Origin of the sequence: Lelliottia nimipressuralis, from assembly GCF_004115925.1 — a bacterium.
Taxonomy (GTDB): Bacteria; Pseudomonadota; Gammaproteobacteria; order Enterobacterales; family Enterobacteriaceae; genus Enterobacter; species Enterobacter nimipressuralis.
On the sequence record NZ_SDDX01000023.1, the window covers coordinates 1 to 48,711 of the forward strand.

The 48,711-nt window shown below is 54.6% G+C and carries 46 protein-coding genes; 12 read left to right on the forward strand and 34 right to left on the reverse strand.

Annotation, left to right across the window (positions count from 1 at the left end):
* Window positions 1–23 precede the first annotated feature (23 nt).
* The 5 genes from bglB to flhB form a co-directional block, all read right to left on the reverse strand.
* A complete protein-coding gene (gene bglB / locus ETG88_RS18505; RefSeq protein WP_107703357.1) occupies window positions 24–1,163 on the reverse strand; it encodes a beta-galactosidase BglB in 1,140 nt (379 codons plus the stop codon).
* A 4-nt stretch (window positions 1,164–1,167) separates the two neighbouring features.
* On the reverse strand, window positions 1,168–2,751 hold the full coding sequence (locus ETG88_RS18510) for an MFS transporter (RefSeq protein ID WP_129036073.1): 1,584 nt from the start codon (window positions 2,749–2,751) through the stop codon (window positions 1,168–1,170).
* Window positions 2,752–3,012: 261 nt separating this feature from the next.
* Window positions 3,013–3,405 carry a flagellar protein FlhE gene (gene flhE, locus ETG88_RS18515; RefSeq protein WP_100779764.1) on the reverse strand — a complete coding sequence of 131 codons (393 nt, stop codon included), beginning with the start codon at window positions 3,403–3,405 and terminating at the stop codon, window positions 3,013–3,015.
* Window positions 3,405–5,483: a flagellar biosynthesis protein FlhA gene (gene flhA, locus ETG88_RS18520; protein ID WP_100779763.1), complete on the reverse strand. Its 2,079-nt coding sequence runs from the start codon at window positions 5,481–5,483 to the stop codon at window positions 3,405–3,407. Before flhA ends, flhE begins: the two co-directional genes overlap by 1 nt.
* A complete protein-coding gene (flhB, locus tag ETG88_RS18525; protein WP_100779762.1) occupies window positions 5,476–6,624 on the reverse strand; it encodes a flagellar biosynthesis protein FlhB in 1,149 nt (382 codons plus the stop codon). The genes flhA and flhB overlap by 8 nt, the downstream gene beginning before the upstream one ends.
* Window positions 6,625–7,108: 484 nt before the next feature.
* Here flhB and ETG88_RS18530 point away from each other — a divergent pair, with 484 nt between their 5' ends.
* The 4 genes from ETG88_RS18530 to ETG88_RS18545 all read left to right on the forward strand — a co-directional run bounded on the left by ETG88_RS18530 (window position 7,109) and on the right by ETG88_RS18545 (window position 12,228).
* The gene (locus tag ETG88_RS18530; protein WP_228483583.1) at window positions 7,109–7,714 is read left to right on the forward strand and encodes a fimbrial protein; all 606 of its coding nucleotides are present in this window, start codon (window positions 7,109–7,111) and stop codon (window positions 7,712–7,714) included.
* A 131-nt stretch (window positions 7,715–7,845) separates the two neighbouring features.
* Window positions 7,846–8,538 carry a fimbrial biogenesis chaperone gene (locus tag ETG88_RS18535; protein ID WP_129036074.1) on the forward strand — a complete coding sequence of 231 codons (693 nt, stop codon included), beginning with the start codon at window positions 7,846–7,848 and terminating at the stop codon, window positions 8,536–8,538.
* A gap of 8 nt (window positions 8,539–8,546) precedes the next feature.
* The gene (locus ETG88_RS18540; RefSeq protein ID WP_129036075.1) at window positions 8,547–11,102 is read left to right on the forward strand and encodes a fimbria/pilus outer membrane usher protein; all 2,556 of its coding nucleotides are present in this window, start codon (window positions 8,547–8,549) and stop codon (window positions 11,100–11,102) included.
* Window positions 11,092–12,228 carry a fimbrial protein gene (locus tag ETG88_RS18545; RefSeq protein WP_129036076.1) on the forward strand — a complete coding sequence of 379 codons (1,137 nt, stop codon included), beginning with the start codon at window positions 11,092–11,094 and terminating at the stop codon, window positions 12,226–12,228. The genes ETG88_RS18540 and ETG88_RS18545 overlap by 11 nt, the downstream gene beginning before the upstream one ends.
* 44 nt (window positions 12,229–12,272) lie before the next feature.
* Here the strand turns inward: ETG88_RS18545 and cheZ are convergent, their stop codons facing one another.
* From cheZ to ETG88_RS18600, 11 genes are all read right to left on the reverse strand, one after another.
* A complete protein-coding gene (gene cheZ / locus ETG88_RS18550) occupies window positions 12,273–12,917 on the reverse strand; it encodes a protein phosphatase CheZ (RefSeq protein ID WP_100780859.1) in 645 nt (214 codons plus the stop codon).
* 10 nt (window positions 12,918–12,927) lie between these two features.
* Entirely contained in the window at window positions 12,928–13,317 is a 390-nt protein-coding gene (gene cheY, locus ETG88_RS18555) for a chemotaxis response regulator CheY (RefSeq protein WP_100779758.1), read from the reverse strand.
* Between the two features lie 16 nt (window positions 13,318–13,333).
* The gene (locus ETG88_RS18560) at window positions 13,334–14,383 is read right to left on the reverse strand and encodes a protein-glutamate methylesterase/protein-glutamine glutaminase (protein ID WP_100779757.1); all 1,050 of its coding nucleotides are present in this window, start codon (window positions 14,381–14,383) and stop codon (window positions 13,334–13,336) included.
* Complete coding sequence (cheR, locus tag ETG88_RS18565) at window positions 14,380–15,246, reverse strand: protein-glutamate O-methyltransferase CheR (protein WP_100779756.1); 867 nt, start codon at window positions 15,244–15,246, stop codon at window positions 14,380–14,382. Before cheR ends, ETG88_RS18560 begins: the two co-directional genes overlap by 4 nt.
* A gap of 20 nt (window positions 15,247–15,266) precedes the next feature.
* A complete protein-coding gene (gene tap, locus ETG88_RS18570; RefSeq protein WP_129036077.1) occupies window positions 15,267–16,868 on the reverse strand; it encodes a methyl-accepting chemotaxis protein IV in 1,602 nt (533 codons plus the stop codon).
* 43 nt (window positions 16,869–16,911) lie between these two features.
* Window positions 16,912–18,579, reverse strand: a complete 1,668-nt coding sequence (tar, locus tag ETG88_RS18575) for a methyl-accepting chemotaxis protein II (protein WP_129036078.1) — start codon at window positions 18,577–18,579, stop codon at window positions 16,912–16,914.
* A gap of 84 nt (window positions 18,580–18,663) precedes the next feature.
* Window positions 18,664–19,596 carry a Csu type fimbrial protein gene (locus tag ETG88_RS18580; protein ID WP_228483588.1) on the reverse strand — a complete coding sequence of 311 codons (933 nt, stop codon included), beginning with the start codon at window positions 19,594–19,596 and terminating at the stop codon, window positions 18,664–18,666.
* Window positions 19,597–19,625: 29 nt separating this feature from the next.
* Window positions 19,626–22,010, reverse strand: coding sequence for a fimbria/pilus outer membrane usher protein (locus ETG88_RS18585; protein WP_102103999.1), 2,385 nt, complete (start codon window positions 22,008–22,010; stop codon window positions 19,626–19,628).
* Window positions 21,986–22,735 (reverse strand): fimbrial biogenesis chaperone, encoded by a 750-nt coding sequence (locus tag ETG88_RS18590; RefSeq protein ID WP_100779751.1) that lies wholly within the window; start codon window positions 22,733–22,735, stop codon window positions 21,986–21,988. The genes ETG88_RS18585 and ETG88_RS18590 overlap by 25 nt, the downstream gene beginning before the upstream one ends.
* A 16-nt stretch (window positions 22,736–22,751) precedes the next feature.
* The gene (locus ETG88_RS18595; RefSeq protein WP_129036080.1) at window positions 22,752–23,300 is read right to left on the reverse strand and encodes a Csu type fimbrial protein; all 549 of its coding nucleotides are present in this window, start codon (window positions 23,298–23,300) and stop codon (window positions 22,752–22,754) included.
* Between the two features lie 14 nt (window positions 23,301–23,314).
* Entirely contained in the window at window positions 23,315–23,884 is a 570-nt protein-coding gene (locus ETG88_RS18600; RefSeq protein ID WP_100779749.1) for a Csu type fimbrial protein, read from the reverse strand.
* Between the two features lie 433 nt (window positions 23,885–24,317).
* On the opposite strand from ETG88_RS18600, the gene ETG88_RS18605 reads away from it, so the two are divergent.
* Window positions 24,318–25,577, forward strand: coding sequence for a dicarboxylate/amino acid:cation symporter (locus ETG88_RS18605; protein WP_129036081.1), 1,260 nt, complete (start codon window positions 24,318–24,320; stop codon window positions 25,575–25,577).
* Between the two features lie 83 nt (window positions 25,578–25,660).
* Here the strand turns inward: ETG88_RS18605 and cheW are convergent, their stop codons facing one another.
* The 6 genes from cheW to flhD form a co-directional block, all read right to left on the reverse strand.
* A complete protein-coding gene (gene cheW / locus ETG88_RS18610) occupies window positions 25,661–26,164 on the reverse strand; it encodes a chemotaxis protein CheW (protein ID WP_129036082.1) in 504 nt (167 codons plus the stop codon).
* A 20-nt stretch (window positions 26,165–26,184) separates the two neighbouring features.
* Window positions 26,185–28,224: a chemotaxis protein CheA gene (gene cheA, locus ETG88_RS18615; RefSeq protein ID WP_129036083.1), complete on the reverse strand. Its 2,040-nt coding sequence runs from the start codon at window positions 28,222–28,224 to the stop codon at window positions 26,185–26,187.
* A 4-nt stretch (window positions 28,225–28,228) separates the two neighbouring features.
* Entirely contained in the window at window positions 28,229–29,158 is a 930-nt protein-coding gene (gene motB / locus ETG88_RS18620) for a flagellar motor protein MotB (protein ID WP_102104001.1), read from the reverse strand.
* On the reverse strand, window positions 29,155–30,042 hold the full coding sequence (motA, locus tag ETG88_RS18625; RefSeq protein WP_100779745.1) for a flagellar motor stator protein MotA: 888 nt from the start codon (window positions 30,040–30,042) through the stop codon (window positions 29,155–29,157). Before motA ends, motB begins: the two co-directional genes overlap by 4 nt.
* A 123-nt stretch (window positions 30,043–30,165) precedes the next feature.
* Window positions 30,166–30,744 (reverse strand): flagellar transcriptional regulator FlhC, encoded by a 579-nt coding sequence (gene flhC, locus ETG88_RS18630; RefSeq protein WP_107704251.1) that lies wholly within the window; start codon window positions 30,742–30,744, stop codon window positions 30,166–30,168.
* A gap of 2 nt (window positions 30,745–30,746) precedes the next feature.
* Window positions 30,747–31,097 (reverse strand): flagellar transcriptional regulator FlhD, encoded by a 351-nt coding sequence (flhD, locus tag ETG88_RS18635; protein WP_187469887.1) that lies wholly within the window; start codon window positions 31,095–31,097, stop codon window positions 30,747–30,749.
* Between the two features lie 796 nt (window positions 31,098–31,893).
* Here flhD and uspC point away from each other — a divergent pair.
* A complete protein-coding gene (uspC, locus tag ETG88_RS18640) occupies window positions 31,894–32,319 on the forward strand; it encodes a universal stress protein UspC (protein ID WP_129036085.1) in 426 nt (141 codons plus the stop codon).
* 20 nt (window positions 32,320–32,339) lie between these two features.
* Here uspC and otsA read toward each other — a convergent pair whose 3' ends face one another.
* From otsA to ETG88_RS18670, 6 genes are all read right to left on the reverse strand, one after another.
* Window positions 32,340–33,764: an alpha,alpha-trehalose-phosphate synthase gene (gene otsA, locus ETG88_RS18645; protein ID WP_129036091.1), complete on the reverse strand. Its 1,425-nt coding sequence runs from the start codon at window positions 33,762–33,764 to the stop codon at window positions 32,340–32,342.
* On the reverse strand, window positions 33,739–34,545 hold the full coding sequence (gene otsB / locus ETG88_RS18650) for a trehalose-phosphatase (protein WP_129036086.1): 807 nt from the start codon (window positions 34,543–34,545) through the stop codon (window positions 33,739–33,741). Before otsB ends, otsA begins: the two co-directional genes overlap by 26 nt.
* Window positions 34,546–34,709: 164 nt before the next feature.
* Complete coding sequence (gene araH / locus ETG88_RS18655) at window positions 34,710–35,693, reverse strand: L-arabinose ABC transporter permease AraH (RefSeq protein WP_181826512.1); 984 nt, start codon at window positions 35,691–35,693, stop codon at window positions 34,710–34,712.
* Between the two features lie 11 nt (window positions 35,694–35,704).
* Entirely contained in the window at window positions 35,705–37,219 is a 1,515-nt protein-coding gene (gene araG, locus ETG88_RS18660) for an L-arabinose ABC transporter ATP-binding protein AraG (RefSeq protein ID WP_123427554.1), read from the reverse strand.
* Window positions 37,220–37,285: 66 nt separating this feature from the next.
* Window positions 37,286–38,275 (reverse strand): arabinose ABC transporter substrate-binding protein AraF, encoded by a 990-nt coding sequence (gene araF, locus ETG88_RS18665; RefSeq protein ID WP_100780856.1) that lies wholly within the window; start codon window positions 38,273–38,275, stop codon window positions 37,286–37,288.
* A 316-nt stretch (window positions 38,276–38,591) separates the two neighbouring features.
* Window positions 38,592–39,149 (reverse strand): DJ-1 family glyoxalase III, encoded by a 558-nt coding sequence (locus ETG88_RS18670; protein ID WP_129036087.1) that lies wholly within the window; start codon window positions 39,147–39,149, stop codon window positions 38,592–38,594.
* A gap of 213 nt (window positions 39,150–39,362) precedes the next feature.
* On the opposite strand from ETG88_RS18670, the gene ETG88_RS18675 reads away from it, so the two are divergent.
* Both ETG88_RS18675 and ETG88_RS18680 read left to right on the forward strand, forming a co-directional pair.
* Window positions 39,363–39,866, forward strand: a complete 504-nt coding sequence (locus ETG88_RS18675; RefSeq protein WP_107703343.1) for a non-heme ferritin-like protein — start codon at window positions 39,363–39,365, stop codon at window positions 39,864–39,866.
* 148 nt (window positions 39,867–40,014) lie between these two features.
* Window positions 40,015–41,358: an anaerobic C4-dicarboxylate transporter gene (locus ETG88_RS18680; RefSeq protein ID WP_102104005.1), complete on the forward strand. Its 1,344-nt coding sequence runs from the start codon at window positions 40,015–40,017 to the stop codon at window positions 41,356–41,358.
* 71 nt (window positions 41,359–41,429) lie between these two features.
* Here ETG88_RS18680 and ETG88_RS18685 read toward each other — a convergent pair whose 3' ends face one another.
* Together ETG88_RS18685 and azuC are read right to left on the reverse strand one after the other, a co-directional pair.
* Window positions 41,430–41,681 (reverse strand): DUF2766 family protein, encoded by a 252-nt coding sequence (locus tag ETG88_RS18685; RefSeq protein ID WP_015959482.1) that lies wholly within the window; start codon window positions 41,679–41,681, stop codon window positions 41,430–41,432.
* Window positions 41,682–41,789: 108 nt separating this feature from the next.
* Window positions 41,790–41,873 carry a stress response protein AzuC gene (azuC, locus tag ETG88_RS18690; protein ID WP_014832437.1) on the reverse strand — a complete coding sequence of 28 codons (84 nt, stop codon included), beginning with the start codon at window positions 41,871–41,873 and terminating at the stop codon, window positions 41,790–41,792.
* A 213-nt stretch (window positions 41,874–42,086) separates the two neighbouring features.
* On the opposite strand from azuC, the gene ETG88_RS18695 reads away from it, so the two are divergent.
* The gene (locus ETG88_RS18695) at window positions 42,087–43,505 is read left to right on the forward strand and encodes an MFS transporter (RefSeq protein ID WP_129036092.1); all 1,419 of its coding nucleotides are present in this window, start codon (window positions 42,087–42,089) and stop codon (window positions 43,503–43,505) included.
* A gap of 40 nt (window positions 43,506–43,545) precedes the next feature.
* Here ETG88_RS18695 and ETG88_RS18700 read toward each other — a convergent pair whose 3' ends face one another.
* Complete coding sequence (locus ETG88_RS18700; protein ID WP_100779736.1) at window positions 43,546–44,184, reverse strand: RpiB/LacA/LacB family sugar-phosphate isomerase; 639 nt, start codon at window positions 44,182–44,184, stop codon at window positions 43,546–43,548.
* 480 nt (window positions 44,185–44,664) lie between these two features.
* On the opposite strand from ETG88_RS18700, the gene yecR reads away from it, so the two are divergent.
* Both yecR and ftnA read left to right on the forward strand, forming a co-directional pair.
* A complete protein-coding gene (gene yecR, locus ETG88_RS18705) occupies window positions 44,665–45,000 on the forward strand; it encodes a YecR family lipoprotein (protein ID WP_100779735.1) in 336 nt (111 codons plus the stop codon).
* A 206-nt stretch (window positions 45,001–45,206) separates the two neighbouring features.
* The gene (ftnA, locus tag ETG88_RS18710) at window positions 45,207–45,704 is read left to right on the forward strand and encodes a non-heme ferritin (protein WP_100779734.1); all 498 of its coding nucleotides are present in this window, start codon (window positions 45,207–45,209) and stop codon (window positions 45,702–45,704) included.
* 29 nt (window positions 45,705–45,733) lie between these two features.
* Here the strand turns inward: ftnA and ETG88_RS18715 are convergent, their stop codons facing one another.
* Window positions 45,734–45,973 (reverse strand): YecH family metal-binding protein, encoded by a 240-nt coding sequence (locus tag ETG88_RS18715; protein ID WP_129036088.1) that lies wholly within the window; start codon window positions 45,971–45,973, stop codon window positions 45,734–45,736.
* Window positions 45,974–46,155: 182 nt separating this feature from the next.
* Between ETG88_RS18715 and tyrP the strand changes: the two genes are divergently transcribed.
* Window positions 46,156–47,367, forward strand: coding sequence for a tyrosine transporter TyrP (gene tyrP / locus ETG88_RS18720; RefSeq protein ID WP_129036089.1), 1,212 nt, complete (start codon window positions 46,156–46,158; stop codon window positions 47,365–47,367).
* Between the two features lie 58 nt (window positions 47,368–47,425).
* Here the strand turns inward: tyrP and ETG88_RS18725 are convergent, their stop codons facing one another.
* Together ETG88_RS18725 and ETG88_RS22350 are read right to left on the reverse strand one after the other, a co-directional pair.
* A complete protein-coding gene (locus ETG88_RS18725) occupies window positions 47,426–48,094 on the reverse strand; it encodes a YecA/YgfB family protein (protein ID WP_100779731.1) in 669 nt (222 codons plus the stop codon).
* A 358-nt stretch (window positions 48,095–48,452) separates the two neighbouring features.
* Window positions 48,453–48,711: hypothetical protein (locus ETG88_RS22350; protein ID WP_206732580.1), on the reverse strand; the 259-nt coding region annotated here is incomplete at its 5' end.

Genomic DNA, 48,711 nt, shown 5'->3' on the forward strand with positions numbered 1-48,711 from the left:
GGCAATTGCCGGGTTTTTTATTATCAGAAATATTTACGCAAATACTCCGTCAGACACAGAATCGCCATCGCCTGACCGTACGGCATCGAGGTCAGCGGGATCTGGCGATAAAACTCCAGATCGCTGCCCATCCCCGTGCCAAACGACGTTTGTAGCAACTCCCCTTCCGGCGAAATATTGTTCACAATTCCCCGAATCGCTTTCTCCGCCACTTCAGCGTATTCCGCGCCAACGTAACGCTTGCGCACCGCTTTTAAGATCCCGTAGGCAAAGCCTGCCGTGGCGGATGCTTCCAGATACGACTCGGGATCGTCAAGCAGCGTATGCCACAGGCCGCTCTCATCCTGACATTTTGCCAGCGCGGCGATTTGCGCATTCAGAACCTGCACCAGATAACGGCGCACCGCGTTGTTCTCCGGCAAATCCACCAGCTCAAGGAAGTCGGGAATGACAATCGTCAGCCAGCTGTTGCCGCGCGCCCAGCGGGCTTTGGCAAAGTTGTGCTGCCCGTCGTAGTTCCAGCCGTGGAACCACAGACCGGTTTCGCGATCCATCAGGTTCTGAACATGCAGCAGGAACTGATACACCGCCTCTTCCACATACTCCGGGCGATTAAGCAATTTGCCTATTTTCGCCAGCGGCAGGACGGTCATCATCAGCGTGTCGTCCCACATTTGCTGATGATTCTCTTCCGCCAGGGTGATGTGCTGCATGCCGCCGTGCGCCGTGCGCGGCATGTCGTTCATCGCCCACTCTGCCCAGCTTTCCAGCCATGGCAAATAGGTGGCGTTTTGCGTCTCCTCAAAGCGGTAAGCCAGAGTCAGGAACGGGGCCATGGTATTGACGTTTTTGGTGGTCGCGCCTTCGGCAAAGCGGTCGGCAAACCAGCCGTCGATGATGTCACGCATGTGGCTGTCACCGGTCTGGCAGTAATACTGCCAGATGCCGTATAAGCCCACGCCGTGCGTCCACTCCCATCCCGCCCAGCCTTTGGTGTCGATCACGCGCCCGTCGTCCAGCCGCAGCAAAAATTCGCCGGTTTTATCGTGGATGTTCACCAGATTATGCGTCACCTTTTCAATCAGTGATTTCAGTTCATCCCTGGCAATAAAATGCTCAGGCTGACGCAGTAACGGGCTATGTTTGACAGGCCAAACCTTCATAATCTTAACCTCTGTGATATGTCGAATTCAGTACCGCGCGATCCTTCAGGGAAGGTGCCGCCGGTTTATTGCGATTCAGATAACCAATGTTGTTGTTGCCCCACAAGGATTCGTACGGCATCCCGGCCAACAGTTCAACGGTGGCGCGGGCCTGCGGGGTCGCCGTTTCCGGCATCGCGTGTCCGGACTCGCGCATTTTGGCGGTCTCTTCACGCAGGGTGCTGTGAGTTTCCAGGTTCAGTTTAAAGCGCAGGGAGACCAGGAAACCGCAGGCTAGCACCAGAATGGTGCCCACACTCAGGATCATCAGAATGGTGTGGCTCACTTCCGCTGGCTGGGTATTCTGGCCGCTGACAAAGCCGGACATCTGCATCACAATCCCCACCAGCATGATGGCTCCGGCCTGCGAGGCTTTACGCGTCAGGGTCATAATCCCGGCGAAAATCCCTTCGCGGCGCTGGCCGGTGATCACTTCATCCACGTCAGCAATATAGGTGTAGATATTCCACGGAACGTAGTTGATGCCACCGCGACCCAAACCTGCCACAGCAGAGATCAGCAGCAACAGCGAATAGACGTCGCTCAACCCGGCGTAATAGAGCACCGCGTAGGAGATAGAAGCCAGACCAAACAGCACGACCACCATGCGGTACGACGGGGCCGGTCCAAAGCGGATGCAGAGCGGGATCATGGCGATCACGGCGATGAACTGGAAGATGGCCATGGTGCCCAGTAAGTTCGACGCCATCGACGCTTCCTGCATCAGCACAAACACCACGTAATAGGTGAACACTGCGTTGAAGACGTCCTGCGCGATATAGCCGCCCAGATACATCCCCAGATGCTGGCGGAAAATTTTCACTCGCAGGGTTGAGCTTAACTCGACAAACAGCCGGTTCAGGCTCTGACTCAGATTGAGTTTTTTCTTCTCTTCTTCTGCGCGCAATGCCGCTTCAGACCACTCTTCACGCGGGCGCTCCCAGGTAAAGATCCAGACGAAAGTCAGCATCATTGCGCACAGCACGGAGAAGACCAGGCTCGCGTAGAAGAAGGAGATCGCGTTGTCTTTACCGAAGTGAGTCAACAGGATACCCGGCAGGAAAGAGGCCAGAATCGCCGACATCTGCGCCATAGAGATTCGCGCGCCGGAGAATTTCGTTTTCTGTTTGAAATCGTCCGTCATTTCCGGGACTAAGGTTTCGTAAGGCACCAGAATCATGGTGTACACGATATCGAAGATCAGGTAGGTGACCAGGTAGTACCAGAAGCCCATATCCCCTACCCACATCATCGAGTAGCTGAAAACGCAGGGAATACCGAGCAGGATAAAGAACTTACGGCGGCCAAAGCGTTTGCCGAGCCAGGTGGTACCAAAGTTATCGGTCAGGAAGCCCATTAACGGGCTGACCACCGCGTCAAGCACCCTGGCGGCCGCAAAAATAAAGGTCGCCTCAATCGGCGAAAGCCCACAGAACGTCGTATAAAAATATAACAGCCAGGCCGCCGTCAGCGCGGTTGTGCCTGCCCCAAGAAAATCGCCTGACCCGTAGGCGAGGTAATTTGCGAGTCCAATTTTACGTGTTTTCATTGCCGTCAACCCTTTGAATGTTGGGAGACTCCCTGTATGCAAACCTCGTCCGGGAGTTTTTACACGGCTACAGTAAAAGTATCGTTCTATTGATACCTTTCTGTTTCTGCCACTGCCTGAGGGCGAATGGCAATAATGCAAAGAGATTCCGTACGCGTGTCACTGATTTATAAAACAGCGTTTCTCTTGCATCAAAAGGCGGGGTCATTTTTTGGGAGCCAGCCGTCAGTTTCTGCTGACGGCTGGTGAAAAGGCAGGCAATTAGCGGTAATTCACAATCACTTCGTTACTTTGAACTTTGAGGGCGGGGATCAGACGTCCTCCGCCCGGGACTTCCCAGACAAAACGCAGCGGCTCAACGGCAGGCACCCCATTGAAGGCGTGCGTGGTGCCACTTTCACCGTCCAGTTCTGTGCAGCGCGTCTGCGAGCACAGGCGTACGCGCAGGCCCGCAGGCGTCGGGCCAATTAGCTGATAACGCCAGACCACCAGCGTCATCAGCCCGGAGGCCGGTTCTGAGGCGGAAAGCGGTCGCGAGGAGGCCGATACCCCGCGATTGCTCAGGGTGATACCAATACTGCTCGCCTGCCAGGTGCCTTCCCCGGCGGCCTGAGCCAGCATCGGGAACAGTAAAATCCACAGCCAGTGACGCATTATTTGCCTCCGATGGTCGCCGTCATACGAATATGACGGTTATCCGACAGTTCCAGATTCGACAGTACCACCAGCTGCGTCAGACTGCGGCGCAGGAAGCGAGAGAGCAGCGGACGCAGCGCGTGATTCACCAGCAGAACCGGCGGAGCGCCAAGCATCTCCTGACGCGCCAGTGCCTCTTGCGTTTGCGCCAGCAGACGGTCTGCCAGACCCGGCTCCAGGCCGCCACCGCCCTGCAACGCCTGCAGCAGCAGACGCTCAAGCGGCGTATCGAGACCAATCACCTGCACTTCGCCGGAGCCAGGGAACCACAGCTGGGTGATGGCACGGCCCAGCGCCACGCGCACCACGGCGGTGAGTTCGTGCGGATCGCTCTGCAGCGGCGCATGTTCCGCCAGGGTTTCAAGAATGGTGCGCATATCGCGGATCGGTACTTTTTCGTCGAGCAGGTTTTGCAGCACTTTGTGCAGCGTGGTTAACGTCACCACGCCCGGCACTAAGTCTTCTGTCAGCTTCGGCATCTCCTGGGTGACGCGGTCGAGCAACTGCTGCGCTTCCTGACGGCCAAACAGCTCCGCCGAGAACTGCCCAATCAGGTGGTTCAGGTGTGTCGCCACGACGGTACTGGCTTCCACCACCGTATAGCCCTGGATCTGCGCCTGCTCTTTCAGCGCACTTTCAATCCAGATTGCCGCCAGGCCAAAGGCCGGATCGATGGTCTGTTCGCCCGGCAGCGTACCCGCCGCTGTGCCTGGGTTAATCGCCAGCCAGCGCCCCGGATAGGCATCGCCGCTGCCGATCTCCACGCCTTTCATTAAGATGCGATAGCGCGCAGGCGGCAGATCCATGTTGTCGCGGATGTGCACCACCGGCGGCAGGAAGCCCATATCCTGGGCGAATTTTTTACGGATACTGCGGATACGGCCCAGCAGCTCGCCGTCCTGCTGGAAATCAACCATCGGGATCAGGCGATAGCCCACTTCCATCCCGAGGGAATCTTCCAGCTGGACGTCGTTCCAGGTGGCTTCCACGGACTGGTTATTTTCCGGCATTTTGACCGGTGCCGGTTCAGCTGCCGGTTTGGTTTCGCGTCCACGCAGCCACCAGGCAAGCCCCAGCAAAGCGGCAGTAAACAGCAGGAAGACAAAGTTTGGCATGCCAGGTACAAGGCCCAGCAGGCCCAGCACTGCCGCAGAGAGCATCAGCACGTTCGGATTAGTGAACAGTTGGCTGACCATCTGCTGACCGACGTCTTCGTCGGTGCTTACGCGGGTCACGATCACACCCGCCGCGGTTGAGATCACCAGCGCCGGGATCTGCGCCACCAGACCGTCACCGATCGTCAGCAGCGTATAGCTTTCCGCCGCATGGCCCATGTCCATACCATGCTGGAGTACCCCCACCAGCAGACCGCCGACGATGTTAATTACCATGATCAGGATCCCGGCGATGGCATCCCCGCGCACGAATTTACTCGCACCGTCCATCGAACCGTAGAAGTCCGCTTCCTGAGTGACGTCGGAACGGCGCTTTTTCGCTTCATCTTCGCCAATCAGCCCGGCGTTGAGATCGGCGTCAATCGCCATCTGTTTGCCCGGCATTCCGTCGAGAACAAAACGGGCGCCGACTTCAGCAATACGGCCCGCACCTTTGGTGATAACCATGAAGTTAATGATAACGAGGATAACGAACACCACGATACCGATAGCAAAGTTGCCGCCGACAAGGAAGTGACCAAAGGCCTCAACCACTTTACCCGCCGCTGCACCGCCCGTATGCCCTTCCATCAGAATGATACGCGTTGACGCCACGTTCAGCGCCAGGCGCAGCAAGGTGGTGAACAGCAGGATGGTCGGGAACGCCGCAAACTCAAGGGTACGCTGGGTGAACATCGCCACCAGCAGCACCATAATCGAAAGCGCAATGTTGAATGTGAAAAGCAGGTCGAGGATAAATGCTGGCAACGGCAGCACCATCATCGACAAAATTAGCAGGATGAGAATCGGCCCGGCAAGGATCTGCCATTGCGTCGATTTCATGTTGCTGGGCAGGCGCAACATTGCCACCAGATTAGCCATCAGTGTCCTTCTCGTTCATAAAATCCAGTGCCTCAGGCACCGGCAGATTTTCAGGTTTCACAGGTCGTTGACCGCCTGCCAAACGCCAGCGTTTCAGCTGCCAGACCCAGGCCAGCACTTCCGCCACAGCGGCGTAGAGCTGACCAGGAATTTGCTGTCCAATTTCAGCATGACGATACAGAGCACGCGCCAGCGGCGGGGCTTCCAGTACCGGCACGCGGTGTTCAGCGCCAATTTCACGGATGCGCAGGGCGATAAGCCCCGCCCCTTTCGCCACCACTTTTGGCGCACTCATTTTGTTTTCGTCGTACTTCAGCGCCACGGAGTAGTGGGTCGGGTTGGTGACGATCACGTCCGCTTTCGGAACATCTTCCATCATGCGACGACGCGCAGCCGCGCGCTGCATCTGACGAATACGCCCCTTCACATGCGGGTCGCCTTCCATCTGTTTGTATTCGTCACGAAGATCCTGCCGCGACATACGTAATTTTTTGATATGGCTGTAAATCTGGAAGAAGACGTCAAATCCCACCATCGGAATAATGCTGAGCACCACCAGCACCGCGCACAGCCCAACCAGATTCATGGCGTTGCTCATGGCCGTCAGAGGGGATTCGCTGATCAGGCGCATCATATCGGGCCAGTGGTGCCAGAGGTAAAACCCGGCGGTGCTCCCCATCAGAACGGATTTCAGAATTGCTTTGAGCAGCTCCGCCCCCGTCTGCGCCGAGAACATTTTGGCAATGCCGGGAAACGGATTGAGTTTGGAAAATTTGGGCTGCAGAGATTTCGTGCTGAACACCAGACCGCCCAGCATAACGGGCGAGACCAGGGCCACAATCACCACCCCGGTAATCAACGGCAACAGCGCAATCATCGCGTCTTTAATCAGCAGAATGATTTGGCTGAGGATCAGGTTGGGATCATTCACCATACTGTGGTCGAAACGCAGCCCGGCCGAGAGCATTCCCGCCAGTCTGCGGGCAAACGACTCCCCACCCATCCAGATAATGCATACACCCACGATTAAAATCAGCAGGGATGTCAGCTCTCGGGATCGGGGGATTTGCCCTTCCTCACGCGCTTTGTCTAGTCGGTGGGGTGTGGGGGCTTCTGTTTTGTCGTCGCTGTCTTCTGCCACAGTGCGCGCTCTCTGCCCATTTCGTCACGCGTATCATGCCAGAGCACACCCAACTCAATGGACGGAAAAGCCTGTATAACTTGCCGTTTTTAGCCTGTTTAACGGCCAAAACTCACGTAGCTTAAAAATTTTGTGTCTAATTTTAGACTTTTCAGAGTACGTTTAATGTGGTTTATAAAATGAAATAAACGTCTTTCGTGTTGTTTAAACCCGACTTGCAAACGCTTTACCTCGATTAACCACAAAGCACTCATAACACCAAAATAACAATAAATATCAACACGTTTATAATGATCATTATGCTTAACATGATTAATCTGAGAATTATTTAAAACACAAACTGGTGAATACTTTACAGTCAAGTTCGAATAAATTACCCTATATAATATCAATTAAGCCATACTTCCGTCCGAAGCAAATACCTTTTATACTGGCGTGTGAAATAACTTTATTTATTAAGTTCACTTTCACCAGTAATCTCAACATGGAATTTATTGTTAAGGACGTTTTGATTATGAACCTCAGGTACCCTATTATTTCTGGCGCATTGATGGCGCTGACTTCAGTAAGTACATTCGCTGCAGAAATGAATGCAGGAAAGATTCATTTCACAGGGGAAATTATTGAGCCAAGTTGTGTCATTGACGGCGATGATGGTACAGACAGTACCGTTCCCCTGGGCACCTATACCACGACTTTATTTACAGCGCCCGGTGTTGAGTCACCCTTGACGCCCTTCAAAATAACCCTGAAAGATTGTCCGTTGAAAAGTGATGGCCTTCCGTCTATTCAACTGACCTTTACCGGTGCCACCACCCTGACAAAGACGAAAAACCTGCTTGATGTCAGCAAGATAACGACAGCCGGGGCAACAGCCGCTACGGGTGTGGGTATCGCTGTGAGCCTTGATGGCGCGGATGAAGACCTTATCACAATGGACGGAGCGGAAGATCAGGTCTATATCGAACTTCCTACCAAAACCACCGACACGATTAGCGCCAATTTCAATGCGCGCTATCGATCGTTTGCTGAAAAGGTCACACCCGGCCCTGCCGATGCGGATATGACGGTTAATATTATTTATCGTTAATCGTCCGGCCTGCCCATTCTTGATATCAATACTTCCGCAAAGAAGTATATTCTCGAATGGGCATTTATAAGAAACACCTAACTCACTCCATACTTCTTAGCCATTATTTTAGATCAGGACAAATATTACGCATGCGTATTTATCCGCTAATTCTATTACTGACACCTGTTATATTTTCCTCATTTAGCCATGCGGCAGGCATCCAGGTTGGGCGTACGAGGATCGTCTACGATGCCGGTAAAAAGGAGGTTTCACTTCCGCTGACAAATAAAGAAACTGAACTTCCCTGGTTGATTCAATCCTGGACGGATACGGGAAACGGTAAAACTCGCGGGCCTTTTATCGTCACCCCGCCGTTATTTCGTCTTGAACCCCAGAGAGAACAAAGTCTGAGGATCGCCTGGAACGGAACAGCAATCCCCGAGAACAAAGAGTCGTTGTTTTATATGAACGTTCGTACCATTCCTGCCACCGCGGCGGAGGACGACGATAAGAATGTGTTACGCCTGATCTACAAAACGCGTATCAAGCTGTTCTGGCGTCCAAAAGGGCTGAAGGGCGACCCTGATGAAACCTGCAAAAACCTGCGTTTTTCCCGTCACGGCAAGCAGCTGACGGTGATCAACGAGGGGGCTTTTCACATCACCTTTGACAACCTGAAACTGGGTAACGCTACGCTTGAGAAAGCCGATATGGTCACGCCTCAGTCGAGCGTGGAGATCCCCGTGCCTGACAGTGCGACAGGCAGCCAGGTCAGTTGGCGATGCATCACCGATTACGGCAACGCTTCCGCCAAATACATTGCGACCCTGGGTCAGGGATAGGAAACGCCATGGCCAAAGGACTCGCTTCTATTTCCAGGCAGCGTGCCTGGCGCATAAATGCGCTCGTACGTTGCCTTGGCGGCGTGGCGTTGATGCTTTCATCCGCCGCACATACCCGAGAGTACCATTTTTCACCTTCCGCCCTGGAAGGCGATCAGCTGCCGCAGCAGGATATCGACCTGTCACTCTTTTCACACTCGAACACCCAGCTGCCCGGCGTTTACCCTTCCCGCATTCTGCTCAACGATCTGCGTGTGGGCGACGCCAGTATCACTTATCTCGGCGGCAAAAGGGGTGAACTGGTGGCGCAACTGACCCCTGATATGCTGCGAAAATGGGGCGTCGATATTGATAAGTTTCCGGCGCTGACGGTTGTGGATGCGTCGTCTGCGCTCCCTAAGCCTTTGGGAGATTACATTCCGCAGGCCTCGGCGACGTTCGACTTTTCCGCCATGACGCTGCATCTGAGCATTCCGCAGGCCGCCATTGCGGCTAATGGCAGAGGCTACATCGCCCCTTCCCGCTGGGATGATGGCGTGCCGGTGGCGTTCACGGATTACGCGTTTTCCGGCTCGCAAAATCAACACGGCGACAAAAACACGACCAGCAATCAGTACCTCAATATGCGCAGCGGCGCGAACCTGGGCGGCTGGCGCGTGCGTAACTATTCCACCTGGAGCAAAACCGACGACGACAACAGCTGGGACACGGTTAACACCTTCGTGCAGCACGATCTCGATGCCCTGAAAGCACAGTTTACGGGCGGCGAAAGCAGCACTCAGGGCGAGGTATTCGACAGCCTGCAGTATCGCGGCATTAACATCGCGTCGGACGAAGAGATGCTGCCCTACAGCCAGCGCGGGTTCGCCCCGGTTATCCGCGGTATCGCCAGCTCCAATGCCGAAGTGTCGGTGCGCCAGAACGGTTATCTGATCTATCAGCAGAACGTCGCCCCCGGCGCGTTTGAAATCAACGACCTCTACTCCACCACCAACAGCGGCGATCTTGATGTCACCGTCAAAGAGGCCGATGGCACCGAGCATCATTTCACCCTGCCCTACTCCAGCATCGCCGTCATGCAGCGACCTGGACATCTGAAATATGAATTCACCGCCGCACGCTATCGCGCAGACAGCGGGAGCGATCAGAATGAACCGCTGTTTGTGCAGGGAAGCGCGATCTATGGTGTGAACAACAGCATGACGCTGTTTGGCGGTGTTACGGCGTCAGAGGACTATCAGGCGGTCAATACCGGTGCAGGGATTGCGCTGGGACGTTTCGGTACGGTGTCGGCGGATGTGACAACCGCGAAAACCCAGCTCGATAATCATACCGAGCGTTCCGGGCAGTCATACCGCCTGCTCTACTCAGGCAAAATTGATACCACCGACACCAACTTCACCCTCGCCAGCTATCGCTACTCCACCAGCGGCTACTACAGCTTTGCCGACGCCAACCAGAAATACGATCAGCATGAAAACGATCTGCTCTTCCAGTACAACAAACGTAACCGCATTCAGGCCAGCATCAGCCAGAATATTGCTGGCGTCAGTTTTTATCTCAATGGTTATCAGCAGGACTACTGGCAGACGTCCCAGAAAGAGCGCAGCCTCTCAGCGGGTCTCAATACCGTGGTGGAAAGCATCAGCATTCACCTGGCCTATACCTACAGCAAAACCGAAGAAGACGAGAGCGATCAGATGGTCTCCCTTGGCTTTAGCGTCCCGCTGAGCAAATGGCTGCCGCGCGCCTGGAGCAGCTACAACCTGAGCAACAGCAAGCACGGGTACACGCGGCAAAACATCGGGCTAAACGGGACGCTGCTGGATGACGAACGTCTGAACTATTCGCTGCAGCAAAGTCATTCCAACCATGACGGCGATGACACCAGCAGTCTGTACGGCAGCTATCGCTCGCAGTACGCCAATCTGAACGCCGGGTATTACTATTCATCCGACAAATCGCAGCAGTTGAGCTACGGCATGAGCGGTGCGGTGGTCGCCCACCCTCATGGAATTACCCTGGCTCAGCCGCTGGGTAGCCAGTTTGCCATCGTCAATGCTAACCATGCCTCTGGCGTGCGCTTCCAGAACCAGCGCGGTATTCAGACTGACTGGCAGGGAAATGCCGTGATCCCGTCACTCACCCCTTATCAGGAAAACAGCATCCGCGTCGATACCAGCAGCCTGCCGGAGGATGTCGATACCAGCGAAACCGCCGTCACGGTCATTCCCTCGCGCAACGCCGCCGTAACAGCAAGCTTTGATGCCCACGTCGGCTATCGCGCGCTGATTACCCTCACGCGCCCCAATGGCAGCACAGTGCCTTTTGCCGCCATCGCCACCGCTGTATCTCCGGTCATCAGCGGCATTGTCGACGATACGGGCACCGTTTATCTCGCCGGGGTCTCGGACACCGTTCAGTTGAATGTGAAATGGGGCGAGGGTGCGGATCAGCAATGTACGGCCAGCGTCCCGATTAGCACGAGAGTAGCCACGTCCAACCCGGCGGGTATCCGCTCCGTCAGCGCGCTTTGTAAGCAGGAAGAAAAACATGTTAATTAACGCCAAATCCCTCTGGTTACTGCTATACCTGTCCGCCCCTGTCACCGCGCAGGCTGCGACCATTTTGCGCGACTGTTTTGTCCCTCAGGATTATCACGTTGCTTATGACGGCGATCTCAACGCCAGCGACAATAAAGCGGGTCTGGATGTGGATATTCCTGACCACCTGGTCGGGGAAAGTACAGTCATGGAAGCCAACTGTGATTGCCCTAAAAACATGATGGAATCGACGACGATTTATGAATTAACCCTGGCAGGCAGTCCGCTTCCACAGGGTGCGAGTGGCTATGGTGCTCTCACTGATAAACTGGACATTAACGTAAAGGGGTATGTCGATGCGAGTAATTCCCCGGACGGGTCCGGCCTGGAGGGGCTCAATATTAACGAGTACCCCACGCCTCAGAGCTCGATGTCAAAAACGATAGAGAAATTCAAAGCGACTGAAGGCACCGCGAGCGTCTGCAGCGAGAGCACGCGACCTGAGGATTCCGCTCCGGTTAAACGCCAGTTCCGCTGGAACGTTATCGGCGTGATCTTTCATGTCAAAAAGCCGATTCTTGGCAAAGAGATCATCCCCCCTACCGCCGTGGTGCAGAACTATGCCTGTCTCTATTTCGGCACAGGGAACTGTGATCCAGGTGATGCCCAGCAGGTCTCCACTATCTGGCTCAGTGGTTCACTCTCCGCCCCACTCAGTTGCACCATCAATGAAGGCAGCACCATTGAGGTTGATCTGGGCAATATTGTCAGTAAGCAGTTTCGGGCAAAAGGTCAGCCGCCGATGAACTATGCGTTGAAAAATGTGGATATTACCTATCACTGCGACGATAACGCGGTTGGCAACGACGATCGCATCAGAATGACACTCAGCGCCGATCAGGGGGTGCTCGACAGTAGCGATCCGCTGATCGCGAAAATGCTCAACCGCGATGACGTCGGCGTCAGGGTCTTCACAGACGACAATAAAGACGTCCAGCTCGACGGCAGCTACGCATTTCCGGTGACGATCGATGAGCAGGGTAATGGGTCAGTGAAGATCAAAGCCGCACCGGTAAGCACCACGAATGCCACGCCGGCACCCGGTAAATTTGAAGGGAATGTGACGGTAAAAATGGATTTGCGCTGAATGATTCTCAGGCTGCAGCTGCAGCCTGAGAAAAACCGTCGCGATTAGAAGCCGAGACTGTCCAGCAGATCGTCCACCTGATCCTGGCTTGCGACAACGCCCGCCTTGGAAGTGTCGAGCTGCGGGCCATTGAGCAGGCTTTCATTCTCACGTTTCGGACGCGCAGCAGGCTCTGGCATGTTTTCCAGCAGAACCATCAGCAGCTGACGTTCGATTTCCTGAATCACATCCATCATGCGCTTGATAACCTGACCTGTCAGGTCCTGGAAATCCTGCGCCATCATGATGTCCAGCAGCTGCGCGTTGGTGAAGCTGGTGTGTCCAGGGACATCGCCCAGATACTGGCGAGTATCCGTGACCAGCTCGCGGGCATCGGCCAGTTCGATCGGATTCTCGAACCACTCATCCCAGCGTTTGCTCAGGGCTTTTGCGCCCTTTTCCATCTCATCCTGATGCGGCTGAGAGGCTTCCACGCTGTTCAGGGCGCGCTCTGCTGCCTGTGCGGTCATCTGCACAACGTAGTCCAGACGATCGCGCGCATCGGGAATCGCTTCCGCCGCTTCGGCAATCGCCTGGTCGAGTCCCAGCTCGCGCAGGCTGTCGCGCAGCATACGCGTCAGGCTGCCGATGCGGGCAATAATCTCGTTGGCTGAATGCTCTTCAACCGGTTTCATAGCAGGTTGCATCATCACCAGCACCTCACATGCCGAGTTTCTCGAAGATCTTGCCGAGCTTCTCTTCCAGAGTCGCCGCCGTAAATGGTTTCACCACATAACCGCTTGCGCCCGCCTGTGCTGCCGCAATAATGTTCTCTTTCTTCGCTTCTGCAGTCACCATCAGAACCGGAAGAGAGGACATACTGCCATCAGCGCGAATTGTTTTGAGCAGCTCCAGACCATCCATGTTAGGCATGTTCCAGTCAGAGATAACAAAACCAAAGCCACCGGCCTGCAGTTTGTTCAGGGCATCAACGCCATCTTCTGCTTCTTCAACGTTATTAAAACCCAGCTCTTTCAGCAGGTTGCGTACGATACGACGCATGGTGGAAAAGTCATCCACAACCAGAAATCTGAGCTCTTTGTCCGCCATAAAAAACTACTCCTCATTAAATACGTATTGCCTGTCCGGCACTGATTTTCGCCAGCATCTGCTGGCTAACCTGGCTAAGATCGACCACTTCGCTCACGCCACCCATATTGATGGCCTCGCGCGGCATGCCGAACACCACACAACTTGCTTCATTCTGCGCAATCGTCCAGGCGCCAGCCTGGTGCATTGCGAGCATTCCGGCGGCCCCGTCGTTACCCATCCCCGTCAGGATCACCCCAACGGCGTTGCGCCCCGCGTGTTTCGCCACCGAATGAAACAGCACATCCACTGACGGACGGTGCCGGTTAACCGGCGGACCGTCATGAATTTTGATTTGATAGTTCGCGCCACTGCGCGCCAGCTCCATATGCTTATCACCCGGCGCGATATAGGCATGCCCCGGCAGGACGCGTTCGCCGTCCTCTGCCTCTTTCACGCTAATCTGACACAGCTTGTTCAGACGTTCGGCGAATGAGCGGGTAAAGCCCGGCGGCATATGCTGAGTAATAAGAATACCTGGGCTTGAGAGCGGCAATGGCTGGAGTACATGGCGAATTGCCTCTGTTCCTCCCGTTGAGGCCCCAATCACCAGCAGTTTTTCCGAACTGAGCAGCGGCCCGGCTTTGAGCGTGGCAGGCACGCCTGCGGGTTTATGCGCCGCCAGCTTCGCCCGTGACGCGGTGCGGATCTTCTCGGCGATCATCTCACTGTAAGCGAGCATCCCTTCGCGAATGCCCAGCTGCGGTTTGGTGACAAAATCCACCGCCCCCAGCTCCAGCGCACGCAGGGTAATCTCTGACCCTTTACCGGTCAGCGAGGAGACCATCACCACTGGCATAGGACGCAGGCGCATTAATTTCTCAAGGAAATCAATGCCATCCATGCGCGGCATCTCCACGTCCAGCGTCAGCACATCGGGGTTAAATTTTTTGATTAAATCCCGCGCGACCAGGGGATCCGGGGCTGTCGCCACCATTTCCATGTCGCTATGACTATTGATAATTTCAGTCATGATCTGGCGCATCAACGCGGAATCATCGACAGACAACACCCTGATCTTACTCATGCTTTTTCCTTACTCAGCGCATAAACCGTCTGCCCGCGCAGCACAAATTCGCGGGCCAGGTTGCTGAAGTTCTCCGAATGCCCGGCAAACAGTAAGCCGTCAGGCTTAAGCAGCGGAGCAAAACGGCGCAGAATCTCCTGCTGCGTCGTTTTATCAAAATAAATCATCACGTTACGGCAAAAAATCGCATCGAAAGGACCCGGGACGTTGTACTGCTTATCAAGCAGATTCACCGGAGCAAATTCCACGCAATTTGCCAGCTCCTGGCGCACGCGCACCAGCCCTTCGTGCGGACCCGTCCCGCGCATGAAGTACCGCTGTAGCTGTTGAGGCGACAGGGTTTTCAGCTCGTCCTGGCGATAGACGCCGTTACGCGCTTTCTCCAACACTTCAGTGTCGATGTCGCTGGCGTAGACCTTCCAGCGACCGGGCGCCATGCCCAGCGTATCGGCAAGGGTAATCGCCAGCGAATACGGCTCCTCTCCGGTCGACGCCGCTGCGCTCCAGACGCGGTATTCCCCGCTACGACGGCGGGCATGTTCCGCCAGCACCGGGAAGTGGTGACCTTCACGGAAAAACGCTGTCAGGTTAGTGGTCAGGGAGTTGATGAACGCCTGCCACTCTGCGCTGTTGGGATTGGCCTCCAGCATGCCCAGATATCGGCCAAAATCATCCAGCTCCAGCGTGCGTAAGCGCCGGACTAACCGGTTGTAGACCATGTCTCGCTTATGATCGGCAAGCACAATCCCCGCACGCTGGTAAATCAACTGACATATCCGACGAAAATGCGCGTCGGACAGCGCGAGGCGCTGGGTCATTTGCTGCAATAATGACGATTGCCCCGAGGGGTTTGGTGAGGTCATAGCGCCTTCTTAATTCACTTTCAGGATACAACTGGCACGGCCTGCGACCGCCCGACTTCTGCTACTGTTTCGACTTGCTCTTTCACGTTAAAAACTGCCACCAGGCTGGTCAAATGATCGGCCTGACTGGCGAGCTGGTCAGTAGCGGCAGCCGCTTCTTCAACAAGAGAAGCGTTCTGTTGCGTTACCTGATCCATCTGCGTGACAGCCTGAGCAACCTGCTCAATGCCGCGACGCTGTTCGTCTGAGGCGGAAGCAATTTCGCCCATAATGTCGTTCACCCGCGTTACGGAAGTGACAATCTCCGTCATGGTGTGAGCGGCGGTATCAACCAGCTCCGATCCCTGCTGTACGCGGGAAACGGACTCTTCAATCAACACCTTAATCTCTTTCGCGGCGTTGGCGCTGCGGCTGGCGAGATTACGCACCTCGCCCGCCACGACGGCAAATCCACGCCCCTGCTCACCGGCTCGTGCCGCTTCGACTGCGGCGTTCAGCGCCAGAATGTTCGTCTGGAACGCGATACCGTCAATCACGCTGATAATGTCGCCAATTTTCTGCGAACTGGTGGCGATTTGCTGCATCGTCGTGGCGACGTTAGAGGCCTGATCGCCACCCTTTTTCGCCGTCAGCGCAGCCTGTTTTGCCAGGTCCGACGCCTGACGGGCGTTGTCGGCGTTCTGGCTGACGGTCGCCGTTAACTGTTCCATGCTGGCCGCCGTTTGCGCCAGAGAGGCCGCCTGCTGTTCGGTGCGCGACGACAAATCATTGTTCCCGGCCGCGATTTCAGAAATCCCGGTGTGCATGGCATAACTGCCCTGACGCACATCGGTCACCGTTTCGCGCAGCGAGCCTTGCATTGCTTTCAGGCTGGCAAAAATGGCAGAAATTTCGTTTTTCCCGAACACTGCCACCGGGCGCGCCAGGTTGCCTTTAGCGATACTGTCAAAGTGGCTGCTGATGATTGCCAGCGGCAATACGATCATCTTGCGCGACCAGAGCAACGCCCCGCCGGTCAACAGTGCCGCCAGAATCACCATGGTGGCGAAAATCACGCCCGACATGTGGTAGCTGGCCCGGCTGTCGCTGCTCGCCTCTTCGACGAACAGATTGATATCCTGCTGCCAGGCGTTAAAACCTTTATCAAACGCGGCCTGCGACTCCTGCACCGGCGCGGTCAGAAAGTCTGACAGCTGGTTGTTCTCAAGCCAGGTCGCCTGATGCTCCAGATCGCTGTGCCACTGGGCATAGCCCTTTTGCATTTCGGCTTTCAGCGCTTTCCCTTTATCGCTTACCGCTTCCTGCGCACTGAAGGCTTTAAACTGCGCGTCGGCCTGCTTGAGGCTGTCCCGCGCGGTGGTCATCAGCGCCTTAATATCATCTGGCGGGTAGCTCAATGCCGTTAATGTGCCCGCTTTGTTCAGCGCAGTGCTGGCCTGCAGAAGCACTGCGCGCGTTTGTGCAAGCGTGGAACGCTGCTGATTACTCGTCTCAACTTCCTGTAAGTTCTGATAGCCATCGCGAAAAGCCCAGAAAGACAATCCATTACTGCCAACCTGCAACACACCGCAAAGGATCAGAATCAAAAACAGTGTGGTCGAGATACGAATACGATTTAACATCCACGCTCCCATCAAGCGGCCAGCAGCCGCGGTTAACTATCAGTCAAAATGTTTCCCAGTTTTCTTCTTGTCCGGCTGCCGACGCACGAGTGTGTTTCACCCTTGCGGCAGGCGCGGTCCCGGCAGGTGCTGCCCTGGACACCACCGTATTTTGAGGTGTAGAGGTAAGGCGAAACGCCGAGACGGCCATCTTCAGACGGCTCGCCTGGTCTTCCAGCGCAGCGGCCGCCGCAGCGGACTCTTGCACCAGCGCGGCGTTTTGTTGTGTCACACGATCCATTTCCGAGACCGCCAGTGCCACCTGGTCAATCCCGCGGCTCTGCTCATCAGATGCCGAAGCGATCTCCGCCATGATGTCAGTGACGCGCGTGACCGCGTTGACAATGTCGGTCATGGTTTCCCCGGCGCTCTCCACCAGCACCGAGCCGGTATCGACGCGCGCCACGGAATCTTCAATCAGGGATTTAATCTCTTTTGCCGCGTTGGCACTGCGGCTCGCCAGGTTGCGCACTTCACCGGCCACCACCGCAAATCCGCGCCCCTGCTCGCCCGCTCGTGCGGCTTCGACAGCGGCGTTGAGGGCCAGGATATTTGTCTGGAAGGCAATTCCGTCGATCACGCTGATAATATCGGCGATTTTTTTCGAGCTACCGGCAATCTCGTGCATGGTTTTCACCACACCATCGACCACCTTGCCGCCGCGCTGGGCGGTTTCGGAGGCGCTTTCAGCCAGATGTGCCGCCTGACGGGCGTTATCGGCGTTTTGCTTCACGGTAGCGGTCAGCTCTTCCATGCTGGCGGCGGTCTCTTCAAGCGCAGAGGCCTGCTCTTCGGTACGCGAGGAGAGATCGTTGTTACCCATGGCGATTTCGCTGGTGCCGGTGTAAATCGCATCCGAACCCTGACGCACATTCGTCACCGTATCGGTCAGAGAGCGCTGCATGTGATCCACGCTGCTCGCCAGCTCGGTGATTTCGTTGCGACCGGAGATCACCAGCGTTTTTGTCAGATCGCCACTGGCAATCTCACGAATGTGGCCAATCACCCGGCCCAGCGGATTTAACAGAATCGCGCGAATGCCGTACCAGACACCCACCAGCACGATCACCAGCGCCAGCGCGAGGATCGCCATTTGCCATTTGGCAAAGCGGTAGTCGTCCTTACTTTCGTTAAAGGCGGTGTGATACTGCTCGCTGCTGGCCGAGGCGTATTCCCCCAGCGCTTTACCGAGGGCATTTTGCATCCCCTGCGTCGGCTGGGCGAAATAGGCGTCCATGTTTCCGCTCTCAAGGAACTGGATAAGCTCCGTCAGCCCGGCCGCATAGGCGGTGTATTTTTCGTCAATGTTCTCGCTCACCTCTACCATCGAAGGCAGCGGCGTAATCTTTTTGAAGGCGTCGTAATGTTTTGCGGCGTCAGCCAGGGTGGCGCGGGCGTTTTTCAACAGATCCGTTTTCGCGCTGCTTTGCTGGTTGTTCGGGTCCATCATCATGCGCGCAGAAGAACGGCTCAGGTTGATGCGCGTTTGCAGCATCAGATCCCAGGTCGACGTCAGTTCACTTTGCTGGAGGCGTAAATCGTTCGAAACAGCAAAGCTCTGCTGATTATTTTTTAAGGATGAGAAAAACAGCCCACCGGAAATAAGCTGAAGAAGTGCGAAAATGACCAGCACCATCATCAGCATTGTGACAACGCGGATACGGTTCAACATACAACACCTTCTCTAAGATTTATTAACGGTGTTATCGGCAAAGGCTGAGGGAACTTTACATTTGCGAAAGGGAAAAGCGTCAATTCAGAATGCGACGTCGACGATCAACGTGTCGTTATAGGTTCCGGCGGGGGGCGTAGTCTGGCTGGTCAGCACTTTGGCGGTGTAGTTATAGGTACGCAAAAGCCCGTCAGCGCTCAGCAGCGATGAGGTGGCGCTGGTCCAGCGCTCGGTGCCGCTGCCTCCCCAGCGGTTGGTGGTCGCCTCTTTATAAATGTCGTAGCTCATGTAGTTGCTGCCGCTCACCATCCGCCGCACGCCGTTTAGGGCATTCGCCCCGTTATTGATGCCGATGGTATAGACGCTGCCCTTGGTGCAGGTGACAGCAATGGCCTGCGAGACGGTGGGGAAATTTTGCACCAGCGGCGCGCTGTTAAAGTTGACGTTGGGCGTGGTCATCGCACTACAGTTGTTGGTGACGTTCATGTTCAGCGTAATGCTGGTCGTCGCCGTACCGGTTTGTGGCGTGAGGCATAAACCCACGGCCCCCACGGAGCAGACGTTGTAGTTGATGCTGAAAGTGAGCACCACCTGATAAGGTCCCGCCGTCACGTTTTGCCCCGCCACCGTGCGAAAATAGAGCGGAATGTTGTACTGCTTGGCACCCAGCAGATTTAACAGCGTACTGCCGCTCCAGGTGTAGGCTTTGGCGATCTGCACTTCGCTGCTGCCGGAACAGCCCGACAGCCCGCACAGCCGCGTGGGGATGACGTCGGTGATGGCCGCATTGTCCGTGCGTTTCATTGTCGCGCGGCTGTTGGCAGAGACGGTCGCCGCCGTGTAGTTCAGTGTGACCGAGTCATTGGTGAGTAAATTCAGGATCGCATCGCAGCTCACCACCAGCGTGCCGGTGGTTTCAACTTCGCCCGTTCCGCTGAGGGCAAACGAAGTCACGCTGCCAAACGAGGCGTTGACGGTGCTGACGGTACAGGCCGCCCAGCTGCCGCCCGAGAGCATCAGGAGCACCAGGGCGATCAGCAGACGTTTCACGGGGCCTCCCGGCAGGTCAGCGGCCCGAAAGTTTGCAGTTTATGCTCCGGATTGGCGCCCACCGTCAGCGTGGCGTAGCAACGTTTCCCCTCCGGCAAAATCACTTCCAGCGGGTTCACATCGGTCAGATTTTCCAGCCAGGCGATACCGTCATAGCCGACCACCGCCGTGCTGCGCGAAGCGCGCCGCACCTGGCTGCCAACCGGGATCGCCAGCCCCTGCGGATCGTGCAAAATCACGCTCGCTACCCGCTCCTGTTCCATCGGGAAATCCACCAGAAAACCGCTATGACGGCGAATCGCCACCCGGCGTTCTGTCTCCTTAAGCCGCGTATCGGCGGGCAGATTCAGGGTATTGATGCTGTAACTCGCCGGGTAGTAGGCGGACACGCCACTCACCAGCAAGTAGCCATTGCGGTTGGTTTTACCGACCGGCTGGTTTTCATAATTGACCGGTACGTCCGGGTGACCATCGGTGCTGATCACCACAAAGGCATCGTTGATTTTGTTGGCGGCAAACAGCTCGTTGTCCATCAGCACGATGGACCCCATCGCCTCGCCCCACCAGGTCATCATGTCCTGTTCGCCGTAACCGCCGCCCTGCACTTCGATATTGTTGTTGCGCCAGCCCAGCGTCCCTTGCTGGTAGTTGCGTGATTTTGACTGATTGGCCCACGCCATGTTCCAGCTCAGCCCGCCGTCGGACGGCATCGAGTGGTTGTAGTTTATGCGCTGGGTGCTGCCGGAATCCGGCGTGTTTTCGAGGGTGACCGCGGCGCTGTCGCGTTCACCAATCGGAATTTGCAGGGACATTGCCACCGTCCAGTCGCCGCGCTGTTGATCGCGGCTGGCGGCGAGATAGATACTGCTGCTTCCCCACAGGTTGCGGCTCCACGACAGGTTCAGTAGCTCAGTTTTTTGGCTATCAAAACTCTCGACACCAATCCACGCCGCGCCGATATTGCCGTACTCCCCGAGATTAAAGGTCAGGGAATATTGATCCGTGTTGCGACTGAGGCTGGCGATCGGCTGGTCGTGTTCATCATAGATCGTGGGCTGATCGTAGAGCGCCAGGTTGCCGTAGCCGCGATCGCGTCGGGAGTGCTGCGTCGCCAGACTGAACGCGCTGGTACTGTACTGATAGCCCCAGTTAATCTGCCCGCCATCGTCTCCGCGCATCCGGCTGTGGGTATACGAAGAATTCACCACGCCGTAGCGCCCCAGTTTCACCACGGTTCCTGCGCCGCCCAGCGCCAGCTCCTCGGCGGCTTCGCCGTGCCCTTCCAGCGTCAGCCAGTCGGTTAAGCCGTAGCGATAGGAGCCGCTGCCCGCCGCCGGGCCGTAGTCAAAATTCTCAATACCGTAGTTGCGGCGCAGGCTGCCGAGCGTCACCGCCCCGTCGCTCAGCCCCTGTTTGAGCAGATCGCTGGTGACATAAAACGGCATTGTGGTGCTGACCTGGCGCCCGAGTGCATCGGTGGTGATCAGCACGGCGTCCCCTGCGCCATTGATGTAGGGCAGATTAGTCAGGGTGAATGGGCCAGGCTGGAGCTGCGTGGAGCCGGAGCGGTAGCCGTTGATAAACAGATCCACCGAGGTCGGCACCGCCGCTTCACCGGAAAACTCCGGCAGCGGCCAGGTGACGAGATCCGGGCGCAGGGAGAAGTCGCGTCCGTAGCTGATCCCGCCCATGCGCACGCTGCTGCTCCAGCTCAGGGCATCGCTGATCACATCTCCGACCGTCCAGGTCGTGGCGTCGTCTTCGTTGGTGATCATCACCGTGGTGTCGTAACGTACGTACCCTTCCTGCTGGCCCGTGTCTCCGGCAAAACTTTTGCGGGTATACCCCGTTGAAGAGAGCGATCCGTTTTCATTGAAATAGCGGAACTCATGCCAGAGCGACGCCTGGCCGCCAATATGCTCGGTGTGGTTGGTGTAGAGATCGTAATTGAGCAGCGCCCCTTTGCCGTACTGCGGTTTGCTTTGGGTCGGCTGGCCGCTAAAAGGGGTAACGCGGGCCGATATCCAGTCGCGGGGGACGTTAAGCAGCAGGCGCTGGGCGGCGCTGTCATATTCAACGCGCACCTTCGAGAGACGGGAGAGATCGACCTCACCGTTGGGCACCTGCTCCGGCGGTAAACCCGCGCGCAGCAGATCCGCACTGGAGATAAAAAAGGTCCCGTTGCGCTGCGTGACGGGGACCACCAGTCCAGTGTCATAGTGGTTGATCACCACCGAGAGCTGAAACACTGCTTCGCTATTTATCGCCTGCGCATCTGGCGGGGGCGGTAAACTGTCATCGCCAGATTCGGCCCAGGCGCTGGTCGAGACACAAAGCAGGATAATCATCGCCGGTTTCAGTGGACGGGCGCCGACTGCCATTGCGTATTCCCGGCATTAATTTGCGCACTCATCTGGCTTGCCTGATGCACGCCCGCCGGAAGCGGCCAGCTGCGGGTGCTGTCCGGGAGAACATAGCCGAGCAGACCGTCAGCGATGGTGCGTTTATCCAGCACCACCTGGCTTAAACGGACGTGAACGTCCCCCCGATTACGCACCTGCAGCGCGGGTTTTCCTCCTTCCTGAATAATCTTCCAGCTCAGATTTTGCGTATCGGCCAGCGCGTGATGCGCCCCCTCTTTTATTGTTGGGATGCCTTGTCCGTAAACGAACAGCGGAATGGAGTAGCGCATCTGGATTTTCAGGCCAATTTCGGGCTGAGATTTGTCAGCGGGCTGGGGAATTTCATCGACGATAATGCGGTAGGCTTGTTCAACGCCCATCGGAACGTTGCCCTGTTTGATTAAGCGAATCAGCTGCTTGCCGTCTTTGCCAATGGTCACAATCGGCGGGCTGGCAACCACATCCTGCTGAGCGGTGTAGCGCTCAAATCCGTTCTCCTGTTTCCAGCGCATAATTCGCACCTGCATGGTGGTGGCGCTGTTCCCCTGGTTCTGGATCCACAGCTCGGTGGCTTTGGTGTCGGCCGAAAGCCAGGGGTCAATCGGCCAGAGCAAAATGGTCGCCGCCGCATTGGCCCGTCCCGACATCATGGCCAGCATCGCCCACATCCCCAGTACGCCATAGCGAATCATTGGTGCCTTCATTGCCCTTCTCCCTGTTTCACCATGACAACGTCACGGTGAGTTGATCTGAATAGGTTCCGGCAGGGCTAAACCCTGTCAAAAGCGCCACACCAAACAACGGCAGCGCAATATTGTTGCTATTGGTATAGGTCACCGGCACCGCCTGATTGATCCCGATCTCACTGTTTGCCGCCAGCGAACTGCTGCTGTACAGCCGGTAGGCCACCATTTCCGTGCCGCTGGCGCGCTGCATTCGGCGCACGGAAGAATAATGTTGCCCGCCGTCAATACTCATACTCAGCGCAACATTCGGTGTGCAAGCGATCGACAAGGATCCGTTCGGCACAAAACTGGTGCTGACCTGCCCGGTGGCGACGCCCGACCGCGTACCGAAGTTAAGCGTACCGAGCACCCCACCGGTGCCTGTCGTCACCGAGCAGCCGGGCGTTATCGTCGCCGACACCTGAAACGACTGCGAAGTGACCGCGTGCGCCGTTCCCGCCGTCACTAACCCGGCGCAGAGAGCAAAAAAAAGGCGCAGTTTTCCCTCTGCGATTTTTCGCAGACGTGCGATGACTTCGGTCATTTCCGGCGCTTGAACTAGTAGGTCACACTGACGTTAATGGTGTCCGTATAGGTTCCCGGTACCACGGTGACGCTGTTTCCGCCCCCTGTGATGCGGCCATACAGGGTGTAACTGTCGACGCCGCCTGCGGTGGAAGCCACCGGGAGCGGTGCGTTGTTGGCAATGATGTTATTAAATCCGCTGTCGCTAAACAGGCTATAGGCCACACCCTGCGCGGTGTTGGCGGTATTCACCAGATAACGTGCGGGCGTGCCCGGCGTACCGACGACGGTGCCTGGCGCAGTGGAGTTAGTGTTTCCGGTGATCGCCACCGTATAACTGGCGGTCGTACACTGAATGGTGAAGGTATTCCCGCCGCTGGCCCCCGCAAGCTGGGTAGTCAGAGTGGAGAAGGTTGCGGGATGCGTCCCGAAGTCGAGGCTACCGAAATTAATACCGTTTTGCGTCGGAGAGCCGTTGATCAGGCAACCGTTGGTTAGCGTCAGGGTAGCGCCGATGGTTCCGCTACTGGTCACCGCTATCGCCTGATGTGCCGCTAACGCCAGCATGCCGCCCGTACAGATCAGAAGGAGTTTACTTTTCATTTACAGCCCTCCAGGAAGTGTGCCCTTCGTTTTTTCGTATTTTATTGAGAGTACTCAATCCGTTAGCAGCACTTAACCTTCCCAATGAGCACTCATTGTGAATTTAGTTTATGGATCGGGGTTCAACCACCTGCTCCGCTTCGCCTCATGCCTTTGCGGTATTGACACTTTATTTTTATATAAAACAGATAGTTGGTACTTTCCGGGCAGGTTTAAAAGTGGGTATCAGGAGGATATATTCATAATACTGTGATTTATGTCACAATATATCGGTCACATTTAGATAACAAAATCAATAAAACTTAAAAAATAGTTGTATCTGTATCCGCTTTACTTCAATTTATGCGATGAATGTATTTGTGCGCTGAAATTAAAAAATTATATGACTCAGCGCACTGATGAAACTTAAGCGCATAACAGAGGGTCTTTTTTAGTGGCAAGTGCAAACAAACTCACGCTGTTCATCGTGATTTTCATGCTGGCGGGTATTCTTTCAGGGGCAGCCATTCACGAGTACGCGTCTGCCGACGCGATCGCGACCTGGGCAGACAATATCACACTCCTCACCGATATTTTCCTCCGACTGATCAAAATGGTTATCGCGCCGCTGGTGTTTAGTACGCTGACGGTGGGCATCATGAAGCTTGGCGAAACCTCCACCATTGGCCGCGTGGGCGGTAAAGCGATGGTGTGGTTTATCAGCTCCTCCGTGCTGTCGATTCTGGTCGGCTTGTTTATTGTCACTCTCGAACAGCCGGGTACGGGTCTGAACCTGACGATTCCCGCCGGTTCTGTCGACACCGGGCTGGCAGTGAGCGGGATGTCACTGAAGGGCTTTCTGTCGCACACCATTCCGACTAGTATTGTCGGGGCGATGGCGAATAATGAAATTCTGCAAATCGTCGTTTTCTCGATGTTCTTTGGCATCGGCGGCGCGTCTCTGGGCGAGAAGTTCAATGCCCCCCTCGTCGCTGCGCTGGATGTGGTGTCTCACATCATGTTGAAAGTCACGGGCTATGTGATGTACGTTGCACCGCTGGCGATATTTGCGGCCATCTCGTCAGTCATCGCCACTCAGGGGCTGGGGATTTTGCTCAACTACGCTTCCTTTATCGGCGGATATTACGTGGCGATTATGCTCACCTGCCTGGTGCTGCTGGCGGTAGGATACATGGTGCTGAAAAAAGAGGTTTTCCGCCTGGTCAGCATGCTGAAAGATCCGGTGCTGGTCGCGTTTACCACCAGCAGCTCCGAAGCGGCCTACCCGAAAACCCTGGAGCAGCTCACCCGCTTCGGCTGTTCCCGCAATATCGTCTCCTTCGTTCTGCCGATTGGTTACTCCTTTAACCTGGTCGGCTCGATGGTGTACTGCTCCTTTGCGTCGATGTTTATCGCGCAGGCTTACAATATTCATCTGAGTTTCGCCGAAGTCACCGTTCTGATGCTGACGCTGATGCTGGCTTCCAAGGGTATCGCAGGCGTGCCACGTTCCGCGCTGGTGGTATTAGCCGCGACCATCCCAAGCTTCAACATTCCTGTCGCAGGGATCTTGCTGCTGATGGGCATCGACCATTTCCTCGATATGGGTCGTTCAGCGATTAATGTGCTGGGCAACGGGATTGCAACGGCAATGCTGGCGCAAAACGAAGGGCTGCTGGAAGAAGAGCCGGAACTCATTGAGCAGGAAGCGTAAGAGGTAAAAAAGCCGGGTAGCGTTAACGCTCACCCGGCTTTCTCAGTTAATACCATTCTCTGCCGGGTCCCCCCGGCATCACATCACGCCACGTGACTCGCCGCGATATCCAGCAGGGCCATCTCGTCGCTGTTCAGCAGTTTCTCGATGTTCACCAAAATCAGCATACGGTCGCCCAGCGCGCCCAGACCGGTCAGGTATTCGGTAGACAGGGTCACCGCGAATTCCGGTGCCGGGCGGATCTGGTCGGCGGTCAGCGACAGCACGTCAGACACGCCATCGACCACGATACCCACTACGCGCTGGCCCAGGTTCAGGACGATTACCACGGTGTTGTCGTTATACTCCACTTCACCCTGGCTAAACTTCACGCGCAGATCGACGATAGGGACAATGACACCACGCAGGTTGGTCACACCTTTGATAAAGGAAGGTGTGTTGGCAATGCGAGTCACCTGATCGTAGCCGCGAATCTCCTGCACTTTAAGAATATCGATGCCGTACTCTTCATCGCCTAAAGTGAAAACCAGGAATTCCTGCCCTGATGGCTCGCCGGCCAGTTTCGTTACATTACTCATACCGGTCATGTTTATACCTTCTTAACTAATCAGGCGGCTGTGTACGCCACACGTTGTTCACGATTTAAACCCTGAAGCGCCGACACATCGACGATCAGTGCGACGCTGCCATCGCCAAGGATGGTGGCAGCTGAAATTCCTGGCACTTTGCGGTAGTTGCTTTCGAGGTTTTTCACCACCACCTGGTGCTGACCAATCAGCTGATCGACCAGCAGCGCATAGCGGCGCCCCGCGCTTTGCAGAATAACCACGATGCCCTGAGTCGCTTCGGTCTTCGCGCCGTCGACTTCAAACACTTTCCACAGTTCCACCAGCGGCAGATACTCGCCACGCACTTCCAGTACGCGCTCGCCACCGGCCAGCGGATGCAGATCTTCATCACGCGGCTGCAGGGATTCCATCACCGCATTCAGCGGAAGAATAAATACTTCGTCGGCGACCTTCACGGACATCCCGTCGAGGATCGCCAGCGTCAGTGGCAGCAGGATACGGATAGTGGTACCTGAACCTTGCTTAGACTTGATCTCAACGTGGCCGCCCATCTCCTGGATGTTACGTTTCACCACGTCCATGCCCACGCCTCGGCCCGACACATCAGTCACCTGCTCAGCAGTCGAGAAGCCCGGGGCGAAGATCAGCATGCCGACTTCTTCATCGGTCATGTTCTCGTTCACCTGCATGCCCTGCGAAAGAGCTTTCGCCAGAATACGCTCGCGGTTCAGGCCTGCGCCGTCATCGGTCACTTCAATGCAGATGTTGCCGCCCTGATGTTCTGCGGACAGAATCAGGTTACCGACCGGGGATTTCCCTGCCGCAATACGGTTTTCCGGGGATTCAATGCCGTGATCGAGGCTGTTACGCACCAGGTGCGTTAACGGATCGATAATGCGCTCAATCAGGCTCTTATCCAGCTCGGTTGAACTCCCCAGTTGGGTCAGTTCAATCTGTTTGTTCAGCTTGCTCGCCAGGTCGCGGACCAGACGCGGGAAGCGGCTGAAGACGTACTCCATCGGCATCATGCGGATGGACATCACCGATTCCTGCAGATCGCGGGCGTTACGTTGTAACTGACCCATGCTGGTAATCAGATCGCCGTGGGTCACCGGGTCCAGTTCGTTCGAACGTTGCGCCAGCATGGACTGGGTAATCACCAGTTCGCCCACCAGGTTAATCAGCTGGTCGACCTTCTCTACCGCCACGCGGATACTGGTGGATTCACTGCTGCGGGCCGCCGGTTTTTCACGTTCAGCGCGGTTCGGCGCAGCCGATTCGCCGGGAACGGCTTTCAGCACGGGCGTCGGGGCAACCACCGCTGGCACGCTCACGTCAGGCGCTGCCACCACTTCCGCAACCTCAACAGGGGCTTCTGCAGCCGCCGTTTCAGTTTCAAAGGTGATCTGGTCGGCTTCAATCACGAAGCACAGCACCGCGACGATATCATCCTGACCGATGCCACCATCAATGGTAGCTGCCAGACTATCGGGGCCTTTAACGATGTTGCTCAGGGACGCCAGGTTACCCAGCTCTTCTTCCAGCAGATTCACTTCACTCTCTTTCAGACGAGAGAGCACCACGCGCAGCTTTGCTTCGGCTGCAGGCGGGGTCGCGTCTTCTGACGCCAGTGCATCAACCACGCTTAATTTTGCCGCGCTGACCGCAGGTGCAGCGACTTCGCCCTTCGCTTCCAGAGCTAACTGGCGCAGAGCGTTGCAGATGTATTCAAAGCTTGCAGCATCTGGCTCTTGCGAGCTTTTATAGGCGTCGAGCTGTTCCTGCATAATATCTTTGGTTTCCAAAAACAGGTTAATAATGTCGGTGTTGAGCTGCATCTCACCGCGACGAGCTTCATCCAGCAGGTTCTCCATTAAATGGGTAGTTTCCTGCAAAATGGTAAAACCAAATGTTCCGGCGCCACCTTTAATGGAATGTGCCGCGCGGAAAATGGCATTGAGCTGTTCTGAATCCGGTGCCTCAGGCACTAAATCCAGCAGATGCTGCTCCATGTCCGCCAACAACTCGTCGGCTTCATCAAAAAACGTCTGGTAAAAATCGCTAATATCCATGCTCACGCTATCACCTCGGATTGGCTGGTGGCGATGTTGGAACGGCAGCCGAAGGCACTGCCCCTGGCTGTTTTAAATCATCCAGTGACTCATTCTGGCTTTCGGCGTTTTCGTGCAGAATGGTCTGCTCCGCCTGCTGATTGAGCACTAAAAGACTGATACGACGGTTGATGGCATCGTCCGGGCCGCGGTCGGTCACCCGCATGGTGGCTGCCATTCCGACGACGCGCAGGACTTTGCCCTCATCAAGCCCACCCACCACCAGCTCGCGACGCGAGGCGTTGGCACGATCGGCAGAAAGCTCCCAGTTGCTGTATCCCTTTTCGCCGTTGGCATACGGGAAATCATCCGTATGGCCAGAGAGACTGATGCGGTTCGGAATACCGTTCAGCACCGGCGCAATACCGCGCAAAATATCGCGCATGTAAGGCTCAACTTCCGCGCTGCCGGTTTTGAACATTGGGCGGTTCTGGCTATCAATAATCTGGATGCGTAACCCTTCCTGCACCAGATCGATTTTCAAATGTGGACGCAGCGCGCGCAGTTTCGGGTCAGCCTCGATGAGCTGGTCGAGGTCGCCACGCAGTTTTTTCAACCGCGCCTGCTCCATGCGCTTTTTCAGCTCGTCGATATTTGGCTCTTTCTTCACTTCACCCTTTTGCTGGGTGTAATCATCACCCCCGCCAGGGATTGGGCTGTCGCTGTTCGCGATTCGCTGCCCACCCGTCACCGCCGTCGCCAGCGGTGTTCTGAAATACTCCGCGATCTGAATCAGCTCTTTCGGGCTGGAGATGGAAATCAGCCACATCACCAGGAAAAACGCCATCATTGCGGTCATAAAGTCCGCGTAAGCGATTTTCCACGAGCCATGGGAACCGCCCCCATGGCCTTTGTGTTTGCGCTTTTTAACTATGACGATGGGATGGGACTGATTTTTCATGCGTCCTCAGTCGTCGTCTGTTGGTTAGGGTTCTTCACAGCGCGGACGTGTTCTTCAAGCTCGACAAACGATGGACGCTCGCTGGAGTACAGGGTTTTACGCCCGAATTCCACCGCGATTGGCGGTGCGTAGCCGTTCAGGTTTGACAGCAGGGTGATCTTCACGCACTGCATCATCTTGGTGGTTTCTGCACTCTTCTGGCGTAGTACGCTTGCCAGCGGCGAGATAAAACCGTAGGCGAGAAGAATACCGAGGAATGTCCCAACCATTGCGTGGGCAATCAGTGCCCCCAGCTCTGCGGCCGGGCGGTCGGCGGAGGCCAGTGCGTGTACCACGCCCATCACCGCCGCGACGATACCGAATGCCGGCAGTGAATCCCCCACCAGCGCCAGGGCGTTAGCCGGCACTTCGGATTCGCTTTCGTGAGTTTCGATCTCTTCGTCCATCAGCGCTTCGATCTCGAAGGTGTTCATGTTGCCGCTGATGATGAGTCGAAGATAATCGACGATAAAATCCAGCATCATCGCGTCAGCGAGAATACGTGGATAACTGGCGAAAATTTCGCTCTCTTTCGGGTTCTCAATATCACGTTCCAACGAGAACATGCCCTGTTGACGCGACTTTGCCATCAGACGATAGAGCAGCGCCAGCAGGTCCATATACATGCTTTTGGTGTATTTTGAACGACGAAACAGTAATGGGAGCGCTTTGAGCGTTCCTTTAATCGATTTACCGTTGTTGCCAACGATAAAAGCACCTACCCCTGCGCCGCCGATAATAATCAGTTCAGCCGGTTGATAGAGTGCTCCCAGGTGCCCGCCGGTCATCATATAACCGCCGAAAACTGTACCGATAACAACCAGGTAACCTAATAAGATAAGCACGACATCATCCTTCCGCTAGAGACCATGACAGGATGTTGAGTTCGAAGGCGTTACCGGAATGCGGGGTAAAAAAAAGCAGCGGTAATTTCTTACCGCTGCTGGAATCTTTCCCACACGTTCGGGTTAAACAGCTTGTTCGATCTGTTCATCCAGCAGTTGTGGATTAATATCGGCAGCTTCCGGGGAAAGTTTACGTCTTTTTACCGCACGGGACGGCGGCTGGCATAAACTGCAGGCAAAGCTACCTACTGGCTGATGAGCATGGGTGATAAAGTTGCCGTCGCAGCAGTTACAGCGCGACAATTGCAGCAATCCACTCTCAACGAAGCGCACCAGCGTCCATGCGCGGGTCAGCGCCAAAAGTGGCCCCTCTTCCGGCTGTGGACATTGTTCAAGGTAGAGTTTATAGGCTTTGATGACAGCATCTACGCCAGTGCACAAGCCAGTTTTCAAGAGAAACTGCCAGGCATTGCAAAACATCGATGCGTGGATGTTTTGCTCCCAGGTCATAAACCAGTCCGTTGAAAAGGGCAGCATCCCTTTCGGAGGCGGGCTACCGCGTAATTCTTTATACAGTTTGATAAGTCGACCGCGGCTCAGCTGAGTCTCGCTTTCCAGCATTTGTAAGCGAGCACCCAACGTGATCAGTTCCATTGCCAACTGAATGTCGCGAGCTTCCTGAACAATGCTTTTTTCGCTCATCATTAAGCCCTTTTCTTGCGGGCCACGTCGTCAGGCTGGCTGATTTCGGTGAGAAGGCGGGTTGAAAGCAAAATCCCGGTGTGGATCTGTTGCAGATCGTCAACGCGTGAATCCTGAGTCAGACGCGTAATGGTCTGATGACTGTCGAAGCGGAACTGACATACCAGCTGATTGGTTTCCGCCAGTTTGACCATCTGAGGGGGAGTTAATCCACCGAGCGTTGTTGCCATTTCTTCGCTGATACCCAGGCGGAACATGGCGGACGGTTTGTCCTGACTAATCAAACGCTGTGCAAGTAATAAGTATGACAAATTGATGTCATAGACGTGTTTAAGCATCTCGGATGTATGCATTTTTCCCATCCAGAATAACCAACTATAATTTTTTATGCGGTAAGACCGCACCCCGTGATGTCGCCGAGAAAACCCCGGTAAAAAAAAAGAAAAGGCGAAAATGCATAGTCGAATTAAGGTTAAACTGGATAAAACGCGCGGTTTTTAAATGGTGATCCCTGACCATTGCGTCTTATCATTACTTACAAATAACTAAGATTTTTCCTAATTCGAGGCAACTCTACTCGTCCGTTTTGCCACATACAATGCAGCCCCGCCCAAATTTTAAAAAAAAATGTGATCTACGTCACAAAAATTGAGCGATAAACAGGGATTAATCCATCAGCGTGACTTGTAAGTTGGTTGATTTTTAGCCAAATGAGGCTCTTTTCTATTCTGAATGGACGAATACTCATGCAGTGGCTTATCCGACCAGCTCACTCCTCGTCAGAGAGCATTATCCTTAATGATCTTTTGCTTAACATATTAAGCCATAGTCAGTAACACATCATTAATTTCATTTAAAATCATGGAGTTATAAAATTAAAAAATGTAACAAATTTCCGTTCGTGACGATAACTTGCTGGTCAAAAACGGCGGATATCTGATGACGGGTTCAATATTAAAAAGGGGATGTTTTGGTTAAGTAACGCTTTTACGTTGATAAGCTCGGTTATGACACTATTCGTTTTATAAGAATAATTAATGAATAATTATGATAAGCGTCACACCAATGTCGTATTGCCCTCTTGCGAAGCGGTACGAATCGCGCTAATGGTGATGAATCCTCTGTCTCTGGACATCAAAGGAGTGAGCGATGAGTTACTCACACATTCTGGTATGCGTTGCTGTTACCCCGGAAAGCCATCAGCTGCTGGCGCGAGCGGTCTCTATCGCCCGCCCGCTCAATGCGCGGATTAGTCTGGTTACGCTGGCGGCCGAGCCGGAAATGTATAATCAGCTGGCGGCACCGATGCTGGAAGATATTCGTGGGCTGTTGCAGGAAGAGACGCAGCATTTTTTGCAGGAGCTGGAGGATAAAGCCCAGTATCCTATCGCGCGGACCTTTATCGCCACCGGCGAACTGAGCGAACATATTCTGGATATTTGCCGCAAAGAGCAGGCTGATTTGGTGATCTGCGGTAACCATAACCACAGCTTCTTCTCACGCGCCGCCTGCTCCGCCAAAGCGATTGTCAGCTCAAGTCAGGTGGACGTGCTGCTGGTTCCCCTCGGCAATTGATGCCGCCGAGGGGGGACTCGTTAAGCCAGTTTAGGGAAGGTTGCGACCTTTTTTTGCAGATTGCTCTCCCGGCTACGGGGAGTGATCCGCTCAAGATCGCGAATAAAATGCTCCTGCCAGTGATTAATATCGTTCTCGCGAATCACTTTCATCATCTCCGCATGGCGCGAGATACGCTCAGTGAGCGGCATGGTCAGCGCCCTGTCGAGGGCATTTGCCACATCATCGCTGTCGTAGGGATTGACGATCAGCGCCGAAGTCAGCTCGTTCGCCGCCCCCGCAAACTGTGAAAGCACCAGCACGCCAGGGTCATTTGGGTCCTGCGCGGCGACATACTCTTTCGCCACCAGGTTCATCCCGTCGCGCAGAGGCGTTACCAGCCCCACTTCCGCATAGCGGAACACCTTCATCAGAATTTTGCGCTCAAAATGCTGGTTGAGATAATAAAGCGGCGTCCAGCCCAACTGCCCGTAGCGACCGTTAATGCGCCCGGCCTCGGTTTCCAGCTGATGCCGTATATCCTGATAGGCCTGCACCTCACCACGTGAGGTCGGGGCAATCTGCGTATAACGGATTTTACCGTGATGCTGCGGGAATTTTTCCAGCAGTCTCTCATAGGCCTGGAAGCGTTCCGGCAACCCTTTCGAGTAATCCAGACGCTCCACGGAGAAGATGTTTTTGACGTTTTTCAGCTCGCTTTTGAGCTGCGCCAGTTTCGGCGGCAGCGGGCCAGAGGCGTCAGCGGCGATTTCATCAGGTTCAATACCGATAGGATAGACTTCGGTCTCGAAAGTCTTGCCCCACGCGGTATGAGACTTGCCGCTGCGGGTGGTCACGCGCGTTTTACCGGAGACGCTATCGAGAAACGCCACGCGGTCGTTTTCCGTCTGGAAGCCAAGCAGATCGTAATCGCACAGCCCTTCCAGCAGCTCTTCATGCGGCGGCAACGCGGTGAAAATCTCCGGCGTCGGGAACGGGATGTGCAGGAAGAAGCCGATCCGGTTATTCACCCCACGTTTGCGCAGCTCGCTGGCGAACGGAATCAGATGATAATCGTGGATCCATAAAATATCGTCTTCCTCGATTAACGGCAGCAGTTTATCCGCCAGCAGCGCATTGACACGTGTGTACCCTTCCCACGAATCGCGCTCAAATTTAACCAGGTCCAGACGATAGTGAAACGCCGGCCACAGCACGGCATTCGAGAACTGCGAGTAATATTCTTCGTAGTCCTTCTCACCCAGATTAAACGATGCCCACGTGATGTTGCCCCGTGTCACCTTTTTTAGCGGCTGGTCTTCATTACCGACGTCACCGCTCCAGCCAAACCACAAACCGCCAGCTGTTTTTAAGGCACCCAAAATCCCTACCGCCAGACCACCCGCGCTGGATTTTTTATCGTCCGGTGGCGCAATTCGGTTAGAGACTACGACTAAGCGACCCATCATGTTTTCTCCTGTTGTTATGCGCTATTTTTTCTTCTTGTTGCTGGTTAGCGACTTCGGTGACCCATTGCCATACGCTGGCGACATTCGCCAGTCGCCATTCGGCGCAGGTTTCACCCTGTCCGACTTTAATTGATACCCCTCCGGCCTGATTGACGGCGCTAAAACCGCTTTCGTCCGTCAGGTCGTCGCCGATAAACACCGGCGTTCTGCCTGCAAAAGGCGCCTCGGTCATGAAGGCCTTGATCGCCTCTCCTTTATTAATGCCCCTTGGTTTTATCTCCACCACACATTTGCCCGGCTGCAGCGCAAGCTGAGGGTGTGCCGCGACGATGGAGGTTGCCAGCGCCGTGATGGCAGCTTCGTGCTGCGGCCCCTGACGATAGTGCAGCGCAAAGGCCATCCCTTTCGCTTCCAGCTCCGTTCCCGGCAGATGCTCTAGCGCCGCGGTCAGTTGTACCGTGAGCGACTGAATCAGTGAATCGGGAAGAGAGACGATATGCGCGTTGCCATGGATGTCGCGGCGCTCCGCTCCGTGCACACCGGCAAGCGGAAAGCGGTAAGGCCTGGCAAGCTGATCCAGCTCGGCCATTGAGCGCCCTGATATCAATGCCAGTGCCCCATGATTGTTGCTGGAGAGCTGATGTAACACCCGGAGAATATCGGCAGGTATCACCACCTGATCGGGGTGCGGTTTGATGTCGGCGAGAGTCCCGTCGAGATCGAAAAAGAATGCGAATTCTCCGGTCAGTGCAGGCGGTACGTTTAACGAGTCTGCCACCCTTATCCTCCTTACGGTTTTCGAGATGTCAGACATTTAACATCTCAGTAGCCATGTAAGTATAGACAGTGTGACGCTGCTCGCCATTTAGCAAACCGCCTGCCAGCATTGCTGGCAGGCGGCAGGGAGGTAGGACTAGACTTAAAAGTTGGGCCAGATTTTGCTCAAACGGTGCGCTTCGCTTTTTGCTTGTAACGGTCGAAGATCACTGCTGCCAGCAGGATTAGGCCACGTACGACGTACTGCGAGAAGGGGGAAATATTCAGCAGGTTCATGGCGTTCTCAACGGTGCCGAGGATAAGGATACCGGCCACCACATATGAGATTTTTCCGATGCCGCCTTTTAGCGAAACCCCACCCAATACGCAGGCAGAAATCACAATCAGCTCATAGCCAATCGAGGTCATCGGCTGGCCGCTGGTCATACGCGATGCCAGAATAATCCCCGCCGCCGCCGACACCAGACCGGAGAGCACAAAGATAATAATTTTGGTACGCACCACCGGGACACCGGCCAGGCGCGCAGCCTCTTCATTCCCGCCGATCGCCAGCGTATTGCGGCCAAAGGTGGTTCTGTTGAGCAGGAAGCCAAATATAATCAGACAGCCCACCGTCAGCCAGATAGGCGCTGGCAGACCCAGCCAGTTGGCGTAGCCGAGGGTAAAGAAGCGCTCGTCTTCAATCCCCACCGCTTTCCCGTCAGAGATAATATAGGCCAGGCCGCGCACAATTTGCATGGTGGCAAGCGTGGTGATCAGGGCGTTGATCTTCAGGCGGGCAATGACAAAACCATTCACCAGCCCGCTGAGCACACCCAGCATCAGCCCGGCAAAAACCCCTATCCACAGGCTTTCCGTCAGGTTGATCACCACCGCCGCCGTCACACCTGCACAGGCGATGACCGACGCAACGGAGAGGTCGAAATCGCCGGACGCCAGACAGAACAGCATTCCGCAGGCGACCATACCGGACATGGAGATCGCCAGCCCCAGCCCTTTCATGTTGACGAAACTGGCGAAATTCGGCACGAAGATCGCACAGCCCAGGAACAGGACGGCAAAGACCACCAGCATGCCGTATTGATCCCAGATGCGCCCCAGGCTAAAAGCCGATTTCGGTGCGCGAGAGGTAGTTACAGAGGACATCATTTACTCCTTGCTCAGGCGACAGCCTGGCTGACTTTAGGCATGGCGAGGCTCAACGCCTGTTGTTCATTCGCCTGTTCATGTAGCAATTCACCGGCGATATCCCCTTCGCGCATCACGATGATGCGGTCGGCAACGCCCAGCACTTCGGGCAGATCGCTGGAGGCGAACAACACCGCCACGCCGCGTTTTGCCAGCTCATAGATGACGTTATAGATTTCGTGCTTGGCCCCGACGTCGATGCCGCGCGTCGGTTCATCCAGCAAAATGACTTTCATCTCTTCCGACAGCCAGCGGCCCAGAATGGCCTTTTGCTGGTTCCCGCCGGAGAGATTCATAATGAGCTGTTCAGCACCGGGGGTTTTAATATTCAGGGAGCGAATATGGTAATCGGCGTTAATGTTTTCCCAGCTGTCGTTGATCAGGCATCCGGCACGAATGAATTTTCGGCGTGCCGAAATGTTAATGTTGTCACGCACAGAGTGGACCGGAATAATCCCGTCGGCTTTACGATCTTCAGGACAGAGCATCATCCCCGCGCGGATCGCGTGAGCCGGTTTCTGGATATCCACCGGCTGACCGTCGATATATACCTGGCCTGCGGTGATCCGCGTGCCGCCGAACAGCCCTTTCATCAGCTCGCTGCGCCCTGCTCCCACTAGCCCGAACAGACCGACGATTTCGCCGCTGCGCACCGACAGGGAGATGGGCGTCCGCACGCCTGGCGCTTTGACGCTCTCCAGACGCAAACGCTCGGCAGCGTATTCTCGCGGTTGCCAATGATAGATATCCCCCAGCTCACGTCCGACCATCGCCTGCACCAGCTGGTCATGATTGACCTGCTGCATATCGGTGAAGGTGCGCACGTAGCGGCCATCTTTGAACACGGTGATGGCGTCGCTAAGGGCAAAAATCTCTTCCATACGGTGCGAAACATATAAAATGATGCGCCCTTCTTTGCGCAGCTCGCGGATCACCCGGAACAGGTTGTCGATCTCACGCGCCGAGAGCGAACTTGTCGGCTCATCAAAGGCGATAATTTTTGCGTTGCGCGCGAGCGCCTTGGCAATTTCCACCATCTGCCATTGGCCTATTGACAGATATTTCAGCGGCGTTTGCGGATCGATATCCAGCCCGAGATGCTGCAGCTGCAGTCCGGCTTCATAATTGAGGAGCGAGCGATTGACGATCCCGCTCTTGTGAGGCAATTGTCCCAGATAGATGTTTTCCGCCACCGTCATTTCAGGTACCAGATGCAGCTCCTGATAAATGATAGCGACGCCAGCATTCAGCGCCGCCGTGGTATCGGCAAACGCCATCTCTTCGCCGCGAATCGCCAGCGTGCCGGTCGTCGGGGCGTAGTTTCCGCTGAGGATTTTTAGCAGCGTGGATTTCCCTGCGCCATTCTCCCCCATCAGGGCGTGGACCTGACCGGGATAGCAGTCGAAACTGATATCGGTCAGCGCGTTTACACCGGGGAACGTTTTCCCGATGCCGCGAAAAGAGAGATACGGGTCAGACTGTTGCATAACGTCTCCGTGATTCGAGTAGTGTACGTCTGGCCCCTCCGCATCGAGGGGCGCAATCACAACAAATTACTTACCGCCCAGCCCTTTTTTCGCCAGTTCCTCTTTGAAGTTGTCGCGGGTGATCAGCACCACGTCCGTCACCTCGGTGAACTTCGGAGGCTCAGCGTCTTTCGTCACCCAGTTATAGAGCATTTCGCTGGATTTATAGCCATGCACATCCGGGCTTGGCAGCAGCGAGCCGTAGAAGCCGGTCGCCTGCGCTTTAGACAGCTCGCTCACCGCATCCACGCCATTAATGCCGACGCCGATGACATCCGCCGCTTTAAAGCCCTGACCTTCTGTCGCGCGCACGCCGCCCAGCACGGTGTTGTCGTTCATGCCGACCACCAGCCAGTGTTTAACTTCAGGGTGCTGCACCAGCATGGAGTTTGCGGCGTCGAAGGCGCCTGGAATATCGTTCGATTTCGTCGGGACTTTATAGATCTGTTTTTCCGGGAACCCGGCCGCTTTCAGCGCGTCCATCGAACCGGACGTACGGCGACGCGCGGTATCGAGTTCATCTGCGGTGATCGCCATAACGGCTGTTTCTTTCACATCCCAGCCGCGTTTTTGCATCTCTTTATAAAGTTCCTGGCCCTGACGCTCACCAATTTTGGTGGCCGCCATCATTACCAGCGGAACGGTATCCATTGGTTTGCCTTTGGCGTTGACGAACTGATCGTCAACCGCAATCACCTTCATGCCGTAACCCCGCGCTTTTGCCACAATGGCCGAACCGAGTTTCGGATCTGGCGTACAAATGACAAAACCTTTCGCGCCGCTGGCCGCCAGGCTGTCGATGGCGTTCAGTGTTTTTTCACCATCGGGTACGGCAATTTTGATGACATCAAAGCCGAGATCTTTCCCGGCTTTATCCGCAAATTTCCATTCGGTCTGGAACCAGGGTTCTTCAGGCTGTTTCACCAGAAAACCGAGCTTTAAATTCTCTGCCATAGCGGATTGTGACATAACGGCAGCCAGGCCGATGGCCGCCAGCGTTTTAGTAAATTTGTGCATGGTTAACTCCAGCATTAGCATTCTTTTATGTAGGGTATAGTGTCGTGCTTTTTATTTAATCGGACGTAAAACAAGGTATTAGCGCTCACCCTTGAATAAGTGATGGTGCTGGAGATAGTTTTAGCGGGAAATTAATCATCCATAAGAGAGCGGCATCACACCGCAGAATTACAGTAATTGCGTACATATATTCAGCGATAAATGACATAAAAAAGGCGGGTATTGTCGGACAAATTGGAGGGGATTAAGCAGAATTATCCATAAGGTCAGCTAAGACGTCCCTGTAATACGGACGCCGTAGCGTCCGCGTAAGAATTTACCAGGCGTAGTAAATATGATCCGCGTGATCGCGAACCGGTGCTTCGTCTCCCAGTAAACGGGCGGCCAGGGTCAGGGCAAAATCAAACGCGTGGCCGAGGCCTTTGCCGCTGAGGAGATTCTGATCCTCTACTACCGGCGCATCGACGTATTCCCCGTCGTTGACCGTTTCCCATAAATCGCCTGAGCAGACATAGCGACGCCCTTTCAGCAGGCCGTTGCCGCCCAACACGCGCGCCGCGGCAGAGCAGATTGGGCAGATCAATTTGCCCGCGTCGTCATGTGCCTTAACAAAACGAACCACTTCCTGGCTGGCAGCCAGATTCATGCTGCCCTGTGGCCCGCCCGGCAGTACCACTGCGTCGTACAGCGTATCGGCGCGCTCGGAGAGCGTCCTGTCTGCCACCATCGGGATGTTGTGATAACTCACCACCGCGCGCGACTCCGCGCAGGCCAGCGTTTCGACGTCAATGTGCATACGACGCAAGATATCAATCGTGATAATTGCTTCCGCTTCTTCAAATCCTGGTGCCAACAATACCGCCACTCTGGCCATTTTGATCCTCATAAATGAAATAGATAAAACATCGTTTCATTTTACAAGAAGTCATCCGTCAAACCTGTGCGTGGATCACAGTTCATTCTTTTTACAAATTACGGGCATTATTCCTAATTGCATGACGGGAAATGAAAAGTGGGTCACATAACGACGGTACTGAACGGCTTTATTCTGTTGTTAATCATCCCTCCTCTAAATAAGGATATTATAATGACAACTTCAGGAATGATTCAGAAACTCAACACCCAGATGAACCTCGAGTTCAACGCCTCCAATCTCTATTTGCAGTTGAGCGACTGGTGTTCAGAGCACAGCCTCAACGGAACCGCCACCTTTCTGCGCACCCAGGCGCAATGCAATATCACCCACATGATGCGGGTCTTTGACTATATGAAACAGGCCGGGGCTAACCCGATTGTCAAAGCGCGTGTGATCTCCGATGACGCCTGTTCATCGCTGGAAGAGATATTCCAGAAAACCCTCGACGAGTACGAGCAGCGTTGCACCATGCTGAAAACGCTCGCCGGAGAGGCCAAAGCGCTGAATGATGACACCACGCTCGATTTCTTGCGTGATATGAGAAAAGAACAGCAGCAGGATGGGCTATTGCTGAAAACCATTCTGGATGAGGTGCGCAGCGCGAAGCGTGCCGGGCTGTGTATGACGCAGACTGATCAGCATCTGCTTAATCTGGTGAACTGTCAGCGCCACTGATGCCCGGCTAGTTATCCACAATTGTTAAATAATAGTTACCAAGTAACTGCTTTTATTGAAATTTAACAAATCAGATCTGGCTCCCAGCCAATAACCTTACAAAGTGAAATGATTTATTTCATTTCACTTTGATTGACGAGGGAGCTTCATGATCACCATCGAGTTTATTGTCATTATCCTCTGCCTGCTGGTAGGAACGCGGTTCGGCGGGATGGGCCTTGGGCTGATAAGCGGTATCGGTCTTTTCATTTTAAGTTTTGTGTTTGGCCTCCAGCCCGGTAAACCGCCGGTGGACGTCATGCTGACGATCCTTGCCGTGATCGGCTGCGCGGCGACCCTGCAGACCGCGGGTGGCCTGAATGTCATGATGCAGTTTGCCGAGCGCCTGCTGAGAAAACATCCGCAGCACATCACCCTCCTCGCTCCCTTTACCACCTGGATGCTGACGTTTCTCTGCGGGACCGGTCATGTGGTGTACACCATGTTTCCGATTATCGCCGACATCGCGCTAAAAAAAGGTATTCGCCCGGAACGCCCAATGGCCGTTGCTTCTGTTGCCTCGCAGATGGCGATTACGGCGTCCCCGGTCTCTGTTGCCGTGGTATCACTGGTGTCAATTATTGGCGCCCAGCACGGTATCGGTCAGGCGTGGGGGATCCTCGAGATTCTGGCCGTCTCCGTACCCGCTTCGCTGTTTGGGGTGATGATTGCCGCGCTCTGGAGCCTGCGTCGCGGAAAAGATCTGGCTGACGACGCGGAATTCCAGGAAAAACTCAGCGACCCGAAACAGCGCGAATTTATCTATGGCAGCACCGAAACGCTGATGAACCAGCGCTTTCCGAAACAGGCGTACTGGTCGACGTGGATTTTCTTCGCCGGCATTGCTGTCGTGGTGCTGCTGGGGGCGTTGCCCGAACTGCGTCCTGCCTTTGAAATCAAAGGCAAAATGACAGCGCTTTCCATGAATCTCGTCATCCAGATGATGATGCTGATTGCCGGTGCCGTGATGCTGATTGCCTGTAAGGTTAACGCCTCTGCCATTTCGAACGGCGCGGTGTTTAAGGCCGGGATGGTGGCGATTTTCTCGGTCTTCGGGGTTGCGTGGATGAGCGATACCTTCTTCCAGGCGCACCTCGACGAGCTGAAAATGGCACTCGAAGGTGTAGTAAAAAGCCATCCGTGGACTTACGCCATCGTGTTGTTTCTGGTCTCCAAACTGGTAAACAGCCAGGCCGCAGCACTGACCGCCGTCGCACCGATGGGCCTGATGCTGGGCATTGAGCCAAAAATGCTGATTGCTTTCTTCCCGGCCTCCTACGGTTACTTCGTGCTGCCCACCTACCCGAGCGACCTGGCCTGTATCGGTTTCGACCGCTCCGGTACCACCCGAATTGGCAAATTCATCATCAACCACAGCTTTATTCTGCCGGGGCTTATCGGCGTCAGCTGTGCCTGTGCCGCCAGCTATCTGCTGGTGCAGACCTTCTTCTGAACGTCAAAAGGGCGACATTGCTGTCGCCCTTTCGCATAAACTTGTTTCTAAATTCAAAACATCGGTTTATTTTAGTGTGACTCACCCTGCGGTGTGAACTTGAGTTCGATAAGCGCGATGGCTTTTTGAATGGCGCGAAGCGTAACGGGGTCCGCCGCAGCAGGATGGCTGGTGAAATCGATGTTTTTCAGTTGGGTAGACATTTTTTCACGCACTTCAATCGGCGCGATAATGTCTAACACATCCAGGATTTGTTTGATGACCAACTGGCATGCGACGACGTCAGATACCAGTTCCTGATCGGCGCTCAGATTTTGAGACATAGGAAGCTCCTTACATAAAGAGCGCCATAGTAGCAAAACGATAGCCCTTTCATCTTCCCTCTCGTCGAGCGCAGGCATAAAAAAACCTGCCGAAGCAGGTTTTTTACATCAGAACATTGCGCCTGGCGGTACGTCTTTAAACGTATTGCAGTAGTTAGCCCACATGCTTTTCAGGATTTTGCGCAGTTTCATTTGATGCTCCGGTAATGTGTTATGCAGGTGTTATTGTCTATGCGCATATAATATGACCAGCGTCACAAAAATCAATGATTATGTGACGCAAATCACGGTTACAAAATCAGCAATGCTGCGGGATTGTTACAAAAATCCATGACAAATCCGCAGCTTAGAAATCGATAAGTTCCAGTAAATTTTTATAAATTTTTTTGATATGGCAGGGTAATGATGACTGACAACATCACCGGAAAGGAGAACCGCGGGCTGTCGCCAGCGGCACTGCTGGTTGCCGGGGCGTTCTTTATGGAGTTTCTCGACGGAACCGTGATTGCCACCGCGCTTCCCGATATGGCGAAAAGCTTTGGCGTACAGGCCGTGGATTTGAATATCGGCATCAGCGCCTATCTGATCACGCTGGCAGTCTTGATCCCCGCCAGCGGCTGGATCGCCGACCGCTTTGGCGCACGCAAAGTGTTTGCCGTGGCGCTGGCGATCTTCACCCTCGCCTCCATCTTTTGCGGACTATCCACTACGGTGGATCAGTTTGTCGCCATGCGCGTGCTGCAGGGCATGGGCGGTGCGCTGATGGTCCCGGTCGGGCGGCTGGCGGTCTTGCGCACGACGCCTAAACATCAGCTGATCACCGCTATCGCCACCCTCACCTGGCCCGCACTGGTGGCACCCATTATCGGGCCGCCCCTCGGCGGCTTTATTACCAGCTACGCCGGCTGGCGCTGGATCTTCTTTATTAATGTACCCCTCGGGATCGTGGCGATTATTCTGGCGCTACGCATCATTCCCGATCTGCACGACGATGAACGTCGTCCCTTCGATACGCCCGGCTTTATCGCCACCACGATTGCGATGGTGAGCCTGGTGTATGCCATGGAGTCGATGGGTGCGCAGCATTCACAAGGGGTGCTCACCCTGGCACTTTTGGTTGTGGGGGCGGTCACGCTTATCTACGCCCTGCGCCATTTTCAGCGCGCCCAGTGGCCGATGATTCGCCTCGACGCCATGCAGGTTCCGACGTTTCGTGTAACGATGTACGGCGGCTCACTGTTTCGCGCCTCCATAAGCGCGGTTCCTTTCCTGCTTCCCCTGATGTTCCAGGTAGGCTTTGGGATGGATGCTTTTCACTCTGGCCTGCTGGTGCTGGCTGTGTTTGTCGGTAATCTGACGATTAAACCTGCCACCACGCCGCTGATCCGTCGCCTGGGTTTCCGAAAACTGCTGCTGATAAATGGAGCGCTAAACGTATTGTCCCTGCTGGCCTGCGCGTTTATCTCACCACAGACGCCGGTCTGGCTGATTATGTTGATCCTTTATCTGGGCGGGGTGTTCCGTTCGATTCAGTTTACGGCGGTCAGTACGCTGGCCTTTGCGGATGTACCATCGGCACAAATGAGCTACGCCAATACGCTGTTTTCCACAGCGACGCAGCTGGCGGTCGGGCTTGGGATCACTCTCGGGGCGATTGGAATCCGGATTGGCGAGAAAATGGGCGATTTGCTGAACATGACAAGCGTGCCGGGGATCAGCTTTCGTCTGGCCTTTGTCGCCATCGCGCTGATTTGCCTGGTGGGGATGGTGGATACTCTGCGGCTGACGAAAGATGCAGGGAGCGCGGTGTCGAACAAGGCATAAAAAAAGCCAGCATGGCTGGCTTTTCATTCAGATAGCCGTTTTAGCCTACGATACCGCGAACAAATGCTTCGATCTCTTTGTCCTGGCAGTTTTCGAAGAAGCACTGCTGGAAGCGCTGACCGGAAACGGCGGTTTTCACCAGCTCAGGATCGATTGCACGCAGGGTATCCAGATAGTTCTCTTTCACTACGGCGGCTTTCACCTGGTTCAGAATACCGGCGTTACGCACCTGTGGCTCTTTACGCTCTGGCGGATACCCTTCGCCTTTGCGGCCAGTAAACGCTTTTTCGAAGATAAAGCGCACGTTCAGCTCAGCACCCCAGCCGAAGCCTTTGGCGAATGGCAGAGAGAGCGCGTTACCGTTGTTGATCTGCGCAAACAGAAACGCATCTGCCGGGTCGATACAGTAACCGCAAATCACGCCCGGGTGGATGTTCAGCGACATCAGCGCGCCCTGGCCTGTCCCGCAACCGGTGACTACAAAGTCCACCGCCTTAGAATTTAACAGGATGCTGGCCATGATACCCAGGTGGATGTAAGTCAAATGGTGATCGTTCTCGTCACTCATCCCGACGTTGTAGACCGGGAAACCTTTCTCATCAACGACGGTTTTCAATTCGTTGAGGATAGTGGCGTTTTTGCCAGCCTGGCTGTTTTCCATCATCAGTGCAATTTTCATTCTTCATCTCCTGAATACGTTGCGGGTGTTGCCGCCAAAGATAGCGAATCCAGACAACCTTACTATCTAACAAACGCACTTTCAAATTAACTGAAAAAATGTTTTAAAAAACGAAAGCCGCTTCACATAATCAGGCAATACAGAAGAAATGAGATGCGGTTGCTCAATGTTCAGAAATACCTACTCACCAATCCAGCCGTTGGCTAGACTGCTTTTGAAAGACAGTAAAAAACCTTTAAGGAACACCCGTCCTGTGAGGAGCTGCCGGCCGCCTCGCATCCCTTTTGTGGATATTTTCCCGGGCCAGAGCCGCATTTGCCCCGTGCCGCCAGCATCACTGGGGTTTTGCATAATCTTCGACAGGCTATCCCACCAAATCATGTCGTTGAAAAGAGAGAGGGAAATTCGTCCGGCTATTCGCGGCATTGACCGTTCTGGCAGGCGGTAAAATAGCGTGTTTACATTGAATCAGAGCGAAATATGAAGAGATTATTCGTTGCCGGTTTATTTCTGCTCCTCGCGGGCTGCACGGTCACTCGTCAGGCGCAGGTGAGTAACGCCGATGCGCCAGGCGGCGTCGTCCGGCTGGATTACGGCCAGGCGATTTTCCAGAATGCCCGTTACGATGACTATGTCACCAACGGGACGGCCACGCGCGAGTGCCAGAGCATGGGCTTCGCGACCGCCTCTTTCTATGGTCAGCCGATAAAAACCTGCAGCCTGTTCAGCGGGTCGGTTTGCCTCAACCAGACCGTCACTATCCAGTACAAATGCATGGGCTATGCGGTAAATCCCGCAGCGACGCAAACCTGGTAATATTAATAGTGCTGCCAGTTTTCCCCTGGCAGTCTATTTAATACGAAGCGAAACCATTCTCATTAATATATAAACAACTGCCAATGCGTTTTATTCCCATTCGTATTTTGAATAATTAATCTTTTATTTTACCTTTTGCAAATAATTAAATAACAAATTATAGTGACGCCCTGACTGACTAATAAATAATTCCATGGAGCTGCACTATGCTGAAAACTGAAATGATCGATAAGCTCAACGAACAAATGAACCTCGAGCTTTTTTCATCCCTGCTTTATCAACAAATGAGTGCCTGGTGCAGCTACCACAGCTTTGAAGGCGCGGCCGCGTTTCTGCGTCGCCACGCCCAGGAAGAGATGACGCACATGCAGCGTCTGTTCGATTATCTCGCTGACACCGGCAGCCTGCCACGCATTAATCCAGTGGCGTCTCCGTTCGCTGAGTATGCGTCACTGGACGAACTGTTCCGCGCCACTTACGAACACGAGCAACTGATCACCCAGAAAATTAACGAACTGACTCATGCGGCGATGATTGGCCAGGATTATCCGACCTTTAATTTCCTGCAGTGGTATGTTGCAGAACAGCACGAAGAAGAGAAACTGTTTAAATCCGTACTCGATAAATTATCGCTGGCGGGTAAATCAGGCGAAGGTTTGTACTTTATTGATAAAGAGCTGTCGACTCTCGACACGCAGAAATAAAGTTTCGGGAGCCTTCTGGCTCCCCTTTTTTAATGGCGACAGATTTTACTTACGTGCGTTGAAAACCCCTCGTCTGCCGGAATAAATTTCCCCCGCGCCGCCAGAAATGCCACCAGCTCCGCCGCCGTCATATTCTCTGCCGAGCAAGTATGAAAACGCGCATTATTGCCAAAGCGGGAATAAATCGCCTGAACCAGGCTTTGCTCCGTGTACTGCTCACCCGACTCAATCATCATATTGAGCACATCATGTCCGTGAATCGATGTCATAACCCCTCCAAATCAAAGCCACAGACTAAACAGGTTTGCGCCCTGCTGCCTTGCGCTGGCACAGGTTTGTAACTGTAAAAATATGATTACACCGGTTGTAACGGTGATTTGACGAGTAACGAGTTTTGTCTTACTCTGCGCCGCAGATTAGGTTGCGATAAGCGGTTGTGGTAGAGGAAAGCGTGAAGAACAGAACTCTGGGAAGTATTTTTATCGTCGCTGGCACGACGATTGGCGCAGGAATGCTGGCGATGCCTTTGGCCGCTGCGGGCGTTGGATTTAGCGTCACGCTGGTGCTTCTGGCCTGCCTGTGGGCGCTGATGTGCTATACCGCATTACTGCTGCTTGAGGTGTATCAGCACGTTCCTGCCGATACGGGCCTTGGCTCACTGGCCGCCCGCTATCTTGGCCGCTACGGTCAGTGGATTACGGGATTTAGCATGATGTTCCTGATGTATGCCCTGACAGCGGCCTACATGAGCGGCGCAGGCGAGCTGATCGCGTCAAGCGTCAACGACTGGTTTGGCTCTGCTATTTCTCCGGCGACCGGCGTGATCTTCTTTACGCTGATTGGCGGGGGCGTGGTATGCGTGGGAACGTCGCTGGTCGATCTGTTTAACCGCTTTCTCTTCAGCGCCAAGATTGTTTTCCTGGTAGTCATGCTGGCGCTGCTGGCTCCGCACGTTCACAAAGTGAATTTGCTCACCCTGCCACTGCAACAGGGGCTGGCGCTTTCTGCCATTCCGGTGATTTTCACCTCGTTCGGCTTCCACGGCAGCGTGCCGAGTATCGTCAGCTATATGAATGGCGATATTCGTAAACTGCGCCGCGTGTTCATTATCGGCAGCGCGATCCCCCTCATTGCCTATATCTTCTGGCAACTGGTGACTCTGGGCAGCATTGATTCGTCTACGTTTATTGGCTTAATGGCCGATCATTCCGGTCTGAACGGATTCTTGCAGGCGCTGCGTGAAGTGGTGGCTTCGCCGCACGTTGAGCTGGCAGTGCATCTGTTTGCCGATCTGGCGCTGGCGACCTCTTTCCTCGGCGTCGCCCTCGGGCTATTCGACTATCTGGCGGATCTGTTCCAGCGCAAACGCTCCGTCAGCGGACGCATCCAGACGGGCCTGATTACCTTCCTTCCGCCGCTGGCCTTCGCACTGTTCTATCCGCGTGGGTTTGTGATGGCGCTGGGCTACGCGGGTGTAGCGCTGGCCGTTTTGGCTCTTTTGCTCCCTTCCCTGCTGGCGTGGAAAAGCCGTCAGCAGCACCCTGATTCGGGTTACCGGGTGTGGGGCGGAAAACCGCTGTTAGGGCTGGTATTTATCTGTGGGATTGTGGTGATTCTGGTGCAGTTTTCGATTGCTGCGGGGCTGTTGCCGGAGGTGGGATAAACTGACGAGTTGCAGGCTCCCGGCGGTAATTAAAGGGCTCATTGCGAGCCCTTTTTTATTAATGCAAACAGCAGCTTTTAAATTTCTTCCCGCTTCCGCACGGGCACGGATCGTTGCGCCCTACTTTGGTTCCGTTGACGATCGGCTTTTTGGCCTCCGGCTGCTGTGGATTCGCCAGCCAGTAGTTATATAGACGAATCGCCGCCGGACGGATGCTGTCCACGCTCGCCTGATACTCCTCTTCCGTCATGGCTTCAACGCGATCGACGTTCTCTTCCGAGCCATGTAGAGCGATCACCGCCAGATCGGGTTTCAGCTCTTCCGGCAAGGTAGACCAGTCGGTCAGAGCCATTCCACGCATGTAGCCGTAACACCACTCTTCCACCACGGTATAGGTGGTCCCCTCGACATCGTTCTCGCCAAAGACTGGCTCAAACTGGTCGGGATAGTCGCTCAGGCGCTCGGCGATGTCGTTCATATGCTTAAAGCAGAGATCGATAAAACGGTGCATTTCACGATCGTTTTTCCAACGCGGGATGTGTTTTTCACCGCCCCAGATCGCCACCAGCCAGGTGTCGGGTTCCACCACAAGAGGACCGGACAGCACTGCGGTTAGCATGCCGTCGAGTTCGGAAACGTCAAGCACAGACGCATCGTCATGACCGTGAGAGATTAATGTCTCTTCCAGCCACTCCATTTCGTTTTCATTTAATGGGCCTTCAGTCATTACTGATACTCCTGAAAAAAAGAAAAGGAGCTTACCACACTTCGGGCGAGGACTCTTTAAATGCCGGTGCCTGGCGGGCAGAACACAGAGCCAGTAAGTGCGTTATGCACTTGGTGAGATGCAGGCTTTGAGCACAACATGCCAGACTCTGCCCCCGAAATGCTGCGGTGAAATTATCCGGTCCCCCTATAAAACTGCCGATGAATATTATGCCTGCGCATTAAAGAATGGAGGACGGATGATTGAAGCAGAGAGTATTTGTTTAGAGGTTATAAATTACAAATGCTAAACCATTATTTAACCATGACTTAAATATACGTTTTTGCGGGGTTCTAACCAGAGAAGGTCCTTTGTTTCTTCACTCTATTTTCATGCTCAAACCTTCCCCGCTCTTTAAGTACTTTTTAGCCCGGAGTCGTACACGGATTTTTTTCTCATGCTGTATATCTCCGAGCATATTTCGGCTCACCAGCCAGAATGAAAATAGGGCAAGTAAGAAGCGTGAAGATGGCGAGGGACAAAAACAAAAAAACCACCCGAGGGTGGTTTCACGACACTGCTTATTGCTTTGATTATTCTTGGCTTTCCCATGGTACCCGGAGCGAGACTTGAACTCG

Coding starts and splice junctions, on each gene's coding strand:
- bglB (WP_107703357.1), bottom strand. CDS start 1,163: ATGAAGGTTTGGCCTGTCAAACATAGCCCGTTACTGCGTCAGCCTGAG.
- ETG88_RS18510 (WP_129036073.1), bottom strand. CDS start 2,751: ATGAAAACACGTAAAATTGGACTCGCAAATTACCTCGCCTACGGGTCA.
- flhE (WP_100779764.1), bottom strand. CDS start 3,405: ATGCGTCACTGGCTGTGGATTTTACTGTTCCCGATGCTGGCTCAGGCC.
- flhA (WP_100779763.1), bottom strand. CDS start 5,483: ATGGCTAATCTGGTGGCAATGTTGCGCCTGCCCAGCAACATGAAATCG.
- ETG88_RS18530 (WP_228483583.1), top strand. CDS start 7,109: ATGGAATTTATTGTTAAGGACGTTTTGATTATGAACCTCAGGTACCCT.
- ETG88_RS18535 (WP_129036074.1), top strand. CDS start 7,846: ATGCGTATTTATCCGCTAATTCTATTACTGACACCTGTTATATTTTCC.
- ETG88_RS18540 (WP_129036075.1), top strand. CDS start 8,547: ATGGCCAAAGGACTCGCTTCTATTTCCAGGCAGCGTGCCTGGCGCATA.
- ETG88_RS18545 (WP_129036076.1), top strand. CDS start 11,092: ATGTTAATTAACGCCAAATCCCTCTGGTTACTGCTATACCTGTCCGCC.
- cheZ (WP_100780859.1), bottom strand. CDS start 12,917: ATGATGCAACCTGCTATGAAACCGGTTGAAGAGCATTCAGCCAACGAG.
- cheY (WP_100779758.1), bottom strand. CDS start 13,317: ATGGCGGACAAAGAGCTCAGATTTCTGGTTGTGGATGACTTTTCCACC.
- ETG88_RS18560 (WP_100779757.1), bottom strand. CDS start 14,383: ATGAGTAAGATCAGGGTGTTGTCTGTCGATGATTCCGCGTTGATGCGC.
- cheR (WP_100779756.1), bottom strand. CDS start 15,246: ATGACCTCACCAAACCCCTCGGGGCAATCGTCATTATTGCAGCAAATG.
- tap (WP_129036077.1), bottom strand. CDS start 16,868: ATGTTAAATCGTATTCGTATCTCGACCACACTGTTTTTGATTCTGATC.
- tar (WP_129036078.1), bottom strand. CDS start 18,579: ATGTTGAACCGTATCCGCGTTGTCACAATGCTGATGATGGTGCTGGTC.
- ETG88_RS18580 (WP_228483588.1), bottom strand. CDS start 19,596: ATGCTCTCGGGCGGCAGCTGGGCGGCCTGTACCGTCAGCACCGTCAAC.
- ETG88_RS18585 (WP_102103999.1), bottom strand. CDS start 22,010: ATGGCAGTCGGCGCCCGTCCACTGAAACCGGCGATGATTATCCTGCTT.
- ETG88_RS18590 (WP_100779751.1), bottom strand. CDS start 22,735: ATGAAGGCACCAATGATTCGCTATGGCGTACTGGGGATGTGGGCGATG.
- ETG88_RS18595 (WP_129036080.1), bottom strand. CDS start 23,300: ATGACCGAAGTCATCGCACGTCTGCGAAAAATCGCAGAGGGAAAACTG.
- ETG88_RS18600 (WP_100779749.1), bottom strand. CDS start 23,884: ATGAAAAGTAAACTCCTTCTGATCTGTACGGGCGGCATGCTGGCGTTA.
- cheW (WP_129036082.1), bottom strand. CDS start 26,164: ATGACCGGTATGAGTAATGTAACGAAACTGGCCGGCGAGCCATCAGGG.
- motB (WP_102104001.1), bottom strand. CDS start 29,158: ATGAAAAATCAGTCCCATCCCATCGTCATAGTTAAAAAGCGCAAACAC.
- flhC (WP_107704251.1), bottom strand. CDS start 30,744: ATGAGCGAAAAAAGCATTGTTCAGGAAGCTCGCGACATTCAGTTGGCA.
- flhD (WP_187469887.1), bottom strand. CDS start 31,097: ATGCATACATCCGAGATGCTTAAACACGTCTATGACATCAATTTGTCA.
- uspC (WP_129036085.1), top strand. CDS start 31,894: ATGAGTTACTCACACATTCTGGTATGCGTTGCTGTTACCCCGGAAAGC.
- otsA (WP_129036091.1), bottom strand. CDS start 33,764: ATGGGTCGCTTAGTCGTAGTCTCTAACCGAATTGCGCCACCGGACGAT.
- araH (WP_181826512.1), bottom strand. CDS start 35,693: ATGATGTCCTCTGTAACTACCTCTCGCGCACCGAAATCGGCTTTTAGC.
- araG (WP_123427554.1), bottom strand. CDS start 37,219: ATGCAACAGTCTGACCCGTATCTCTCTTTTCGCGGCATCGGGAAAACG.
- araF (WP_100780856.1), bottom strand. CDS start 38,275: ATGCACAAATTTACTAAAACGCTGGCGGCCATCGGCCTGGCTGCCGTT.
- ETG88_RS18670 (WP_129036087.1), bottom strand. CDS start 39,149: ATGGCCAGAGTGGCGGTATTGTTGGCACCAGGATTTGAAGAAGCGGAA.
- ETG88_RS18675 (WP_107703343.1), top strand. CDS start 39,363: ATGACAACTTCAGGAATGATTCAGAAACTCAACACCCAGATGAACCTC.
- ETG88_RS18680 (WP_102104005.1), top strand. CDS start 40,015: ATGATCACCATCGAGTTTATTGTCATTATCCTCTGCCTGCTGGTAGGA.
- ETG88_RS18685 (WP_015959482.1), bottom strand. CDS start 41,681: ATGTCTCAAAATCTGAGCGCCGATCAGGAACTGGTATCTGACGTCGTC.
- azuC (WP_014832437.1), bottom strand. CDS start 41,873: ATGAAACTGCGCAAAATCCTGAAAAGCATGTGGGCTAACTACTGCAAT.
- ETG88_RS18695 (WP_129036092.1), top strand. CDS start 42,087: ATGACTGACAACATCACCGGAAAGGAGAACCGCGGGCTGTCGCCAGCG.
- ETG88_RS18700 (WP_100779736.1), bottom strand. CDS start 44,184: ATGAAAATTGCACTGATGATGGAAAACAGCCAGGCTGGCAAAAACGCC.
- yecR (WP_100779735.1), top strand. CDS start 44,665: ATGAAGAGATTATTCGTTGCCGGTTTATTTCTGCTCCTCGCGGGCTGC.
- ftnA (WP_100779734.1), top strand. CDS start 45,207: ATGCTGAAAACTGAAATGATCGATAAGCTCAACGAACAAATGAACCTC.
- ETG88_RS18715 (WP_129036088.1), bottom strand. CDS start 45,973: ATGACATCGATTCACGGACATGATGTGCTCAATATGATGATTGAGTCG.
- ETG88_RS18725 (WP_100779731.1), bottom strand. CDS start 48,094: ATGACTGAAGGCCCATTAAATGAAAACGAAATGGAGTGGCTGGAAGAG.